The sequence below is a fragment of the Corynebacterium sp. PCR 32 genome (assembly GCF_037464985.1).
Lineage (GTDB): Bacteria > Actinomycetota > Actinomycetes > Mycobacteriales > Mycobacteriaceae > Corynebacterium > Corynebacterium kroppenstedtii_D.
On the sequence record NZ_JBAHVL010000007.1, the window covers coordinates 1 to 57,671 of the forward strand.

Genomic DNA, 57,671 nt, shown 5'->3' on the forward strand with positions numbered 1-57,671 from the left:
ATTACCAGCCGGTGTGAGGCCGAGTACAACCTCCACCAACTACGCGGCGACATGGGCCCCCTCACCCCACCAGTGATTGATAAGAGTATCCGCGAACCCAAATAAAACACCACTCATTGGCGGTCGTATCGTTGACTACATTAGGGAGTTAATCATCGCGCCCGCACCTGCCTTGCGGGTATCACGGCCCCTTGCGTGGGCCGCGTAGAAAGACCGAACATCCGCTGCTGTTACGTGAGAGGAGCACTATCCACAACTGTGGAATCAGGTGGTGGAGTGTTCCTGTTGTCACCCTGGCTATTCTCATCGGAGTTCGCTGGGGGTGTTGTGAATGAGGAGATCGTGCATCGGGCTGCCTGTTCGACGCCGTCTAAGTCCTCTCCGCGTTGGGCTGCCACGGCTCCGGCAACGGCAGCTTCCACAAACGGTGCATTAACAAGCCGGACGGATTCGGTGTCGTGAGTGTCTGTGGCTGCTGTCATCGTTGTGGTCACGGATTTCATATCGGTGAAAATGGCGCAGGCTAAACCCTTGTCCATCACGCGGTGAACAGCTGTATCAATCGCATCGCAGGCCAAGCTTATGTCGCCGTCAGCCTGTTTTCCTTCGTTATCAACGATGGGATCTAGGCTGCTGGTGGGAATGATGACAACATCCTTCGCCATCTGTGATGCGAGTGCCATGAGTTCGTCGGCCAGTTCCTGTGAACGTGACGCTAATACCAGGCCAACCTGCGGTGGCATCGCGTGGAGGTCTGTCGTTTCCGTAGGAGCTGGGTGTGTTATATCTGGTTGGTGTGCTGTGGCCTGAGGGTCGCTGTCAGGGGTGTGGGGCGACTGTTGTGGTTGTGTGTCGAGGCGCTTCATCACCTCTCTCATTGCGCACCCCATTAGGCATCGACAGCTTCGGCGACGGTGATGACGGAGGTATGTGGCTTATGGGTTACTTTCTTCATGGGAACGGTTCCTTGATGTTCAATCGGATGTATATTTAGGCTACCCTCAATACTGCTTTCGCTGTGGGAATTTGTACACAGATAGGATGCCAACGGCCCCTGGCAGTCTGGAATGGAGGGAATGCAGGATTTCTTGGGTGGGGTAGGTGTCTTATTAGAATCGGCGCTATGTCCATGCCGAAGATTGTGCTGTTTTATGTCTTTACGCCGTTGGCGGACCCTGAAGCTATTCGTTTGTGGCAGAAGACCCTGGCGGAGAAGTGGAACCTCAAAGGGCGGGTTATTGTCTCCAAGGATGGTATTAACGCGACGCTCGGCGGGGAACTTAACGACGTTAAACGCTATTGTCGTGAAACGCGAAGCTATGCGCCGTTCAAAGATGCTGATATCAAGTGGTCAGAGGGGCTCGGTGATGATTTCCCTCGGCTGAGTGTGAAAGTTCGCCCGGAGCTGGTCACGTTCGGTTCGGTCGGGGAGTTGACAGTGAATGACAATGGCGTTGTTGGTGGTGGCACCCATCTGAAGCCGGCGGAGCTTCATCGTTTGATGGATGAACGCGGTGAGGATGTTGTTTTCTTCGACGGGCGTAATGCCATGGAAGCTGAGATTGGTAGGTTTCGTAATGCTGTGGTGCCCAATACGACGACAACCCGTGATTTCTTAGATGAAATTGAATCCGGTAAGTACGACGATCTGAAGAAGCGTCCTGTCGTGACGTACTGTACGGGTGGTATTCGGTGTGAGGTTCTGTCGGTGCTGATGAAAAACCGTGGGTTTGAAGAGGTCTATCAGTTGGATGGTGGAATCGTGCGTTATGGGGAAGCGTATGGGAACGATGGCTACTGGGATGGTTCTCTGTATGTGTTCGATAAGCGAATGCATATGGAGTTCGGTGATGGTGTGGAGTCTTTAGGGCATTGTGTTGAATGTGGAACATCAACAGCTCAGTTTGTTAATTGTGCCAACGATGATTGTCGAAAGCTGTTTCTTCGGTGTGATGAATGTACTCATCATCACCACCACGATTATTGTGGGCAGTGTGAACCTGCGTTAGTCTCACCAATGTACTAAGTAATAGTATCTAAAATATGGTGTTGCGGCGGCCCACCGGAAACTAACATGGGATGATACAGAGGATCACACATGTGGCCTCGCGTCCCCTCCCACACTGGAAGTTGGTTTCCTATGCGACATCAGAACCACCTCAGGCGGTATCGCACGTTGTCACGGCGCTCACGTCTTATGTCAGCAGCGATTGTGTGTGTTGCTGCGCTTCCCTTGGCCAGTACGGCTGTTGCGAATGCTACCCCAGCGGATTCCCCTCAGCCTGAGGTTCCTGCGTCACCCCACCCTGATGCAATGTGCGTGCCCTACTTCGGTGATAGTCATAAAGGGAATGGCCAATTTCCCCTTGGTCTCGTCGCCCCGGATTTCGGCGATGACGGGTATGACGCCCTACCCGTCGCTGATAACAACGGTGTGCCTGCACGGGTAGATTTCCGGGATAATCACCAAGGTTTTAATGACAAAATCGACGTGGCCCTTCGGCACGGTTCACTTCTGGTGCGACACCGGGGAACTGAACAATGGCGCCAGATGCCAACTCCGGACTGTTTAAACGGGAAGATTGTCAGTATGTCCATCAACGGTGATTCCCTCATTGCCCTGGATAAATCCGGGTGGATATACACACTGAGCAATCTGCTCTCCAGCCCGACGAAATGGGGATGGATTAGAGCATGGGGCGGTCCCGTGTGGCTCGGGCAGGGATGGCAATCGCCATCGATTGATGAAGGAAAATGGTCCTTCAGCCTTATTGACAACAATGTGGACAAAACATATTCCATGCCGGATGGTAAAGAACAGCCTGTCTCCTTTGCTAAAGTCACGCAGGTTGTTGCGCTCGGTAAAGATGGGTCGCACCTATACAGTCTGGATCCGTGGTTGGCGCGGGATTACTCCTACGAAATTGGAACACCATTCAATTCCCAATTCCAGGTGGAATCCGTCGCCGCATCGGGATCGGTGATCTTTATCACAAATAAATATGGTGATATGTACACCACATTGTCGGACTATGACGTCCGCGGTGCAGACCCCACACAATTCCGTTACCAATGGCTGGACGACAACCACCCGGACCCGCGCCCGGCAGCGACACACGCACTACAACATCGGTTGGATGACACCACGGCCCCCATTGGAATTTCTGGACACGAGTGGACCCACCAACCGAAGATTCCGGGCACGATCACGAACAGAATATCGATTCACACCACCGCACCAGGTTCATCGCACCGTGAACTGCGCGTTGAAGGCGTCAACGATAAAGGCGAGTCGGGCTTGTGGCATAAGAACCTCACGGACACCGAGTGGGCATTCACAGTAACCAACAGTCCTCTCGAGGGAAAGCAGCTGGAGAATTCATCGACCGATAGAAGCCAGGACACCCTTGTGGACGATTCTCCCTTTAGCTACGAAGGGAAACTGACCGACAATGCTTCGCTGACCATTAACAACTTTGCCTACGCCAGCGAACGACACCCCGTCACGGTGACGGTGAATGGGCGAAGATACCCATTGATCCTCGATACCGTTGACGGGCGGTTGGGAACGCCACTCTCGCAGCGTGTCCTCCCCGGCGAGGGAGAATTCGGGGCTCGCCCCGCCGGCCTGGTAGAAGGAACGCCACGGGACTATATGGCGGCGGTTCGTGTCCCCGAAGAGACAAAGGACGCTGCTCGCCATGACCCCGATCTGAAGGAATTCCTCGACACCTACCTGAAGGGCGACGACCCGCACCAGCTGTATGCGCGGGTCACCCCGGGTGAATTCCAGATCATTAATTCACCAGTGAAGGGAATCGCCCTTCCCACCCCGGGCGCCGTGGCCACGCTCCGCGCCGTGAAATAAACCTCGGCGCCCATCACAATGACGGGTATAAGCGCGGGTGACAGGGTGGACCTATAGCCCCTGTGGTGACACCCTCCCCTCACCACAAAGGGCCACACCTGACACGTGCGACGAGATAACCCGCCTAGACGTCGCCGACGGCGCCCTGCACTGTGTTCACAATGTCCGCCGCTGTCGCCGCCGTGCGAAGGCGGTCCCGGAAGTCGTCCCGCATGATGGCACGGGCCAGTGTCGCCAGAATCTTCATATGTGCCTTGTTTGCCCCATCGGGGACAGCAATGAGGAACACAACGTCCACGGCATCACCATCCGGGCTGTTCCAGTCGACGCCATTACCAGGAATCCGGGCGAACACCACTGTTGGGGTTGTGACGCCCTCGACACGGGCGTGAGGGATGGCAATGGCATGCCCCACCGCCGTCGTATTCTGCTCCTCGCGGGCGAGAGCTGCCTGTATAACAGCGTCACCATCCGTGACACGCCCAGCGTGTACGGCGCAGTCAACCAATCCGCGAATGACATCATCTCGCGTGCCAGTAGGGGCGTCGTCAAGGAGAACCAACGATTCGTTGATGATGTCACTCGCCGCGGAGGCGGTGGGCGTGCGCGAGTCACTACTGGTGGATGAAACATCACGTGCAGTCAACTCCCCACTCTCAGCCGCGGCGTGAGATGGTTGAGCTGTGACGGGCGCTGGTGACGAATCCACCTGTGGGTGCGTGTCCCGCGACAAACGTACGTGCGTGAGGGCGATCATCACGCTGACGGTTGCCGCAACGCCAGCGAGTACTGCGAGGAAGAAGCCCGCGACACCATCGATAGCCCCCAGCACGGCGACAATAGGACCGCCGTGCATGACATTATCTTTCACACCCCACAGCCCAGCCAAGGCACCAGCAACCGCGCCACCAACAACGTTAGCCGGGATAACCTGCAATGGGCGGGCCGCCGCAAAAGGAATAGCCCCTTCGGTAATACCAAAGCACCCCATAATGAGCGCTGCGATGCCAGCATCCTTTTCTGGCTGGGTAAACCACTGGCGACGAATAAACGTGAGAATCCCCATGGCCAACGGAGGAACAGCAATAGCGGCCGCATTCATACCCATTGGTGCCGCATTTCCCGCCGCGATTAACCCACCACCAAACAGGAACGCGGTTTTATTAAACGGCCCACCCATATCGAAGGCAATCATTGCTCCCACAATTGCGCCCAACACCACAGAGGAGGTCCCATCCATACTGGACAGCCAGCGGGTAAGAGCATCGAATAGGGAAGCAAGTGGTGCGCCAATGACAAAAATGAAAAGCAGACCAACAATGAGAGTGGTCACAATTGGGATGACAATAATCGGCCAAATCGGGGCCACATACTTATTGACCGGGATCGTCCGAATAGCAAGAGCAACGTAACCGGACAAAATACCCGTCACGATGCCACCGATAAAACCCGCACCGGCTTGAGAACCATAGAGTGAACCCGTCACCGCGACCATGCCGGTAATAAAACCGGGTGCGAGTGCAGAGCGATCCGCGATCCCCTCCGCGATATACGCGGAGAGCACCGGCACCATCAGGCTAAACGCGAGAGCGCCGAGCTGATTAATGTCGTACCACACGCTATCGTGCGGGATTGTCATACCCGTGGCCGTTGGGTGGCCACCCAATGACAACGCCACAGCGATGAGCAGACCGCCAGTCACCACAAACGGGATCATGCGCGAGACACCAGCCATGAGCGCGCGGTAGATCACCGTCGCCTGGCTACGCACATGTCCAGTATTGCTGCTGGTGGGTGCTCCAGGACTTGTGCCGCGTGTCATGCCCTCACGACGAGTCGACGAATCCCACCGCGGTGCCGTCGTTGCCTGCTTCAGCAGCGTGCTGGGTTGGCTGATGGCAGTGTCGACACCGGTGATCACCAGGCGCTTACCCTCAAACCGTTGTGTGTCGATGGGGACGTCTGCGGCGATAATTACGGCGTCCGCCGATGCGATATCATCGCTGGTGAAGGCGTTATCGACGCCGATTGAGCCGTGAGTTTCCACTTTGATGGATGCGCCGGCGTTGTGGGCAGCAGCCTCAAGTTTCTCCGCAGCCATGTAGGTGTGCGCAATACCCGTCGGGCATGCGGTGATGGCGAGGAACGCCGCGCCCGCGAGCACATGATGATCCGCATCGACAACTGTCGACCCCTCGGATATTGGATCATTATTCCCTTGTCTAGTCATGTGAAACAATTTTAGTTTTTGATTGTGGTTTTAATAATTTGGTGGGTGTGATTTTCAGTATCTAAGAATATGTTGACCTCGTGACGTTGAACTGTGATTGATGGAGATGAATATGGAAATAAATAAGCCCATATTTTCTCAGAATCCATGTCACCAACCATGACGAGGGGACGACGATGACGACCAGATCACTGGCTGCCGTGGAAGCCTCGCGAGGGTCACCGCCTCCAAAAGTTCAGGAGCTGATGTGCACTCCGGATAACCCAACGATTCAGCCACCCACGCCCATGCAGTGTGATAGCCGAGCTCACGAAGAGTCACAGCACCATCACGCTTAGCAAGCCGCATGAACTGGGAATGAGTGCTGCCATGTGCACCAGTCGATAGGTCCGTGACAACCAACGGCACATGGTTGTACCTCCACCGGCTCGGCGACACCACCCGGGCAGGCGCAGCACCAACCCTGCCACCCTCAGCACTCGGCTCCACCATCGTGACTGCCCACGGTTCTAACATCGCAGCGAGGAAATTCTGCCCCGGTGCGGAGGGAAGGAGATCATCACCGCGCGTGATCTGGTCAACCCCCATAGTGAGATCATCGACGACAACAGCCAGGTTGTACGCCCAATTATTATCGCCCCGGCGAAGAACCATGTCATCGACCGGGCCCGAATACTTCTGCAACGTGGAGAAATCCTCATGGACAGCCCATGGTGGCGGGCTGGTCGCGCCGGGAGCGTCCGTTTGGGCGTCTGCCATGGTGGTGGCGTACGCAGCGTGGGCATGGAAACGAATGGCCGGGTGGCGACCCTGAGAGAATAGCTGTGTCCGTTTCTCGTGGCGCTGCTCCGCGGTGAGTCTCCGGCAGGTTCCTGGGTACATTCCGGGCGTAACGTGTGGCGCGCGGGACGCCTCCTGAATATCTTTGCGTGAGCAGTAGCATTCGTAAGTCCAGCCGCGTTCGGCTAACCAGTCGAGCGCAGCCTCATAGAGTGAGAACCGCTCCGACTGGCGAACCGGTTCGCCATCCCAGTCCAAGCCGAACGACGCGAGGTCCTCCATCTGGTCGGCAGCGGCGCTCTCGTGGGACCGCTGCCGGTCAATATCCTCAATACGGTAGATAATCCTGCGGCCGCTTAAACGCGCGATGACCCAGGTCAATGTATATGTCCGAAGATTTCCCAGATGGAAATCTCCCGATGGGCTCGGCGCGAACCGTCCCGCACCCATTATTTCCACTCAGGCGCGCGCCCGCCGTTGGCGTAATACCGGCCGAGGAAGTCATCACGGTAGTCCTCGAAACGACCATCAATGAGGGCCTGTCGCGCGTTGTGGACAAGGGACACAATAAATTGAATATTGTGAATACTGCACAACGTTCCCGCTAAGAATTCTTTTGCTTTGAGCAAATGGTGAATATACGCCCGCGAATAATGGCTGGCATATCCATCTAATTCCTCATCAATGGGGCGGAAATCGCGGGTGAAACGCGCAGTTTTCAGGCTCAAACGCCCATCCAGCGTATACACGCCTCCACGTCGTCCAAGGCGCGTGGGGGCAACGCAGTCGAATGTGTCCGCTCCAGCTTCAATGGCCGTAAAGAGGTCGTCGGGTTCGCTAATCCCCAACAAATGACGGGGCTTATGATCAGGCAAAACATCCGTCACCCACCCCACGATGGTTCCCAACGCACTTTTCTCCAAGGCGCCACCGATCCCGAATCCACCGAAACCCCGTCGCCCCTCAGATTCGAAGCGATCCGACATGTCCACCAAGGATTGCGCAGCGTGACGCCGTAAATCCTCATACTGAGCGCCCTGAACAACACCCCACAAAGACTGCAAGGGTTTTCCCACGCGGGCATCTGTCAGGCGGTTATGCTCCTCTAAGCAACGCTCTGCCCACCGGCGTGTACGCTCAACGGATTCCTCCTGGTACTCGCGAGAATCCACGAGGGTTGTGAGCTCATCAAAAGCGAACATAATATCCGCACCCAACCCGTGTTGAATCTGCATTGACTTTTCCGGAGTAAACCGATGCTTTGACCCGTTAATGACACTACGGAAATTAACGCCGTCGTCATCAACATGCGCATAGCGCTCCTTATGCCGAGCCTTAATATCGCTTGGTTTAATATCAGCTGTATCCATCGCCAGTACTTTTTTAAACCCCACACCCAAACTCATTACCTGGAATCCACCGGAATCGGTGTATGTCGGGCCATGCCAATTCTCAAACGTGGCGATGCCACCAGCCTCATCAATCAAGTCCGGGCCAGGCTGAAGATAAAGATGGTACGCGTTAGACAGGATCGCCTGAGCACCAGTTGCTCGAATGTGCTCGGGGGTGAGCGTCTTCACCGTAGCCTTCGTCGCGACCGGAATAAAAGCGGGCGTTGGAATATCACCATGCGGCGTATGAATAACCCCGGCCCGTGCTTTCCCCACGGATGCGACCGTCTCGAACGAGGTATCACTATTCAGTGACCCCGTGTTAGCTGTGGAAAGCTGTCGAGACGTACACGATACGTGGTTGGTGTTGTCGACCGCGGTCGGGGATTCAGTCATGAAGCCAAGAGTAGCAACGAGACCACCCAGGTCGTGAAGTCCGCGCCCCTGCCGACGATGTCAGCCGACAACAGCGGGGGAGACTCATTAACTGGACCACCATTGCCTCTCAGGCACGGGCAGGGTGCCGTCGTCAGGAAGTTTCACCCCTAAGGCCTGGTGGAGTTGCACAATGTTGTGGTCAAAACCCCACGCGGAACCAGCCATGTAGACGCCGTAGAGTTTCGCCGTCGCTTCGGACACCTCAGTGCATGCTGCATCCCAATTGTCCTGCAAATTGCGGCACCACGCACGTAGTGTCCGGGCATAGTGGGGTCGGAGGTTTTCCTCATGCATCACCTCAAAGCCGGCACCCTGCATATTCGCAATGATGTTGCCCGAACAATGGAGCTCCCCATCGGGGAAAATATAGCGATCAAGGAAAGGCCCAGCGTTGGTCTTAGCCTGATTAATAGGACGCGTAATGCAGTGGTTTAACACCAGCCCGCCTGGGCGGAGCTTCGTCAAGAGGAAAGAGAAGAAGTCCTCGTAATTGGCGGTGCCGATGTGCTCAAGGATCCCAATGGCGGAGATCGCGTCGACATCTGTTTCCGGAATATCGCGGTAATCTTGGAACCGTACTTCTGCCAAATTACCCAGCCCCTGGCGGGCGATCTCTTCGTTACCCCACTCGGCTTGCTCACGCGATAGCGTTGCTCCGATGGCGCGCACTCCGCGGCGGGCGGCGTAGCGGACCATTCCACCCCAGCCACAGCCGACGTCGAGGAGCGTATCCCCCTCCTTCAGGCGAAGTTTCTCGAAGATCAGACGGTATTTATTGTCCTGGGCTTCCTCAAGAGTTGCCGACGGATCGGGATAATACGCACACGTGTACGTCATCGACGGGCCCAGGAAGAGCTCGTAAAACCTATTCGACACGTCATAATGATGGCTAATCGATTCCGCGTCGCGTTGCTGAGAATGCCGGGACAGGCCATCGATCGCCCGCTGCCAAAACGGAACCATCTCCTGCGGAGGCTGAGGAAGATTGCGAAAGGCATCCATCGATGCCAGTGAACCAATAACCCGGCGAATAGTCCCGGCCGATACGTGCTTTAACCGCGCTGTCCGTAGAACCGCGAAAAGGTCATACGGATCCGCAGGGTGAACACCAGTGACCTGAAGGTTACCTGTCACATATGCGCGAGTAAGCCCCAATTCACCAGGTGCTGTGGCCACATAGGCTAAGCCATCCTTTGTGATGTGGATTCCCATCCCTGAATGTCTTCCGTCACCTGCGACGGAACCGTCGAACGCCGTGACGCGAAGGGGAAGATCAGCGAGGGTATCAACGATCTCACCGACCGTCATAGGGTTGGCTACCGGGCGGATTAACCTGGTCAACGGGGTGCTCAGGAGGGCTGAAATGATCGTTGGATCGGCGCCGACCATACTGGTTGCGTGGCGGGCAAGTCCAGGAATCTTCACCATAAAAATTAATATTACGTATTGATGTAGTCGCGTACTGCCCAAACGCCGACATCGTGAGGAAACTACGCTTTCCACCACGGGCGGAGGGGGAGCGACCATGTTCCATCATCGGGAAGCTTCTGCCCTAATACTTGGTGGAGCTGGATAATGTTGTGATCAAAGCCCCACTCGGAACCTGCCATGTACAGGCCGAATAGTCGCGCCGTGGAAGGTTCCACGAGTGTACTAGCCTTATCCCAATTCTTCTGCAAATTTACGCACCAATCATGCAACGTGCGCGCATAATGCGGACGCAAATCCTCGTCATGAATAACATCAAATCCCACATCTTGCATCCGGGAAATAATGGTGCCCGCCCCAGTGAGTTCCCCATCCGGGAAAATGTAGCGCCCTATGAATTGTCCCGTCCGAGTAGGGCGATTATGCGGGCGGGTAATGCAGTGGTTCACTATCATCCCACCCGGACGTAATTTCCCATACAAGAAACTAAAAAATGACCGATAATTCTTCGGCCCAATGTGCTCCAAAATCCCAATCGCAGACACAGCATCAAAATTGGACTCGGGAACATCACGATAATCCTGGTAACGTACTTCGGCGAATTCATTCAAACCCTGGCGCGTAATCTCAGCATGTGCCCACTCTGCCTGCGCTCGCGACAGCGTCACACCAAGGGCACGAACCCCCTGTTGTGCGGCATACCGCACCATTCCACCCCAACCGCAACCAACGTCGAGAAGAGTATCACCCTCGTGGAGGCGCAATTTGTCAAATACCAAACGATATTTATTCTCTTGTGCTTCCTCTAACGTGGCATCATCAGTCGGATAACATGCACAGGTATAAGTCATTGTTGGGCCCAAAAAGTGCTCATAAAAATCATTAGAAACGTCATAATGATGACTAATTGCCTCCGCATCACGCTCCTTAGAATGACGACGCGTAGCCGTAGCTATTCCCTCACGAGCGTCACGAATAACCTTGTGCCAACCCGGAATAACCTCTTGATGGGGGATCGGGAGGCGGCGGAACGCATGATGATTGCGCAATTCACGGATAAGTGTGACAAGTGCACGAGGACTTTTAGATATTGATACCGCCGAATATGCCTTTTGTAAATCATCAAAAAGACCATACGGATGGGCAGGATGAGACCCCCTACCCTCAACTGTCAACGCCCCTGTGACATACGCGCGAGCAAGTCCAAGATCACCCGGGGCGGTCACTATATACGCCAATGCATCCTCATTCTCTAGACGTATAGTGATATCTCCAGAACCAATAGAGCTCCCGTCACACGCCTCTATCCGAAACGGCAACGGGCCTTTCGTCATCGATGCGATGATCTCTGCGACCGTCATACTCAATGCGCCCGACCTCTTTTCTCTTCGACCTCACACGCGACAGTGAGAACGCAGATGCGATCACATTTGGCTGGACTGCTCCAGGGAGCTGCTCGCGTGAGTTTTATCGTCGTGGTCGCCGACGGCTCCCGGGTTACTTTCCGCCGACGGCCTTATCAAACAACCCAGGGAAGCGACGCTCCGGATCGTAAGCTTTCTTCACTAATTCTGGAATAGTACCCCCATAAAGAGCAGCAAACTCCTCCTCCGAATAAAAAGCCTCCGAATATAGCGACTTATGGCCGCCCACATCCCTCATCTTCCGCTCAATCACACGGTTAAACGCACCAGGACGAGGATCACCCGTCATATCCACCGGCACCGAGGACCAAAAGCCAATATTCACCCACACATCCCCCACAGACAGCGGATACAACGGCCACGGATGAGTTCCAGCACCATCAGCCTGGGCAACATCAGAGGACAGCACATCACCACGCGTCGTCAACGACGACGACTCATCAGCAAGTTTCAGGGGACACAACCACACCGGCTGAATCTCACTGGCCGTAAAAAACCAGTCCAGGAACTCCGGCACCCTATCCGTCGTCACCTCCACATCCTGAACCACACGCTCACGAGCAGGACGCCCATGGTGCCGTTCAATCCGATCCGCGATATCCCACCGTTTATCAGCGCCAACAAGCTTCCAATAGAACGACGACCGCAACAACCCCTCTGGCCACATCCGACGAATCATCGGATTCTGCGCGCCAAATGCGCGCGAACACCAAAACCAATCCGTGTCCCACCGCCACAGGTAATCGTGCATGGTCAGGGTATCCCGCGTAATCCCCTCGGGATGCTGAATCGAGCGATAGTAAATGTGCTCCTTCGTGTACGTAGACACCCGCGAAGGCACCTCCGACGACTGCCGACCCAACACCAAATAACCCTCAGTAGGGGAGAACACCACCCCGTCGAGATAATCAACGGCCTCACCGTCGTACTCGCGGCAGGCAACAATGTCATCAATAGCAGCAGCAATAGACGTCACATCATGAAAACGAACATGACGAAGCTCAACGAAAGGCTGAACTTTTTCAATCTTAATCGTGATCCGCACCGCATACCCCAACGAACCATACGAATTCGGATACGTACGAAAAAGATCAACATTTTTAACAGGGCTACACGTCACAATCTCACCCGTGCCCGTCAGAATATCCATCTCAACGACAGATTCATGGGGAAGCCCGTTGCGAAAACAACTCGACTCCACACCCATACCCGTGACCGCGCCACCCAACGTAATCGTCTTCAACTCGGGCACGACATACGGGGCAAAACCGAACGGGAGCAGCGTATCCACCAGATCCTCATAGGTGCACATGCCCTGAACATCAGCAGTCTGCGCCACCGTATCCACAGCGATCACCCGCCCAAGACCCTCAACATTCAAACCAGGAGACGTCGGCGCTGTTCGGGAGCGAAACAAATTCGACGTCGTCTTTGCCAAACGAACCTGCGACGAACGAGGAATAGCGTCAAAGGATTCACGAAGTTTATCGACACCCCTCTGATGCTCCCACCACCCAATGGGATCGACCACACGCCGGGACCCATCACCCCAATGTGCCGCCGTAAGCTCCTCCGGTCGAAGACCACCACGTGGCCCCCGAACCACACCCCGGTCAACACCAATATGGCTGCTTACCCGGGATATTCCGCTCACAGCGATGCTGGACAATCCACCCAGCATCATCCGGGCAGCACCATGGGCGGGAGAAGGAAAGACACGGTCACGCACAGTCATGACGTCGAGTCTATGCGCTCCTGACGAAGCTGGGACACCTCTTTGTTTAATTCCCTAGCTAATTCGAGAGAGACCTCACCCATCTCACGAGTATCCAGATCACCTCGCACTGACGGATCCATCGCCTCCCCAAGCGGAGGGAGGTCATCAACCTCCACACCTAAAGCCCGAGCGATTAACACATCAGCGAGCTGCGGATTCCGTGCCAATGCCGGGCCATGCATATACGTCGCAATGATCGACCCCTGCACCGCACCCTCAGCAGTAACCTGGTATTCCGCAGCATCACCCTCCATGTGCACCGCGCCTGCACCATAAGAATCACAGTTACCCGTACCAAAGAGAACCCGACCCAGTGGACGAGCATCCGACCCCAGAATCGTCGCCCCCATATGATTAGCAAACCCCGTCAACTGAGTAGTCAACCCACGGGTGAACACAGAACCAGCCGCAGCACCCCCCGGCTGCACAGGATCTGAACGGAGTTCACCAATCATACGGGCCCCCAAACTAGACGTCGTCACATCAAGAAGACCAAGACCCTCCACCATGGAACCAGACGCGCGGAACGACTCACCAAGCACCTGAAGACCAGCACAAATCGCCAAAATCGGGGTGCCCTTCGCCGCAGCACGCACCAGACCCCCGTCCGCACGGAGATGCTCCGACGCCAAAATCTGCGCCGTATCCTCCCCACCACCCACCGTGTAGAGATCCAAACTATCCGGCACCGGCTCACCCAGATGAATCGGCACCACCTCCGCGGCAACCCCCCGAAGCCTCAGCCGCTGACGCACAATAAGCGCATTACCATCATCACCGTACGTCCCCAACACATCAGGGAGAATCAAACCAATCTGAAACACAGACGACGACCGCCCCCGCACAGACCCCACCGAACCACCGGACTCTGCCACGGAACCAGAATACGAATTAACGGACATCAATGCCCTCCTTATCGGTAGCGCTCTGCATCGATTCACGACCCTGCCTCACCGCACGGTCCAATGCACGCTTGAGATCACGAAACGCCGTGTAATTAGCCAACACCTCAACACGACCCGGCGGACACGCCATAATCGCATCCACCGTGTTCTTCACCAGCCGGTGACGAACCCCCGCATAACCCAACCGAACCGCCAAATCAGCGCCGCGTTCACCCGCAGCAACCACAGCCAGATCATCCAAATTCTCAAAACGGACATCCCACAACCACGACAAATCAACCCCATCAGCAACCTGCCCATTCGTCGCGATCACCAACCCATCAGCCGAGCGATCAATCATACTCAACGCCTCCTGCCACCCCGCAGGATTCTTCGCCAGCAACAGATGAACCTCACGCCCGTGAAACGACACCGTGGAATACCGGCCAGCCACCGACTCCACCGACTCCGTCGCCGCCAGAGCCTCCCGCACATCAGCACCCAACGCTACCGCCGCAGCCACAGCCTGAACAGCATTTCCACGATTCGCATCACCAGGCAACGACAACGACAACGGAAGGCACGTCCCCACCGGCACACCCGACGCCGCAGCTGTAGCCTCAGAATCCACCCGCATGCCATCCCGTGTGATCGAATAATCCGGCTGTGGACGCCGAAACTCGGACCCATCAGGAAGCCGCTTCGTCGCACACCAATCCACATAGCTCACCGACGCCCCATCCTGCTCCGCGCCAGCATCACGCACCTCGCGGCGAATAATCGCACCACCCGTCCGTGGACACGACGTTGACTCACCCTGCCAACCCAAACCAGCAGACACCCACACCACATTCGGACACTCCCACGCCGCCGACGTCACCATGACATCATCACAGTTCGCCACCACCGTCATACCCGGATGCTTATTCACCGCACCACGCAGCGCGCGCTCAATACTATTAATCTCCCCCACACGATCCAGCTGATCACGGCTAAGGTTCAACAGCACCAACACCGACGGATCCAACTTGTCAGCAATCGCCGGCACATGCATCTCATCCACTTCCAACGTCGCGACCTCATAGTCGCCACCCGCACGCAACGCAGACACCACCCCCGCATCCATGTTGTCACCGCCCTCATTCGTCGCCGTCCGCCGCGCTGTCCGCGCAGCAGCAGCCAACATCCGCGTCGTGGTGGACTTACCATTCGTCCCCGTCACCAACGCCACCGGACGGCCCGCGTTAATCCGGCCCATAATCATCGGATCAATCGCCGCGGCAATCATCCCACCGATCATCCCGCCAGAACCACGACCAGACTTCTTGGACGCCCACGTCGCAGCGTCAGCAAGAGCGAGAGCGGCCCGCCCCTGAACATTCACCGTCGTCATCGGGGAATCACTGGTCACGCTGGTAATGCGCGCCTCTAAAGAGTCACTCACGCCATCCGCGCCCTGCCGGAGCGCTTGATCAACACGCTCACGAAGAGCACGCAAAGAGTTCATCGTGCGCTGTCGCACGTCAGAACTAGGAGAATCCGAGTTTTCGCTCATTGCCCTAGAATACGTGGTCCCCATATGCACGACATCGACGCACACACCACCCACACCCCAGGAGCCGCCAAGGACGACAATAACGCAAATTGCCCACGGTGCATCCCCTATCGGGCGCCCCGTTAACGTGGGGTATTAGCAGCGTGCCGGGCGAGACGTATCAGTTCCGTATCCCGGACGAGGGGAATACCCTTCCGATGCGCGTGCAATGCTCGCCCCTCATGCGGCACACGATCGTGCAGCGGGCCGTGGCCTGTGCCATTAAACACCACGAGCGATGTCTCCCGCGTCAGCTTTTCTGAATAGGTCAACCCGGCGTGCAGACCAGCCTCGATGACATCGTCAGGGTTCATATCAATCTCGGGGGCCACCGTGAACACCATTCCCCGCTTCAACCTCTGGCCAGGAGACCACACCCCAGGATTTGGCGTGACCTCGGGAGCCAATGCCGCCTCGATGCGTATCACGGAATGTTGAAGACCAACCCGGTCTGCTCGCAAATGATGCGGCTCACGCTTATCGACATTCTTCCAGGCTTCATCACGAGCCCAGACAAGCGGCGCCGGGTGGTCATTCGTGTGGTTAGGCGTCTGTCGGTCAGTGAGCTCCTCGAGCGCATATGCTGCTGCATTGGCGGGTTCAATCCCCGCACGATCCAGCTGAGCCATTGCTAGCTCGCCAAGGAGGATGGCGTCAGCAGTCAGGAGCTGTCGGGGGTCAATGTCACGTCGTCGCCCTGAGGCGTGAGCGCCAACGCCAGGAAGTGTGGTGTATGCATCGGGCGATGAATCCATGTCCAGCACAGTGGTGGTAGGAAGAGAGTCGTCCACAAGGTTGTAGGTGGCCGCAATGCCACGCAGCCGCGTATCAGTGATGGGGAGGCCTTGCCGACGCCCCGTCGCTTGCGTGTCAATAATGGCGACGGGGCGGGGTACGTGCCCGCTGTGGCGACGTTTGCGTTGGCGACGATTTTTTGCCGACGCTGACCGCACCGTCCGACGCGCTTCCTGCGCAATGAAACCCCAGGTTGTTGGCGTATCGTGAACAATCAGCATGCGGCCGTCGATGACCCGATCGAGTTGCCGCAATGTGGCGCTGAAACGGGGAGCGGACCTGAATTCGTCGGGTTCAAGGCCGAAGAGGTGAAGAGGGCCTGGGTCGGCGTCGGTATTAAAAACACGTTGCCACGTGGACACGGGTAGACCATCGGTGTCGAGGAATGTGGCCGCTAACGCCAACATGCGACCAGTGGAGGGATGGATGTTGGTCGTGCGCAGGACGATGGCGACCATGGGTGCTTCGTTGATGGTGGGGATGGGTTCCCGCGGCGAGCGTGCATGGGTGTCGCCTGCGTTGTATTTATCTTTGTCCGGGTTGGTAATGATGCCTCCGCCGGCTAGCCCGGTGCGGGTGCGGTGTGGCTTCGGGTTCGTGGTGGAGGGTGGGGTTGTTGTGTCGTCGGGGGCGGAGGTGGCTGGTCGTCGGGGTGGTCGTCCTCGTGATGTGTTTCGGTTGTCGATATTGGGTGCTGCGGCGGGGCGGTTACTCCGCCGTCGTCCGCGTCGGCGATTTTTCTTTCCGTCGGTGTGGGAGGCGTGGTTGGAATTGTGTGTGGTGGTGTGCTGGTTGTTGGTATCGGGCAGCTGATCATTGTTGCTGCTGTGGTTGTTGTTTCGCGCGGAGTAGGTGGCGCGACGGCGGCGGCGCTCTCGTCGTGCTTTCGAGTTATTGCGGGATCGACGCTGACCATTGTGCGGGGTGGGGCCTCCGGTACCCGATTCTCCTCGGTCGGAGTTGTCGCCGTGTGCGTGGGGTGTGTGGGCGGCGGAGCTCCGGTGGTGAGGGGAGTGGTCGGGGGTCGATGTCATGCTCGATATGCTACCTGGCGGTCGTATCGCAGCGTCGTTGCCCACACTGTCGACGCTGCGCCCCAGTTCCTGCGCGGTGAGGTATGTGTCGTCGACTGTGTGCCTGTCAAGATTTTGTTAAGGACTTCGCTTCGCTATGGCGTGGGGGCATAGGTTGTTGCGCATGGTTAGTGATCTGTTCTTTCTCGCCTTTACTGGCGTGATCTTCTTTTGCCTGCTCTTGGCGGTGAAGGGGGTGGATTCCCTATGACGTGGGATAGTCTCGCTGGGCTGGTTGTGGGGATTATGTCTCTGGTGTACCTCATGGTGGCCCTGTTGCGCCCGGAGGACTTCGCATGATCGTCGCTTCTCCTGCCGCGCTCGTTGTTGCCTCGGGAGCTACACATTCCTCTTCTTTGTTTGCGTGGGTGCCTCTTGGTGTGGTGCTTGGTGCTTTGGCTGTGTGTTATCTGCCGATGGGTGGGTACATGGCGCATGTTTTCAGTAGTCCGCACCATACGCGTGTGGAGCGTGTGGTGTATCGGCTGATGGGTATTGATCCTGATTCAACGCAGCGGTGGCGGCGTTACACGGTGGATGTTGTGGTCTTTTCCGTGTTGAGTCTGGTGCTTCTTTATCTGTTGCAGAGGCTTCAGTCAGTGTTGCCTTTGTCTCAGGGGATGCGTGCAGTGTCCCCGGATCAGGCGTGGAATACCGCAGCATCGTTTGTTACTAATACGAACTGGCAGTCGTATTCTGGTGAGTCCACAATGAGTCCACTCACCCAGATGATGGGCTTGGCGGTGCAGAACTTTCTTTCTGCAGCGGTGGGCATCAGCGTGGCGGTGGCTCTTATTCGTGGGTTCGCTGCTCGTGATAAGCAGGGGTGCCTCGGTAATTTCTGGGTGGATCTCACCCGCTGCGTGTTCCGGATTCTTCTTCCCATTGCGGCTGTGGCGGCGCTGGTGTTGCTGTCTCAGGGTGTGATTGAGAATCTGCATCCAGCGAGTACTGTCACGACGTTCACGGGTGGTCAGCAGTCGATTCCGGGTGGCCCGGTGGCATCTCAGGAGGCCATTAAGGAATTGGGTACTAATGGTGGTGGGTTCTTCGGCGCGAACTCGGCGCACCCGTTTGAGAACCCCACTGCGTGGTCGAACATGCTGGAGATTTTCCTCATTCTGCTTATCCCCGTGTCACTGACCCGCACATTTGGTCTGATGGTGGGAGATCGCCGGCAGGGGTGGGCGTTGCTCGGCGCCATGAGTGTGTTGTTCTTCGCGTCCCTCGCAGCTGTGCTCGCTTTCGACGGTGGCATGGGGTCTGCTAGCCATGGGAATGGCCCATCTAATGCCTTGGAGGGGCGGGAGATGCGTTTCGGGCCCATATCGTCGGCATTTTTTGCGGTGGCGACAACCATGACCTCGACAGGTGCGGTGGATTCTTTCCATTCCAGTTATAGCCCGCTGGGCGGTGGCGTCCTGTTGCTGAATATGCTGCTGGGCGAGATTTCCCCTGGTGGTGTGGGTTCGGGTTTGTATGGCATGTTGATTGTCGCTGTACTCACGGTGTTCCTGGCGGGCCTGATGGTGGGTCGTACGCCGGAATACTTGGGCAAACGTATTGGTGTGCATCAGATCATCAAAGTCTGCTTGTACTTGCTGGTTATGCCTGCCCTCGTGCTGTGTGGGGTGGCGATCTCGGTGGTGCTTCCAGCCACGCGGGATAGCCTGTCGACGGTGACGGATTCTCCGCATGCGTTGACTGAGTTGGTGTATGCGTTTGCTAGCGCGGCCAATAACAATGGTTCTGCTTTTGCTGGCTTGAATGCCAATACCCCGTGGTTCAACATTGCCTTGGGTTGCGCCATGGTGTTGGGTCGTTTCCTTCCCATCATCATGGTTCTCGCGCTTGCTGGATCGCTTGCGATGCAGGCACCGCGCGAGGCGACGGTGGGTACGATGCCGACACACCGTCCGTTGTTTGTGGGGCTTGTTGTGGGTGTTGCGTTGATTGTTGGTGCGCTCACCTTCTTGCCCATTCTCGTTCTCGGCCCATTCGCGGAGGCCTTTTCTCTATGACCATCACATCGTTTCTTTCTGCGCTTCCTTTAGCTGCGCGTAAACTTGACCCGCGTTCCCTTGTTCGCGTTCCCGTGCTTTTCCTTGTTGAGGTGGGTGCGGCTTTTACTCTCATTATTGGGATTGTTCACCCGAGTTTCTTTACATTCTTCCTGTCCGCGTGGCTATGGGTCACGGTGTTTTTTGGTGTGCTTGCTGAGGCTGTCGCGGAGGGTAAGGGTAAGGCACAGGCGGCGTCATTGCGGTCGTCCCAGGGGGACCTTGTTGCCCGCCGAGTTAGTGCTGATATTCCTCCTAGTGAGGCTCTTTCGATGGATGGCTCGAGTGGTATGGAAAGTGTGGGCTCGGAGAGCTTGCATAAGGGTGACCATGTGGTGGTGTTGGCGGGTGAAGTGATCCCTGCTGATGGTGATGTGGTCGCTGGTGCTGCCAGTGTTGATGAGTCTGCCATTACGGGGGAATCAGCTCCGGTGATTAGGGAGTCTGGTGGTGATCGCTGTGCTGTGACCGGTGGTACTACTGTGCTCTCTGACAGGATTGTTGTGCAGATCAGTAATGAGCCAGGTCAGGGTTTTATGGATCGCATGATTAGCCTGGTGGAGGGGTCGAAGCGGCAAAAGACTCCAAATGAGTTGGCCTTGGGCACCCTGTTGACGGTTCTCACCATTATTTTCGTCTTGGTGGTGCTGACATTGGCGCCGATCGCTGCTTTCCAGGGGTCAGCTCAATCTCCTGTGGTATTGGTGGCGTTGATGGTGTGTCTTATTCCGACCACTATTGGTGCGTTGTTGTCCGCGATTGGTATTGCGGGTATGGATCGCTTGGTTGAGCACAATGTTCTTGCCATGTCTGGTCGGGCGGTGGAGGCCGCTGGTGATGTGTCGACGCTTTTGCTGGATAAGACGGGCACGATTACGGTCGGTGATCGGCGTGCTGTGGATCTTGTCCCGGTGGGTGGTACGCCGGCGGCGGAGTTTACCAAGGCTTGCCAGTTGTCGTCCTTGGCGGATGAGACTCCGGAGGGGCGTTCTGTGGTGGAGTTGGCGAATTCTTTTGCTACGGCTATTGATCCCAGTGATTACCCTGATCTCACTTTTATTCCGTTCACGGCGCAGACCCGTATGAGTGGTGTGCAGGTGAGTTCGCGTGAGCGCATTGTTAAAGGTGCGGCTAGTGAGATGTGTGATCGTGTTGCACAACTCGGTGGTGCGATCCCTGCGATCGTGAGTAAGACCGTGGAGGATATTAGTGCGTCGGGTGGTACTGCGTTGGTTGTTGCGCGTCTTGGGTGTGATCCGGCTACTGGTGATGCGACCTCTGGTGAGTTGTTAGGTGTGATTCACCTTAAGGATGTGGTGAAGCCGGGCATGTCGGAGCGTTTTGCGCAGTTACGTCGTATGGGTATCCGTACTGTGATGGTGACGGGTGATAATAAGTTGACGGCTCGTGCGATCGCTGCTGAGGCTGGTGTGGACGATGTGTTGGCGGAGGCGACGCCGGAGGATAAGTTGGCGTTGATTCGTCAGGAGCAGGCGTCGGGTCATTTGGTGGCGATGACTGGTGATGGCACCAATGATGCTCCTGCTTTGTCGCAGGCTGATGTGGGTGTTGCTATGAACACGGGGACGTCGGCGGCGAAAGAGGCTGGCAATATGATCGACTTGGATAGTGATCCGACGAAGCTGATCGACATTGTTCATATTGGTAAGCAGTTGCTGATTACTCGTGGTGCGTTGACGACATTTTCTATCGCTAACGATGTGGCGAAGTACTTCGCGATCATCCCGGCGATGTTTACGTCCGTTTTTCCTGGTCTGCAGGTGCTCAATGTGATGCGGTTGCATAGTCCGCAGAGCGCTATTGCGGCGGCTGTGATTTTCAATGCTGTGGTGATTGTGGGGTTAATTCCGTTGGCGTTGCGGGGGGTGGCGTATCGTCCGCGTGCTGCGGCGGCGTTGCTTCGTCGGAACCTCATGATTTATGGCGTGGGAGGTGTGATTGTTCCCTTCTTGGGGATTAAGGCGATTGACCTTCTACTCACTGCTCTTCCCGGAGGTTTGTTCTCATGATGTCCTTGTTTCCGTCTCGGGTGCGGCACGCTGTCCGTGCCGGTGGTGTGTCCCTCGGGGTGTTCACTGTGATTGTGGGGCTGGTGTATCCCTTGTGCATGGTGGGTATTGGGGCGGTAGCGCTGCCTCATCAGGCAGGTGGGTCTGTGATGTCTGATTCTGCGGGGCATCATCGTGGTTCCTCGTTGTTGGCGCAGCAGCCGAGGGAGGGTGATGATTCGTGGTTCTTCCCCCGTCCGAGTGCAGGTGAGGGGCAGGCGTCGAATGCGTCGCCGGATGATCCTGCGTTCCGCACGGAGGTGGAGAAGCGTCGTCGGGAGGTGGCTATGCGTGAGTCTTTGTCGCCTGGGAAGGTTCCGGCCGAGGCTCTTGCTGCGAGTGGTTCAGGGGTAGACCCGCATATTTCGCGGGAATATGCTGAGGTGCAGGTGCCGCGGGTATCCCGGCACACTGGTATTTCTGAGGCGCGGTTGCATGATCTTGTCGTTCATAGTCAGCAGAGTGGTGATCTTGTGAATGTGACGACGCTCAATGCTGCTGTGGCTCAGGATATTGGTTCTCACTAAGGAGGTTTGGTGACCGCGGCAGAGCCCTCTCCCAGGGGGAAACTCAAGATTTATCTGGGGTTTGCTCCCGGTGTTGGCAAGACCTGTGCCATGTTGCATGAGGCGCATGAGCTTGCTGCTCAGGGGCAGCATGTGTTGGTGGGCGTGGTTGAGGATCACGGTCGTGTGCGAACTGCTGCTTTGGTGGAGGGGTTGGAGGTGTTGCCGCGGCTGTCGGGGGAGTCGCTGTCGGATAATCAGTATGGGGAGTTGGATGTGGGGGCGGTGCTTGATGCTCGTCCCGATACTGTGCTGGTTGATGAGCTTGCGCACACTGTTGTTGGTGGCCAGTCTGCTCCGGATGCTAAGCGGTGGCAGGATGTTCACCGGCTTTTGGATGCGGGGATTAATGTGCTGAGCACGCTCAATATTCAGCATGTGGAATCTCTTAATGATGTGGTTTTTGCCATTACTGGGGTGCGTCAGCGTGAGACTCTTCCTGACCGGGTGTTGCGTGAGGCTGATCAGATTGAGTTGGTGGATTTGTCGCCGGATACTCTTCGTGTTCGTTTGGCTCAGGGGCTGGTGTATCGTGCTGAGGCTGCCCAGCGCGCGTTGGATAATTACTTTCGGTTGGGCAATCTGACGGCGTTGCGTGAGTTGGCGTTGTTGTGGTTGGCGGACAAAGTTGAAGAGGGTATGGCGCAATATTGCGCTGAGCAGGGTTTGCGTACGTCGGTGCCGACGCGTGAGCGTGTGGTGGTGGGGGTGTCTGGTGCGCCTGGGTCTGAGGCGTTGGTGCGGCGTGGTGCGCGTATTGCTGGGCGGGTGGCGGATCGGGAATTAGTGGTGTTGCATGTGGCTGTGGAGGATACGCCGACGCCGTGTCCTCCTGAGGATTTACGTCGTTTGCAGCGTCTTACTGATGATTTGGGTGGGACGTGGCGAGTGATTTCTGGTGATGATGTTGCCGATACGTTGCTGGGTTTTGCGCATGCTCAGGGGGCGTCGCAGTTGGTGATTGGCCTGGGGCCGCATCGGTTGCGGCCGCGGTGGTTGTCGTCGGGTGGTGCGCAGTTGAGCCGTCAGATTATTAATCAGGCGGGGACGGTGGATGTGCATATTGTGGCGTCGCCGAAGGAGAAGGGCGGGGAGTTGGCGGTGGAGTCGCCGCAGGGGACGCCGAGTTATTTGAGTGCTGGTCGTCGTGCGTTGGGGTGGGTGTTGGCGACGGTGGTGCCGCCTGTGGTGACGTTTGGTTTGCTTCGTCTTAATCCTGGGCAGGATTATTTGGGGGTGGTGCTGCTGGGGTATCTCACGATTGTGGTGTTTGCTGCGCTTGCTGGGGGGTTGCGTCCGGCGTTGTTTGCGGTGGCGTCGGGGTCGATGTTGATTAACTGGTTTTTTACGACGCCGGAGCACACGCTGACGATTACGAAGACGGAGTCGGTTATTAGCATCGTCTTTTTTCTGATGGTGGCGGTGTCGGTGGCGTGGGTGGTGGATGTTGCTGCGCGTCGTACTCATCAGGCGCAGCGGCGTCAGCATCAGGCGATCATTATGGGGGATCTTGCTCGTGGTGCTTTGCATGAGGGGGATGATCTACCGTCTTTGTTGAGGCATATTAAGCAGACGTTTTCTTTGGATAGGGTGGATATTCAGCGTCGTGCGCCTGGTAGTCATCAGTGGGTGACGTTGGAGTCGACGTGTGATCGTGGGTTGGGGGATACGTGGGATCCTGGTCGTGATGGGCATGTGGAGCTTGGCCCGTCGGTGCGTCTGATGGTTGCTGGGCGCAGTATTACGTCGGAGCAGCTTGCGATGATTGAGGCTCATGGTGCGCGTATTACGGCGTTGATGCATCATCAGGAAATTGATGCTGCTCGTCGTGCGGCGGCGGCGTTGGCGACGAGTAATCGTGTGGGGTCGGCGTTGTTGGCTGCTGTTTCTCATGATTTGCGTACACCGTTGGCGAGTATTAAGGCGGCGGTGTCGGGGCTTTTGCTTGATGATGTTCCTTTGTCGGATGCGATGCGGACGGCTTTGATTGAGAGTATTGAGGGGTCTGCTGATCGTTTGGAGATTGTGGTGGGCAATCTTTTGGATATGAGCCGTTTGAATTCGGGGAGTATTACGGTGCATCGTCGTCCGTTGAAGCCGGCTGAGGTGGTGGCTGCGGTGTTGCAGGAGCAGCCGGAGTTTCGTGATGATGTGAGTGTGGAGGTTCCGTCAGATGTGCCGGCTGCGCTGGGGGATCATGGGTTGTTGCAGCGTTGTCTGGCTAATTTGATGAGTAATGCGTGTAGTCATGGGGCGGCTCCGGTGGTGGTGAGAGCGTGTGCGCAGGGTGGTGTGGTGGAGTTTCAGGTGATTGATCATGGTCCTGGTATTCCTGTTGAGCAGCGGGATTCGTTGTTCACTCCTTTTCTTCATCGTAGTGATAGTGGTAATGGGTTGGGTCTTGGTCTGGCTGTTGTGCATGGTTTTACTGAAGCTATGCATGGTTCGATTCGCGTGGGTGATACCCCGGGTGGGGGAACGACGATGACTTTGAGCCTGCCTCGGGAGAAGTGATGGTTATGAAAGATCTGCGTGTCCTGGTGGTGGAGGATGATACTGCGTTGGCTCGTGTGGTGCTTATTCATTTGCGTGCTCGAGCTTATGATGTGTCGGTGGCGACGACCGCTGCGGAGGCTGTGCGGTTGGCGCGTGAGTGGCAGCCGCACGCGATTCTTCTTGATTTGGGACTTCCTGATGCTAGTGGGCTTGGTGTTTTGCGGTCGTTGCGGTCGTGGAGTGAGGTGCCGGTGCTGATTATTTCTGCTCGGCATGATCATGAGGGGAAGATTAATGCTCTTGATGGTGGGGCGGATGATTATGTAACTAAGCCTTTTTCGATGGGTGAGCTTCTTGCTCGGTTGCGTGCGGCGTTGCGTCGTTCTCCTGTGAGGGAGGCGAAGCCTGTGGTGTGTACGGCGGATGGGCGGTTGCGTATTGATCTCGCTCAGGCACAGGTGTTTCGTGATGGTGAGCCGGTGCATGTGACTCCGCATGAGTGGGGGGTGGTGGCTTATCTTGCGCGGCGTGCTGGGCAGTTGGTGCGGAAGGCGGATTTGTTGAAGGCTGTGTGGGGGGAGAATTACGGGAAGGAGACGAATTATCTGCGGGTGTATCTTTCGCAGGTTCGTCAAAAACTTGAGGTGGATCCGGCGCATCCTCGTTATTTTCTTACTGAGCCTGGAATGGGGTATCGGTTTATAGGTGGTGGGAAGGTTTCGCAATCCCATGAGGGTGAGTAATTGTTGTGTATATAGTGGGGGTTCCTGCCATTTTGTTGTTGTGAAAGATGCTCAATGAAAATTATATTTCGCGCACTTTTGGTTGCGGGTGTGCTTGGCGATGTTCTCCTGGTGTGTGTTGCTTTGGGGGGAGGGTTGTCGGGGGTGTGGTTGGCTTGTCCTTTGTCGTTAACACTTGCTGCGTTAGGTGTGCTGTATGGGGGGATGGTTGCTGATAGGCGACGTCTGGGGTCGTGGGCGTTATCTCTGTCGGAGACTGCGGAGCGTTTCGGTGTTCCACGGAAAGCTCTTTCTTTGCAGGTTGCTGAGGTTCAGTCGTTATGGTCGGTGATTGGTATATGTCGTGGCTCGTTGTCGACAATTGAGGGGGAGGTGCATTCGGGTTATAAGGGTTTGAGGAGTGTTGTTTATTGTATTGTGGGGCTTGGTGTTGTTGAGATAGTGGTTGTTCACCTCGCTGTTCCGAGTGATCTGTGGCGGCTTATTCTTTTTGTTGTTAGCGTTTATGCGAATATTTTACTTCTAGGATTTTATTTTTCCGTTAAAATGAATCCACATATTGTGGCTGCGCATGGTGTTGTGGTTCGGAATGGGACGAGGTTTGTGTGTGAAATTCCGTGGGCGAATCTAGTGCGGGTATATCCTGCTCGTCCTGGGTCGGGTGGGGATCTAGTTATTAATGAGCATGGCGTGGCTAGGGTTCCGGTGCTCAGTGAGGTTAATGTCAGGATTGATATTGATCCCCCTGTCGCTGCCCAGGATGTACATAAGGGGGTGTCTGACCTCTCTGCGATTGAATTGTATTGTGATGATGGTCAGGCGTTTATTGACGCTGTCAATACAAAACGGAGCTAACATTCCATCTCGGTGGTCTGGCCCGGTGGCTTCGCAGTGTTGAGGGTGCTGCGAAGCCACTGTTGTGAGTCGGTGTTGGGTGTTTACTTGAAGTAGAAGCGTTGGACAACGTAGGTTTGTCCGTTGCGGCCTTTGGCGATTCCGACACCTAGGTAGCGGTATTTGGGGTTAACCATGTTCTGGAAGTGGCCGCTTGAATGCTCCCATGCGTCAACGGCTTGGGAAACGGGTCCCTGGTAAATGTTCTCTGCGAAGAACTGTGTCTGTACTCCATGGGAGTCGTGGTAGAACTTTCCGGTGTTAGCCATGTGTTCGGCCCATCGTTGTGCCCCGTTGTCGTTGGCTTTGACCTTTAGGGGTGCAACATGGTTTTTTGCGCGGACAGCGTTGGTTTGCTTCAGGATGTTGGCCTGCCAGGAGTTCTGGTTTTTGGCTGGGGAATGTGAGGTGTCAGAAACTGGCTGTGTGCTTGGTGCTGTCACTGTTTTGTGGGGGCAATCTCCTTTTGTCTCGGCTGCTGTGGCGATTCCGGCGGCACCGGTTGCGACACCAGCGGCAGCTAGTGCGAGGGTGGGGATTGACAGGGCAATTCGCTTCTTCAGAGTGGACATGGTGTCTCCTCCTTATGTAGGTCGATAGCTGCGATCGTTTGTCTTCGTGAGGTGCCGCAGCAGATGTGTGTTTTCTATGTAATGGGTTTCCAGGGCCGTCTGGTGTTGACGGCGTGACACTGTAACAACGCGGTGAAAAGTTATTTTCTCGGTGTTGTTATCTAGATAATTTGGATAACGCTCTGGTGAGGGGTGAGAGTGATTGTGGTATGGAGATTGATGTATATCTCATTCATTCTTCCCCCGTGTGAGTATAGTGGCCGATCCTATTGTTTTTCCTGGTTGGAGGGCCTGATTTCGAGCGTGGGCCCGATGGTAACAGGGTTTTGTTAAGTAGCAAAGGATATGCAGGTTTTTCTTTGTTTCTGGGGTATCTTTTGTTGTGGTCTAGCCTGTTTTTATTGGGGACTACATGCCTATTTTATATCAGGTGTGCTGCTTTATTTATCCTCTTAATTCACTTCAGATGTGCTATTGTATTGTGGGTGTACATCACTTCAGATGTGCTGCCGAGGTGTTGTTGGTATGTATTTGGGTATTAGTTTAATTCTTGGACCCAGTGTGATTGCGTGGTGTGATAAGAGAGTGGCTGCACTATGTGCCACGAACAAAAAGGAAAACGTGGTATCCAAGACTGCTCCACAGTCGATGAGGGTAGAGCTTATCTTTTTCTGAAGTGGAGTTCCGCGATGCTGATTGGATTTTGCATTAATAAGATACTTGCTCTTATTTCTATCCAACAATTTCAACGTGAGGTTCTCCAGAATGCTGGCACCATTCCTTTGACATCGATCATTGTGGTTGCGGTATTCGGGCCGGGGTGGGTGTTAATTTTTGGGGATAAAAATTCCGACGCCGACAATAAATCGATCAGGTAGTTGTCGTGTTCCCACGTGGGGAACACGAGGCGGGGATGTGGTGCCTCTGTGGCATCCCTGGGGGTTCCACGCGGTGGTGCTCTCCGCCATGATGTCTATGCGATTGTGTGTGCCCGGTTTGCTGCGCTGGTGATAGCTTTCAGTGAGGCGTAGGTGATTGATCCTGCGATGCCTACACCCCACACCTTGGTTCCGTCAACGTTGGCCAGGATGTAGGCGGCGGCTTCGGCGTCATCACCGGAGGTTCGCGAATGCTGCGAATAGTCCTGGACTTCGACATTGATGCCCACGGATTCCAACGCATCTGTATATGCAGCCACCGGCCCGTTGCCATGCCCCGTTATCGTTTTTTCTTCACCATCGATGATGAGGTGTGCCGACACCGTGGACTCGTGGTCGTCGTTGTGGCCACCATCGACGGTGATGCTGATCATGTCGATTGGTGTGTCGCGGTCTACGTATTCCCCAGCGAAAATGTCCCAGATGGCTGTGGAATTGATTTCCCCGCCCTCGGCATCGGTGATGGACTGAACCACTGTGGAGAACTCAACTTGCATGGGGCGTGGCATGGTGATGCCGTGGTCAGTCTTCATGATGTAGGCCACGCCACCTTTACCGGATTGGGAATTCACACGGATAACGGCTTCATAGGTGCGGCCAACATCTTTCGGGTCGATCGGCAGGTATGGTACTTCCCACGGCACCTGGGAGATCATCTGGTGGCGTTCGGGTTTGGTCCGCGCGGGCTCACTAGTGTTCTCGGATGCTTTTGTTGTGTCCATCATTGCTTCCAACCCTTTATTGATTGCATCCTGGTGAGAACCAGAGAATGCGGTGAATACGAGGTCACCACCGTAGGGGTGTCGCTCAGGGACACGCAGCTGGTTGCAGTACTCAACCGTCCGTCGAATCTGATCAATGTCGGAGAAATCAATGTGTGGGTCAACCCCCTGGGTCAGCATGTTGAGTCCCAGGGTGACCAAACACACGTTCCCGGTGCGCTCACCGTTGCCGAACAAGCAGCCTTCGATGCGGTCTGCCCCAGCCATGAATCCCAGCTCGGCTGTGGCAACGCCGGTGCCGCGGTCGTTGTGGGGGTGCAAGGATAAGATGATGGAATCCCGCCGGTTGAGGTTTCGGTTCATCCACTCGATGGAATCCGCGTACACGTTCGGTGTTGTCATCTCCACCGTGGAGGGCAGGTTAATAATCATTGGGTTATCCGGTGTGGGGTCCATGATGTCGATGACGGCATCGCACACCTCTTTCGCATAGCCCACCTCGGTACCTGTGAACGACTCGGGGGAGTACTCCCACCGCCATGTCGTCCCTGGATAATCCGCAGCGATGGACGTAATCAGCTTCGCGGCGTCTGTTGCGATCTTTTTAATTCCTGCTTTGTCTTTACGGAAGACGACGTTTCGTTGCAGGATTGACGTTGAATTATAGAAGTGGACGATGACGTTTTTCGCGCCCTTGCATGCCTCGAATGTGCGTCGAATCAGGTGTTCTCGGGCTTGGACTAATACTTGGATGGTGACGTCATCGGGGATCATGTCCTTCTCGATGATGTCGCGTACGAAATCAAAATCTGTTTGCGATGCTGAGGGAAAGCCGACTTCGATCTCTTTGTAACCCATGGTGACGAGCAGCTCGAACATTCGGCGTTTGCGTTCGGGGCTCATGGGGTCAATCAGTGCCTGGTTGCCGTCGCGCAGATCCACCGCACACCATACGGGAGCGTGGTCGATGGTCATGTCCGGCCAGGTTCGATCGGGCAGGGTGATGTGTTCCACCTCGGTGAAATATGGTTGGTAGCGGCCGGCCGGCATGTGCGAGGGTCGCTGTTTGTTCCACGATGGCTGATGCGGGGGGATCGTGCCATCTGGGGTGGATATGCGGGCAGGAGCGGATATGAATTCGTCAACAGAGTGCATGATGGACCTCGTTTGTTCTCCGGGATATGGATGAGGAGATTCCGACCGGCACAACACACTCCGCGACGGGGAGCCGATCGGCTACATCCGGGCCCCGCCGCGGCAGATAAGAAGACGAACCGCGCTGGTAGATGCTTCATAGTGGGAAGCCATAGGGATACCGTAGCATGGTGATGCTGTGCGCACGTGCGGTTGAGGAAACTGTATGTATCATTTCCGATGGCCCCCTTGCGTTGGGTGATCCTCGGGAATGTATGGCGAATCGCCGTGGTTAATCAACGCCTTTGCGGGAGAGCACGGTGGTGGACACGATCATGACGACGAGTGCAATGGCCATGACGATCCACCCGATACCGTGAACCTGGAAGTGTTCGCCCAGCACGACATAACCCAGGGTGAATGCGACGATGGGCTCTGTGATGGTCATGGCGGGCAGTGAGTTTTTGAGTGCGCCAGCATTGAATGATGATTGCTGGACGGCTGTTCCGATTGTTGCGCCGATGATGAGGGCGTATGTTTGCCAGGCTAGGAGCCCGCTGAGGATGCCTCCCTCAACGAAAACGTCGATGGCAGCTTTGGACAGGACGGCGACGTAACCGAAGACGGCGCCTGTCACAACACCGAGAAGCAATGCTTGTTCACGTCGGATTTGCCTGTAGGCGAATCGGTCAATGGCGGTGAGTACGGCGATGCCGATGGCGATGGCGAGGATCCACGTCATTAAGGGGGGCTGTGTTCTCCCCGGGAGTGGGCGGCCCAAGATCACGAGGATCGCGACGGCGGCAGTGAGGAGCCCGGCCCAGGTCATCTCTGTTAAGGACACTCGGCGTCCGTCGTATCGGGCGGACAGTGGGAGTGTGAACATGAGGGAGAGGACCAGGATTGGTTGCACGACGAGGAGCGTGCCGAATGCTAACGCGACGACTTGAAGGCCATATCCCCCCAATGCGCAGAATGTTCCCGCCCACCATAGTGGTTTGGTGATGACGGTGAGGATGGGTGCACCGCCGTTGTCGTCGTTGGGTACTTCTTCCGCGATTCGATGGCGTACGACGGTGCCCCACGCGATTGTCAGTGCGGAGGCAAGGGCGAAAAGGACGGCAAGGGCGTTATTATGCATTGATCATCAATTTAGTTGCTTAGTGTTTAAGGTATCCTCAAGAACACACGTGTCGTGTCGGTTGTTGTTGTGAAATCCGGTGTCGATTCTACTTGGTTCGGCCCTCGTGGTGGGCCGAGTATCGTCCGGATGGGGCTCATTATTTTTTTATCGTGGCTTCCCTTCACGGTGGTGTCCGTCATGTCGTCGGAGCGGATGAGGAAAGGCAGAACCCAGTGGCTCTAATCGTCCAGAAGTATGGTGGGTCGTCTCTTGAGAATGCTGAGCGCATTCGTCGAGTTGCCGAGCGCATCGTCGAAACGAAGAAAAAGGGACATGATGTTGTTGTTGTGTGTTCCGCAATGGGGGATACGACGGACGAGTTCCTCGATCTTGCGGCCCAGGTGAACCCGGTGCCGCCGGCGCGGGAGATGGATATGCTCCTTACGGCAGGGGAACGTATTTCTAATGCTCTGGTGGCAATGGCTATTGAGTCGTTGGGGGCTCATGCGCAGTCGTTTACGGGTTCCCAGGCGGGCGTGTTGACCACGGAGCGTCACGGTAATGCTCGCATTGTTGATGTTACTCCTGGTCGTGTTCAGGAAGCGTTGGATGAAGGCAAGATCTGCCTCGTTGCTGGTTTTCAGGGTGTGAATCGGGAAACGAAGGATGTTACTACCCTGGGGCGTGGCGGTTCCGATACGACGGCGGTTGCTCTTGCGGCAGCATTGGATGCTGATGAGTGTGAGATTTATTCCGACGTTGATGGTGTGTATACCGCTGATCCGCGGATTGTGCATAATGCTCGGAAGTTGGACACGATCAGTTTCGACGAAATGTTGGAGCTTGCGGCTGTTGGTTCCAAGATTCTGGTTTTGCGCAGTGTGGAATACGCGCGTGCGTTCAATGTTCCGCTGCGGGTTCGGTCGTCGTATAGCACTAATCCAGGCACGTTAGTGACCGGTTCAATGGAGGATATTCCTGTGGAAGAAGCAGTACTTACCGGTGTTGCCACCGATACGTCAGAAGCGAAAATTACTGTGTTGGGTATTCCAGATACGCCCGGGGAGGCGGCACGTATTTTCCGCGCCGTGGGTGATGCGGAGATCAATATCGACATGGTGCTGCAGAATGTGTCGTCTCTTGCTGATAACAAGACAGATATTACGTTTACCTGTCCACGTGCGGATGCTTCACGTGCTGTCGAAATGTTGAAGAAGTTGTGTGAGGGGCCGAAGCTGGAGAGCCCAACGGTGCCTGTGTCGGATACTCCAGCGGAGGCAGCGGTGGCGTCGATGCGGCCGGGCTCGGGTGCGTCGGAGTCTGCGGCGAATGCTCGTCCGCGTGTGTTGTTTGATGATCACGTTGGCAAAGTGTCGTTGGTGGGGGCGGGGATGAAGTCTCATCCTGGTGTCACGGCCGATTTTTGTGAGGCACTTCGTGATGTGGGTGTGAATATTGAGCTTATTTCGACGTCGGAGATTCGTATTTCGGTGCTGATTCGAGATACGGATGTGGAGAAAGCGACGCGCGCGTTGCATGATCGCTTTGCTCTTGGTGGTGATGATGAGGCCGTTGTTTACGCCGGTACGGGGCGCTAGTCTGGAGTTTCACTGCCAGGCTTAGGTGTGTGCTGGGCTTGGCTCCGTACTGTGTGTGGGAGGAGTCACCTGATGACCACCGTTGCTATTGTTGGAGCTACTGGGCAGGTGGGCCGTGTGATGCGGTCCATTGTGGAGGAGCGTCATTTCCCTTGTGATAGGGTTCGTTTTTTCGCATCGTCGCGGAGTGCGGGCAGGACATTGCCGTTCCGTGGTGATGATGTTGTGGTGGAGGATGTTGCTGCGACCTCGGATGAGGATCTACGGGGTATTGATATCGCGATTTTCTCTGCTGGTGGTGCGTTGTCGAGGGAACAAGCCCCGCGGTTTGCGGCGGCTGGTGCCACGGTGGTGGATAATTCCAGTGCGTGGCGTCAGGATCCGGAGGTTCCTTTGATCGTTTCGGAGGTGAATCCGGGCGATAAGGATAAGGCTGTTAAGGGGATTATCGCGAACCCGAATTGTACGACGATGGCTGCGATGCCTGTGCTTAAGATCCTTCATGATGAGGCTGATTTGCAGGTTCTTCATGTTGCGTCGTATCAGGCGGTGTCGGGCTCTGGTGTTGCTGGTGTGCGGGCGTTGAAAGAGCAGACTGATGCGGTGGAACAGTGCGTCGATGTGGATTTGGCTCATGATGGTTCGGGCGTGCAGCGTGTCATTGATAGCGAGGGTCTTGGTTATGGTCCGTATGTGGCGCCGATTGCGTTTAATGCTCTTCCGTTCGCTGGGAACTATGTTGATGATGGTTCGGATGAGACTGATGAAGAGCAGAAGTTGCGTCATGAGTCTCGGAAGATTTTGAACATTCCGGATTTGAAAGTCGCTGGTACGTGCGTGCGTATACCGGTTTTTACTGGTCATATGATGGTAGTGCATGCGGAGTTTGGTCGTCCCATTACGCCTGAGCGTGCCCGTGAGTTGTTGGATAAGGCGCCTGGTGTGGATGTTGTCGATGTGCCGACGCCGTTGGAGGCTGCCGGGGCTGATGATTGCCTTGTGGGGCGTATCCGTCAGGATCAGACGGTTGATGGTGGGCGCGGTTTGGTGCTTGTGGTGGCGGGGGACAATCTACGTAAGGGTGCTGCGCTCAATACGGTGCAGATTGCTGAGTTGCTGGTGTAGCTGGCGTTTGGCGTGTTTGTCGGGGGGCGTGCTTATCCGTGTGCGCGTGCGGGGCCTGTGTTGAGGTGGTGTTGGGGGTGTCCTGCCCGGTGGGTGGAGGCGGCGATGAGGTCTGCGCGTGCGCGGGCTACTCGTGACCGGATTGTTCCTACGCGTACGTCGACGATTGCTGCTGCTTCGTCGTAGGTGTATCCGAGGACTTGTGTCAGGATGAGTGCTTCGCGGCGGTCAGGGTCCAGGTTTTCCATGAGGAGTTGGACGTCGACCCAGTCTGACCAGGAGTTGTTTGCTGCGGTGTTGGTGGCAGTGTGTTGGTCGGCAACTGTTTCCCATTCTGTGCCGGTGGAGCGTGGTCGTGCCATGTCGTGGCGGACGCTGTCGACCCATACTCGTCGGGCGACGGATAGTAGCCATGTGCGTGCGCTGGAGCGGCCGGCGAATGTGGGGAGTGCGGACATGATGCGCAGGTAGGTTTCTTGGGTGAGGTCGTCGGCGCGGTCGGTGTCGGCGAGGTGGGCAAGGAGACGCCAGACGTCTTTTTGGGTGCGTCGGATGAATTCGGTGAGTGCTGCCCTGTCTCCTTGGCCAGCGCGGAGGGCAAGGGCTGTGACGAGTGCGTCGTCCTTGTCGTGTGCTGTCACGGTATTTACCATACCAAGTCTTTGGGGTGGTGCCGCTCTCGGGGTTCATAGAAAAGCTATGGATCACCTCTTAATTAATGTTAGAAACCTCTAGACGAACGGAACTTTAATAGGGTAGTGTCGGGTGTGTGACACACTGCTGGTGAGCCACCCACCCCTGATACTCACGATGTGGTTTCACCATTCAACGAAGGAGGAGTCATGTCTAACCATCATTCACACGATCAGAGTTTGACCTCAGATGACATCGCACAACGCGGTGTATGCCCCGTGACCGGCCACGGCACCCCCACCAACCACGGCCGGAACATCTCCACCCGGGTCAACGGAACCCCAAACCCGTCAGAAGAACACAGTGTGACCGTGGGCCGCGAGGGGCCCATTGCTTTACATGACGTTTCATTGGTGGAAAAACTGGCGCACTTCAACCGGGAACGCATTCCCGAACGCGTCGTACACGCGAAAGGCTCAGGCGCATTCGGCGAGCTAACAATCACCGAAGACGTCTCCGCATACACCAAGGCGGATCTGTTTCAGAAGGGACGAGTCACCCCCATGCTTGCACGTTTCTCCACGGTGGCAGGAGAGAAAGGCAGCCCCGACGCCTGGCGTGACGTCCGCGGTTTCGCTCTGAAGTTCTATACCGACCAGGGAAACTACGACATTGTTGGCAACAACACCCCGATCTTCTTCATACGTGATGGAATAAAATTCCCCGACTTCATTCGCTCCCAGAAGCGACTTGCGGCACGTGCCACGATCAATGCTGATATGCGATGGGATTTCTGGACGCGCTCCCCGGAGAGTGCCCACCAAGTGACCTACCTGATGGGCGACCGCGGTATCCCGAAAACATTCCGCAACATGGATGGTTTCGGCTCCCACACCTACCAGTGGATCAGTGCGAACGGTGAACGTTTTTGGGTGAAGTATCACTTCAAGACGCGCCAGGGCTGGGACTTCCTCACCGACGACGAAGCTGCACAGCTGGTCGGCGAAGACACCGACAGTCACCGGGAAGATCTCTATGCGGCGATCGAGCGTGGCGACTATCCCACGTGGGATCTGAAAGTTCAGATCATGCCATTAGAGGACGCAGCCGGATATAAGGTCAACCCGTTTGACCTCACGAAGACGTGGAGCCAGAAAGACTACCCACTGATCCCCGTCGGGCACTTCACCTTGAACCGGAACCCGGAGAACTTCTTCGCGCAGATTGAGTCTGCCTCGTTTGAACCCTCGAACCTGGTTCCCGGAGTTGGATTATCTCCAGACAAAATGCTGCTCTCGCGTGCTTTCGCGTATGCCGATGCGAAGCGGTACCGCCTTGGCGTCAACGCGGATCAGATTCCCGTGAACCGCCCAGTGTGCCCCGTGAACAGCTATGCCAAAGACGGTGCCGCTGTATACACCTTCCCACCGGCGACCGAGCCGACCTATTCACCCAACCGCTTCGAGCGTGGCGGCGGCTACATGGATGTTGACGGTACCGAGGCTGAAGGTACAGGCGCTGTGCACACTGACATCGCCCCTGGTGAATCGAAGTACGGTTTCGGCCGGGGTCAGGAATCCGGGGTGGGTGTTGCTGACGATATGGGCCTGTGGGATGAGAACTACGGCGGCGACCTCACCCGTGGTGCCTATGTCCGCCACCCCGATGATGACGACTTCTCCCAAGCTGGCGACCTCGTCCGCAATGTCATGGATGATGCCGCCCGTGACCGGCTAGCCAACAACATCGTTGGAGCAATGGCAGGTGTATCGGATCAGGTAGCTCGACAGGCGTTCACCTATTGGACCCACGTTGATGAGTGGTTGGGAGCTGAGGTGGAAAAGCGTTTCACCGCATCGAAGTAGGCCATGACATGAGCGTCGGATTTTCCGCGTACGGTAGATAATGACTTGTCGTGATAGATGACGTAAGGAGTTTGTATGTCTGATGCTTTATATACCGCACAAGTGACCGCAACCGGTGGTGGACGTGACGGCCACGTGGCGAGTAATGATGGGCATATTGACCTGGATGTTCGTCCCCCAAAGGAACTGGGTGGTTCTGGTGAGGGGACGAACCCGGAACAGCTGGTTGCTGCTGGCTGGGCTGCGTGCTTCAACAGCGCACTTCAATTGATTGTCAAAAAGAGCGGTATTGAGCTGGAAAAAAGCCCGGAAGTTGCCGTCGCGTGTTCCTTAATCAAGGACAAGAACGACGGTGGGTTTAGGATTCAGGCCTCCGTGGATGTGACGATCTTCGGTGTCTCTGAGGATCAAGCGCGGGATCTCGCGGAGAAGGCACACGCATTCTGCCCGTACTCGAAGGCATTCCGCGGCGACAGTGAGACTGTAGTCAACGCGCACGCAGCGTAGTAACGCCCCTGTTGCTTAGTCCTAACGCACGCCCCGCCGGTCGTTGCGATCGGCCTCGTGAAAGCCGGGCAGGATATCACTGTGAGAGATGACCGTGACGCCCCGTCGCCGTTGCCCTGACCCGATACACTGCGCCGGGCTTGTGGCAACGTGCTAGGCAATCGTACGGAGCGCGTCGATAAGCTGGTCAGTTTCCTCCGCCGTGGTGACGGTAATGCGGACGCCATCACCACTGAAGCAGCGCACAAGAATATGTTCTTTCGCGAGCGCTTCGGTGAAATCGTCGGATTTCTCCCCGAGTGCAAGCCATTGGAAATTAGCGTGAGACTCGGGGATATCGTCGCTCCTCAGTGCCCACCGCGATGAGGGGATGAATTCCGTGAGAAGAAAATCACGCAGCCGACGTCGCTGCGAGGCGGTGCGTGACACACGGGCCGTGAGGCTCTCTGGATCATTGAGGCACGCGATAGCCGCATCGTGGGCGAGAGTGCTCACAGAGAACGGAACCTGTGTGCGGTTGACTGCGCTAATAATGTCCGATGACCCCACCAGATACCCCACCCGTGCGCCCGCGAGGCCGTAGCACTTGGAGAAGGTGCGAGCAACACACGCATTCGGGTGACGCTGCACCAACCCTATGGAGTCAGGTGTGAGATCGTCGTCGGTGTAATCCAGGTAGGCCTCATCGATGCAGACGGTCACGTGGCCTGGGACGCGGGTGAGAAAACTGTCGAGTTCATCGTGACGCACGATCGTCCCAGTCGGGTTATTGGGATTACATAGGATAATGAGTGAGGTTGACTCGGTGATGGCCTCCAGCATCGCTTCCAGGTCATGTCGATGATGGGTATCAAGCGGAACCTGAATCGGGTTAGCACCGGCAATCCGACTGAGGATCGGGTACGCCTCGAACGACCTCCATGCGAAGAGTGTGGACTGGCCATCCTTGCAGGTAGCGAGAATAAGTTGCTGAAGAAGTGCTGAGGATCCACATCCGATGGCAACCTCATCAACGGTCACCCCATGGAGGCGTGCAATGGCGTGATGTAACGGCGACGTTGCCATGTATGGGTAACGGTTCATGCGTGGCGCTGCAGCCTCTATTGCCTCTATCGCAGCGGGAAGTGGGGGCTCAGATGTTTCGTTACTCGCTAAAACAAGTGCACCGTCAACTTTGTCACCGGGAGTATACGCGGGAAGGTGGTGTAAATCAGGGCGAATCATTCTCCTATCGTAATGTGGGGGAGCTGGCGATAGGGTCGGAAGGGCCGATGTCCCGGCATTGCACGCCATGATGATGGTGAAGAAACGCATCCTGCCCGGTGTCGGTGAGTGTTTGGTTTCGTGAGAGTCTGCCGTGTAGGATCTCTAGCGAACTTGGTGACGGTATTCTGCCATTCCGTGTGTGAAACCGTGCTGTGTTCGTGGAGGTGTGCCAGAGCGGCCGAATGGGGCTCCCTGCTAAGGAGTTGACCCGCAAGGGTCCGAAGGTTCGAATCCTTTCACCTCCGCAATAACAAAAGCGCCTACCGTACGTCTATCTGTATGGTAGGCGCTTTTGTGTATGGGTAGAACATTACGGCGGTGATAGAGTTTCCGTTTTTCCTGCTAGATGAATAAATTTGGGGGTGTGGTGGGAGCTGTGTAATATATTTCCCTGTTGCGCCCGTAGCTCAACGGATAGAGCATCTGACTACGGATCAGAAGGTTGGGGGTTCGAATCCCTCCGGGCGCACGATGACCCCAGGTGAAAACACGGTTTCCACCTGGGGCTTTATTTTTTTTAAAAGTGCGTAAAAGAAGTGCACCTGCACAGTGACAATACGACAATCCCCCCACACTCGGTGCGGGGGGATTGCTGCATCCACTCAGAGATAAACCACGGTGAACACTACTTCGATCCGGCACCAGACAAGGGCAGATTCACGTTAACGCCAGAGAGTGGAAGGTTGATATCACCGACGTTACCGGACAGTGGAAGGTTGATATCACCAACAGTGAATTCAAAATGGGGGGCAAAGTCGCCAACCTGCTGGGGAAGCTCAACGTTGACGGGCGCCGGTGGTGGGAGTGCAGGAAGTGACGGTGCGGGGATATTGGTGAGGTGGATAAGAACATCCTTGATGGGACCCTGGGTTATGTTGTTGATCTGGAAGAGGAAGTCCATCCTATGTCCTTTCGAGGGAGCTGTGTGTGTGGGGGGAGCTCGTTACGAGGTCACCCCGCGCCGCCGCCATCAGCTCAGCTGTGTTAGCTACTGCAGAATGACCATTGTTCAGAAGATAGTTTGGACACTAAAGCATCTCTGGGGGTTCCGCAACCAGAATAAAAGAATTCCCACCGACGAACGCCCCACAAGTGAGGGGAGCCCCTCGTCGGCATTATGTGTCCGACACCGGGGCCGACACAAGCCGCCTGGCATAGCGATAAGAACCCCCAATACCAGCGAGAAAGACCACAACACCAACGACGGCTGCCCCAGTCGCCCACCCTCCCGGTGCGATAGCCAACACATCGTTACTCCCAGCAGCGGCAATGATGCCCGCATTGAGCACACCGAAAAGGGACTCACCAACAATTAACCCCGTAGCCAGGAGAATTCCTAGACGATGGGCGAGTTCAGCGTGTGCTTGCTTGCGCGCCCACCGGTTGTAGACATACCCGATCACCGCACCGATCGGGATGATGACAGTCAGGGTATTGGGCAGGTACATGCCCATACCCACCGCAAGCCCTGGGAGCGAAAATTTTCCGCGGGATGTTGTGCTCACAATTTCATTGATGATGACAACAACCACACCAATGACCGCCCCCAGACCAATGAGAGACCAGTCTAAAGAATTCCCAAAAATGCCTTTAACCACTGACGATAAAAGCGCGGCTTGTGGTGCTGACAGCGCATCAGCACCAGCGCCAGGTGCCCCGGCGAATCCGAATCCAGACATCATCAGTTGAAGCACCGGCGGTATGATCGCCGATCCAAAGAGGACACCCACGATGAGTGCTAGTTGTTGTTTCCAGGGGGTAGCGCCAACAAGTTGTCCCGTTTTCAAATCTTGCAGATTATCGTTGGAAATCGTTGCCACGCCGAAAACAACGGTGGAGGTGAACAGAGTGTAGGCAATGAGGACATCGGAGTGGGACGATGATTCTGACCCCATGGCCACCTTGATAAGAAGCGCAGCCGAAATAACGACAATGATTCCAACACCAGAAATAGGGGAGTTCGATGCACCAATGAGCCCGGCCATATAGCCGCAAATACTGGCAACGACAAGACCAACCAGCAGCGTGTAGACAATACTGATGGCGATCAACCCGCCAGTATGGTGGGCAATTGATGTGTCTTTGACGAACAACCACAGAAGAACACCGATAGGAACCATGGACAGGACAGTGACCCCGAGAACAACGGGGAACGGGATATCTCTTTCGGTGATATCAACTTCTTGTCCTAAATGACGAGCCCTGGATGAGACCAATGACTCTTTAATTCCTGAGGCAATGGGGACGGTGATTTTGATGAGGGTCCACAGCGCCGCGACGGCCATCGTCCCGGCCCCAATAAAGCGGACATCACTGGAGAACGTGCTGGATACGATTCCCTCGAGACCTGATTCGCCAGTCCCCATGGGAATGTGGCCGGATGTGCGGAGGGGAAGGAGGACACCGTAGGAAATAAGAAGGCCGACGATCATGGCGAATCCGACGGAGAGCCCCACCAAATGGCCAACGCCAATGAGGGCTAGCGATAATGAACCACCAAGCATCGTGCCACCTGACCCAACGCGGAATGCTGTTGATACCTCCGAGGCCACTACTTTGAGAGCGGCGAGCAACGAGTAGCCACTCGACGCAAGCCCCCCGAGGATGATCATTCGTAGCCCCATGCGGTTTTCGTCGACGCTCGATGATCCCGACGTGGCGGGGTCACCTCCGGCCGCTGATGCCACAGTACCGCCGTTGGCCGTCCTCTCGTGCTCGTCGTCACGATGGCGTGCTGGCTTTTCTCCGACCTTGAGTACTTCGGCTGCTGCGACGCCTTCAGGGTAGGGCAGGGCCGAGTGGGTGACGAGGGCACGTCGGAGGGGAATCGAGTACATGACGCCCAGAATTCCACCAATCGCGCACAATCCAGCTGTCTGCCAATAGGGGAATCCTGACCACCAACCGATCATGACCAGACCGGGGAGGACGAAAATGATGGCGGATAGTGTTCCTGCAGCTGAAGCAATAGTTTGAACAATATTGTTTTCTGCAATGGTGTGGTCCGTGAAATTCCGCAAAATCGCCATGGAAATAACAGCGGCGGGAATTGATGTAGCGAAGGTGAGCCCGACTTTGAGGCCTAGGTACACGTTGGCTGCGGTGAAAACGAGGGTGATCAGCCCGCCGAGGATGATCGTTCGGAGCGTGAACTCTCGGGTTGGCGCCGGCCGCGTGGCCGCCATCGCGTGCACACTCGTCTGACGTTGTGCAGGGTCCGCGGGAGTGGGGGAATCGTTCTTGTCCACGATGAACTCTTTCTTCCAAGATCTTCCCCTGAGGGGAAGCGTACGAGCGGTATTTTACTTGCAGTCTGGCCAGGAGCCGTACGATAGGTTTTATGCAGTTTTTAAATGGTATGGTCCCGCAGTACGACCTCACCTACGACGATGTCTTCATGGTGCCGTCACATTCCACGGTCCGGTCTCGACAGACGGTGGATTTGCGCACCAACGACGGCACCGGAACAACCATTCCCCTCGTCGTTGCCAATATGACTGCTGTAGCCGGGCGACGCATGGCGGAAACCATTGCCCGCCGTGGCGGGCTGGCTATTATTCCGCAAGATGTTCCGGCGGATATTGTTGCCAGCACGATTGCCAGCGTGAAGGCTTCCCACCTCGTGTTTGATACTCCTATCACGGTGAAGCCACATCATACGGTGGGGTATACGCGTCACCTTGTGCCGAAGCGTGCGCATGGCGCTGCCATCGTCGTTGAGGACGACAAACCGGTGGGTGTGGTCACGGAGAAAGATTTGCGTGGCGTCGATAATTTTGCCCAGGTGGGGCGGCTGATGAGCACCTCATTGGTGACTCTTCGCGACGACATCACCCCGAAGGATGCGTTCGCCCAGCTATCAGAGGCGTCGCGGAAGCTTGCCCCGGTTGTGGGGAAGGATGGCTCGTTGAAGGGGATCCTCACGCGCACGGCCGCATTACGATCGACGCTGTACACGCCTGCTGTCGATCAGGACAACAAGCTGCGTGTTGGTGCGGCGATTGGTATTAATGGCGACGCCACCGGCCGGGCGACGGCATTGGTCGCATCCGGTGCGGATGTGATTGTGGTGGACACTGCACACGGCCACCAGCAGCAGATGATTGACGTTCTCCGCACCGTGAAGGCACTGGATTTGGGTGTGCCGATTGTTGCCGGAAACATTGTGACGGCGGATGGTGTCGAGGACCTTGTAGCCGCGGGTGCGGACATTATCAAGGTGGGTGTGGGCCCTGGTGCGATGTGTACGACCCGTATGCAGACTGGTGTGGGGCGCCCGCAGTTCTCTGCGGTGAAGGAATGCGCTGATAAAGCTCGTGAACTGGGGGTTCACGTGTGGGCTGATGGTGGGGTTCGTCACCCGCGTGATGTGGCCCTGGCGCTTGCGGCGGGAGCGTCCAACGTCATGATTGGTTCGTGGTTCGCTGGCACACTCGAATCACCGGGGGACCTGATCAAAGAAGATGATGGTCGAGCCTATAAAGAATCGTTTGGTATGGCGTCGCATCGTGCGGTGGAGCGCCGCAATGTGCACACTGAGGAGTTTGAGCGTGCACGTCGGTCGATGTTCGAAGAAGGAATCTCGCACGCCCGCATGTATGTTGATCCTGAACGCCCCGGTGTGGAAGATCAGGTGGACCGTATTGTGTCGGGTGTGAGGTCATCCTTCACCTACGCTGGTGCGAACACGATTGAAGCGTTTCGTGAGCAGGCCATCGTCGGAATCCAGTCAGCAGCGGGATATGCCGAAGGCCGGCCGCTGGCCTCATCATGGAAAGCGTAACACCCTCTCCAGCTGTGCCACTAAAAAATTTCGATACGTGCGCCCAGGTGCTCAGCCTGTTCGAGTTGGCTAATCCATCCTGGAGCGCCAGGGCGAACCCGGAGGACCGGCCGCTGACCCGTCCGTGCCTCATATCGACGGCGCGAGCGGTAACCAGCATGAGCAAGATTGCCAATCGTAGGCGGTGTGGCCGTCAACGTGGTGTGTGCCTCAGCTAGCATCGCCTGAATCTCCTCAATAGCGCGCACGACTTCCATGGCGTTGCCTGTGCACATTGCTTCAGTGAGCGCCGGATCTGACCCAGCCACGCGGGTACCGTCACGGAATGATCCCGCGGCCAGGGACAACGCCAAAGCGCCATCATTGTCACCAGCCACCGCAAGCGCTTCCGCTACCACATGGGGGACGTGGGAAATGCGCGCCACCGCTGCGTCGTGGGTTTGTGCTCGCGCTGGGATGACCTCGGAGCCGAGGTCGTAGGCTAGGTTGACGACGCTCACCCACTCACGGATCCATCGGTTGTGGGGAGGGTGGAGTATGGGCGTCATGTGCTCGTTGTTGGACGGAGTGGTGATCATCGTTCGCGGGGGAGTGTGATTCCCGTCGTGCGCGGTCGGTGTGTGGTCAGCCTGCTGTGGTGCGGGGGCGGGGGCGTTGTCGAATGTGACCACCCAGGGCGCGCCAGCGAACAACCCGGTGTGCGAGGCTTCCCAGCCATGATGGCTTGTTCCCGACATCGGGTGTCCACCAACGAAACGATCCTGCATTCCGCGCGTGTACACTTCGTCGAACACGGCGTGCTTCACGCTGGCAACATCGGTGATTCCGCAGGTGGGGGCATGTTCTGTGATGAGGTCGAGTACGCTGCCGATCGCTGGCAGTGGGGTTGCGATGACGACGAGTGCACCCTCATGTTCAGCTCGGCGGAGAGTCGCGGCGGGATCGTTGGATGCGTCGAAACCATCGTTGTTGATCGTGTCCACCGTTGATGCGGAATAGTCCCACCCGAAAACACGGCGGCCACAGGCGTGGAGATCGCGCATCATTGAGCCACCGATAAGGCCTACCCCAAGAATGCACACGGGCCTGTGGTCGTGGAGAATGTGCTGCTTGCCAGGGATTGTAGCGGGGTTGGGGTAGGCGCCAGACGACGTGGTGGTGCTCATTCTGACAAGTGTGGCACAGTCCGACTACGGTTATCTATATGAATGCGGGTGCGAACGACGACAACCAAACTCCAACTTTTGCCGTTGCGCTGACTAGTCAAGATGGACAGTGGATGGTACGTAGCCTTCCGGAACAAGCTGCATGGGACCTGGATGTGGCTGTGCGTGCGCTGCGTGATCTGCGCTCTGAGGGGCCAAGTTTCGGCATGGTGTGTGTGGATGATGACTGGTTTGTTCTCATCCGTCCGACGCCGCGGGGGACGCGTCTTCTCCTGTCTGATGCGACAGCTGCCGTCGTGGATGATTATGCCGCCGATGTTCTCGATGAGTTGGATGTCGATACTCCCGACATTGACCCTGATGATCGGGCTGATGCCGAGCCGTGGCCTGAGGGTGACTTTGAGATGTTGGAGGACCTGGGTGTTCCTAGTCAAGTGTTGACTGTGATTTGTGATGATGACGAGCTGTGGGCGTCGGAGCAGTTACTCCGTATTGCGGAGGAACTCAATGTTGATGAGGACCTTGCCGACATCGCCCAGCTGGATTACTAGCACAGGTGACGGAGTGCTGACGGTGACGCAGCAGATTGTTAGGTTGTTGACGTGATTGGTGGTGGGCTACCTAAGCCGATACCGGTGGTGCGCGCGGAGACATGGATGCGTCGCGCCCTGGAAGCCGCGGGGCGAACCCCGGCTGGCGATGTCCCGGTGGGGGCCATTGTTGTTGACGAATCCGGTGCGGTCGTGGGCGAGGGAGTCAATGAGCGCGAACGTGCTGGTGACCCCACAGCCCATGCGGAGATCAGTGCTTTAAGAGAAGCGGCGCGCGTCGTTGGCGACGGCTGGCGCCTGGAGCGGTGCACATTGGTGGTGACGTTGGAGCCGTGTGTGATGTGTGCGGGAGCGGCAATGTCATCGCGTATTGGCGGCATTATTTTTGGTGCGTATGAGCCGAAAACGGGGGCGTGTGGTTCCGTGGTTGACGTTGTGCGTGATCCGGTGTGGCCTTTCCCGTCATGTGAGGTTCGGGGCGGTGTATTGCAGCGTGAATGCCAGCGACTACTCCAGACGTTTTTTTCCGACCGACGTGCACGGCAGAAGCGTCACACCACCGCGCGGCACACGGCACAGTGACGCGAGCTCTGACATTATGAGCCGTCATACCTTATTCGCGGCAAAGGGATGCGGTGAGCAGTGAATGTCGCTACGGTCGGAGGTGCAGGTGTTATCGAGTACGAAATGAGGTATAACGATGGATCTTGACAACCTTAAGGACAAGGCGAAGAACGCTCTTTCGGATAACCGCGACAAGGTGGAGGAGAAAGTCGACGAGGTTGCCGATAGCAAGCTGGGAGATAACGCCGATAAGGCCAAGGACGGGATCAAGAAGGGCCTCGATTCCCTGGACAAGTAGCGTGATAAGTGGGTGGGTACCTCGCGGGTTTCCTCCGGCGGGTATCTCGTGCTCTTCCCTCTTTACCTGGGCTGATAACTGTGATTTTGGCTGCTTGGAGTCCTAGGCTAACCTAGTTCGCGGTGGCGTGTCCGAGCGGCCGAAGGTGCGGCACTCGAAATGCCGTGTGCGGTAACCCCGTACCGAGGGTTCAAATCCCTCCGCCACCGCATGATAAAGCCCCTGGTACTTTTGTGACGTGCCAGGGGCCTTTTGCTATGTCAGATTACCTTTGTGCTGTCTCACCACAGAGATCTTTGAGACCCTTGCGAACCTGGTCCCGCCCCTGATGGGCCTCGTGATTGGTGTCGTGGGTACCTAACAGCCATTTGAGATGATCACGCATTGTTACCTCTGCGGCGTGAGGGTCTTTGTTGTCAATGGCGGTAATTATTTCTTGATGCTGATCGTGGTCTGTGTGTCTGTCTGTGATGCTTTGTCGGCAGGTTCGGTGTATGTGAATGTGGTCGGCCAGAAGGCCATTGACAACGTCAGCGATGACGGGATTTCCTGTTGCCTGTGCAACGAGTACATGGAAACTGACGTGGTTGGGCGGTAGATGGTCGAAGAGAGCTCGTTGCGCACACTCATGGAGTTTCTGTATGTCGTCACATGTTCGATTTTTAGCGGCTTCAGCTGCGATGGCAGGCTCGAGTATGAGCCGGGCTTTGAGTAGGTCCTGACGTTGTTGAGTGGTGGGGATGGCGACAGGGTTGGCGACTACTAATCGAAATGCGTTGGGGTGAACATAGGTTCCGGATCCGTGTCGAAGTTCAACTACACCGGCTGTTTCTAAGGCGCGGAGGGCTTCCCGAACGGTGGGGGTGGTGACGTGACAGTCCATGGCGAGTTGGCGGACGGTAGGGAGCCGGTCTCCGGGTTGGAGATTGTGTGTGCGGATTTTTTCTACGATGTGACACTGTACGCTCTCAGCTCTTGACATCGACATGCTATGAGCATACAACAGAGCATGTGACTAATTCACTTGTTCAAAAGTTGTATGCAGCCTTTATTGCCACTTCCGTGATCGGACTAGGTGGAGGTGTGATAGCACATGCTGAACCACCCACCTCCCCCTCGCTTGAATCGTCGTTAACAGCGAATCAAACCCACCACATCAAGTCAGGAGGAGATAAACGCACATACCGCTTATCTCTTCCTAGTAACTGGAAAAAGCTCGGTCCGCTTCCCGTCATCTTTGCTTTCCATGGTCATGGTCAAGATGCTCAACAGATGGAGACATACTCAGACCTGGATCATCTACCAGCCCTTGTTGTCTATCCACAGGGTGAAAAGGGCACCGGAAATAGCGAGCGGGCGTGGGAATCGGCACCGTACGCCAGAACAAATAAGGGGAATAAAGATTCCCAGTTTGTTCATGATCTCCTTGGTGAACTCACCAAGAACTACCCCATCGACCACGCGCGCATCTATGCCACCGGTAAATCCAATGGTGGGGGTTTTGCTGCAAAACTAGGGTGCACGATGCCAAATATTTTCGCGGCAGTCGCCCCCGTAGCAGGCGCGTATTATAAAGATACGCATACTGGACACGGTGGACGTCCTGAAGGTTGCGAGCCAACCAACAATACGGCTGCAACATCGATCATGGAAGTGCACGGAACAAACGATCATGTGATCCAGTACTCAGGTGGAGTCAGCCATAAGCATCATTTTATCGGTGGGCCTGAGCTTGTGCGAGAGTTCGCCCAACGTTATCAGTGCGACACCCCTCCAGTAGAGAATCCACCTGAAATCAAGAAAAGCCAAGAATATGCGTGGCGACATTGCGAGCACGAGGTGGAGGCAATCCACTACAAGATCATTGGTGGAGGGCACACCTGGCCAGGTTCCTCACATCCAGAACTCAGCGGGAAGAAGGGGGAGCCGTTTGTCAAAGAGTTCCCCACAACCGATAAAATTTGGCAATTCTTTTCCCGGCATCACCACTAATCATTCGCTATCGAGAAACCTATACGCACCGGGGTGCCTCTTGTAGAAATTTCAGGAGAGAAGCGCTCAGTACTCGCGACATGTCCATCGTATGATGAGCTTGTGTCTGTCGTGGCCTCATTTTCTCAGCGGAGTATCCCTGAGTTGTCGGGAGAAATTGATCTTAGCGGAATCTAATCACAGATCATTGTTCATGTTTGATGGCCTCTTTATATCGAGGTGTTTGGTTGTTCTTTTGTGCTGCGGGTACGAGATTTGTCCGGTAGTGTGGTGAGAATAACCACTGACCACAGTCTCTTGTGGTCACGTCGACACGGGAATTCTTGTGATTACACTTCATGACATATCAAAGCGGTATACAGTATCCGAGGATCAAGCACTGCGGTCGGTTTCTTTGTCTATTCCGCAAGGGTCTGTTGTTGGAATTGTTGGAAGGAATGGGTCGGGTAAAAGTACGCTGGTGAGCATCATGTGTGGTCTGTTGAGACCGTCACTTGGGTATATAGAAATAGAAGGAAATAGTGATCCGGATTTCGTTGATGAATGGCAGCGGAAAAATATTGCATTCTTGTCTCAATCGCCGCTAGCTCTGAACTCGTTGACAGTCAAAGAAGCTATTTCTCATTTTCGATCTCTATACAAATCTTTCCTTGATGAGGAAGAGGTTGAGCAACTATATCGACGTCTGAATCTGGATAGTGTGGTTGATCGAAACTGTGCTCAGCTTTCGGGTGGGCAACGAAAACTCGTCCAATTAGCTATAGCTGTCTCATCGGGGCGGAAACTTGTTGTTCTCGATGAACCGACCAATGAATTAGATCCCATTAACAGAGAGCTTGTCTGGGGTGAGATCACAAGGCTGTCTGGTGAAGGCACGACAGTTATTGTGGTCACCCATGCTGTAGCGGAGGTTGAGGACATACTTTCCGAGGTTGTTGTGCTGGATGAGGGGGTCGTTGTTGCTCACGAGCATTGTGATGGTTCCGCTGATCCACGGGGAGGTCATCGATTCATTGTGAGATACCGTGATCGAGGAGAGCTATGCCAAGTGGAAGTTGACCAGGGGGATGTGCCCACATTAGTGGGATCTTTGGCTAGTCGCGGTTTCGTAGACATCGAAATAGGACGTGTATCGCTGGAGGACAGGTTTATTGAGCTGGTGCAAAAATGATGTCTGATTGCCTTACCTATTTTAAGATCCAGATCTCTAACTGGAGATGGTCGTGGACGTCGATGATTCTGACGGGGATCATTGTACCTGTCCTTGTTGCCCTTGGGTTAGGAGTATATGCGGCGGAAAGTGGCTCTGAGTCCCTCCAGTATGCGATTGTTGCTGGTTTGTCATTCTCACTATTTTTCGAGCTTCAGGGAAAGATCGCGTCAAACATTGCTTTTATGAAGGCTACACACGCGCTTTCACAGTTCGCTGTGACAGGAACGAGCAAGTTGTCCTTTATTGTGGGAAGCCTAGCTGCGTTTAGTGCTTTATCTATTCCAGCGTTAATCTCGACACCTTGTGCACTTATCACAATAATCGGTGTGAACGTTCACTTTCAACCGGTTATTATTCTCGCGTGGGTTCTCGCGAGCTTATTTTTTCTTCTCTCCGGTATTGTTGTTGGTGCATTATCGTCCTCGTGTGAGCACGCCTCGTCGTTATCATTGTTGATAAGCATCGCGTGCATGAGTTTTGGTAGTGTCGCCGCACCACCGTCTCTGCTGCCTGACTGGTTGGTGCGGGTAGGTGTTGTTAATCCCGCTGTGCACATCGCGAGGCTTATTCGAGCTGGGATTTTCACTACCGGCGACGACCTTTCTGGATCGTTGATGTATGTCGCTGTTGCCGTTGCTGTGCTTGTCGTTGCCGCCTATGCCCTTCTTCCGTGGCGGAAACTGTAGATGACGCTAGCTTGCTCCAGGGTATTTTTCCGCACGAAGTTGATGTGTGGCTTTCTCTCACCCCTATTGTGGGCCCTCGCGGTGTGTGTTTTTTATTGGTGGAGACGCCGTCTCGGGCTCTGTGAGCGGTGGTGTGCAGTAGCCGGAGTGGAGTCGGCATGGTTACGGTGGTGTCATGTGTTCGTTCGCAATGAGAGGTGTTCATGGTTCAACAGGCTCGCCGTAGTGACCACCTTGTGCTGATCGTGGTTGGCCTATCCTTGGCGATGTTTATGTTCTCGGTCAATCAGACGATGTTGAGCGTGGCACTGCCGACGATTGTTGGCACACTGCATGGCGGTAACCATATTTTGTGGATTTCCACGTCGTACATGCTGGCGTCGACAATTTTTCTCCCCATGTATGGAAAATTGGGGGACCGTTATGGGCTGAAAAAACTCTTCATCTATGCCTTGATTATTTTCATCATCTCCTGTGTGTGTGGAACCGTGGTCAATTCCATGTCTGCGCTGATCATGACACGTTTCGTTCAAGGTATGGGCGGGGGTGGCCTCGTTGTTCTTTCCCAGGCGCTTCTCGCTGCTGTGGTTCCGCGCCGGGAGCGTGGAAAATATATGGGATTTATTGGCAGCGTTTTTGTCCTGTCGACGGTTGCAGGTCCGGTGGTGGGCGGGCTTATCACTGAATATTGGAGTTGGCGATGGACCTTTGGTGTCAACGTCCCCTTCGGAATTGTTTCCCTGATCTTGTGTCTCAAGTTTCTGCCAACAGGTCCTCTGGAGGAGGATCGGTCCTCGCGTATCGACGTCGCCGGCATGGTGCTCGTGGGGGGTGTGTCCACACTCCTGGTGCTGTGTACAGCGTGGGCTGGGCATGGCGGTTGGGGGCAGCCGAAAGTCCTCGCATGCATCCTCGGAGCAGGGGTGGGGGCTGTCATGTTGATCGCCGTTGAACGCCGGGCATCTGACCCGGTTCTTCCACCGGAGATCATCACGCACCGCAACTTCCTTCTCGCCACACTTATTGGCATGCTGCTGGCCCTTGGAACATTCGGCGTGACCACCTACATGCCGGCGTATATCCAAATTGTTCAAGGTATCGACGCCGTCACAGCCGGATTCGTTCTCCTTCCCATGACTGTGTTGATGTTTTTGTGTTCGCTGATTTCCGGGTACATGGTCAGTAAAACGGAAAAATACCGGATTTTATTGATGGTGAGCGGCGTGTGCTGTGTAGCAGGATTCGTTGCCTTACAGTCACTTCGCTCTCATTCGGGGGTGGTTATTCTTATTCTTGTGCTGTGTGTCCTGGGAATTGGTTTTGGGCTTGGTACGCAATTATCTGTCCTTGTTGTCCAAAACTCGTTTTCGACGGGTGTTATGGGAACAGCAACAGCGTCAAATAGTTTATTTAGAGATTTAGCCGGAACATTGGGAATGTCTGTGGTCGGTGCTTTCTTTGCATCCCGTGCAACGGCGCGATTTGATCAGACAGGAACAGGAGTGTCCTTCTCATCACTAACACCCGAATCGATGAAGCGACTGCATGAACCTGTTCACACCGTTATTTCACAGGCGTACCATGATGCCCTCATCCCCGTTCTAGGGATGTTTGTTCCATTGATGATTACCGTCGTCATCGCAGCACTATTTATCCGGGACGACTGGTTGCGTGATTCTAGCGAGGTGGAGGCTGGAGATAGGGAACAGTGATGGTTGAATCTGTCGCTGTGGCGAGGCGTCGAAAAGTATAGAAGAATTTCTGTTGACATATATGTCTAAGGAGAGCTGAGGACGTATGAAAGCAATCGAGAGCAAAGAATGGGTTATCGACGGCACATTAACGGTGTGGGAACCCTCCGAGCAGATGGCGGCAGCGCCATCACATGCGCCGACGGATCCGACGCCACCGTCGTTCTTACAGAAAGACCACATTCGCGGTGTTCTTGCCCACCGCGCACATGGTGATACCCACCGTGCCTATACATGTGCTGTCGCGAATATTCCAGGGCCGCTTGATGCCGACGCCATGACGACAGCTATCAATGACTTCGTCCGCTCCCATGAAGGATTGCGGAGCACATTTGCCGTCACTGCGGGACAGGCGGACGCGGCAGGTCAACTAGCGGGCGAGTTTGGCGGAGCATCGGTTGAACGTACAACGGTACCGGCCTCGGCCATTGACCTCATTCCCCGTGTCTTGGCTCGACGCGATGAACTGGATTCCCTTGGCGGCAATGCCAATGACCTTCTGAACGACTACTTACCCACTCACGCGATTTTTGATCATTTCCCCGGCTTTGTGATCGGCACGGTGGACAAAGGGCAGACATGCGAAGTGTTCTACGCTGTCGACCACGCCTTTGGTGATGGATTGTCACTGTGTGTCGGCATCCTTGAAATCATGGCACGCTACACCGGAACCCCAGTCCCCGGCCTGGTGGAAGACACACACCCAAGCTTTGTGGAATACACCCGTGAGGAATATCAACGAGCCGCCGCGGTGACCCCCGATTCACCAGGTGCGACATTGATGCGTGAATTCATTGAAGTCAATGGCGGGGCTCCACATTTTCCCCTGCCTATCGGGATTGAAAATAATGAACCACAGCCTGTGAAAGAAACACAAGCTGGCTATACCCTTGCTGATGCTCATGACGTGAAGACACTACGCGCTGTGGCACACGACCACGGTGTAAGTTTCAGCACGGTTGTCTTCGCACTATTGGCGCTCGCTGAGCATAAGGCAGCTCACACCGACCGGTATTCGACCATCGTCGTCAGTAGCACGCGAGGAAAGAAATACGCTACGTCACAGGGATGGTTCTGTAACTTCAATCCGTTAACCTTTGACATCAAGGGCGACACGCTCCATGAAGTACTGCCTGCCGTAGCAGAAGCCCAGCAGAAGATGCGTGACATCTTGTACGAACCCGTGCATGCATCAATCATGCCGCTGTTGAGTACGGGTGTTGTGGATGCCAGCATTTTTGATAGCCCGCAGTTGGTGACCTACATGGACCTTAGCTGGTTTGCTGAACCAGAGGGTGCCAATATCCGCTTGCTCACCGGAACAGGAAACACAAAAAACGCTAGCCTATGGGTCTTCCGCAACCCTGACGGGTTGGTAGTGGGAAGCCAAGCTCCGGACAACCCGACCGCAGCGGAATCATTCCGCACCTTCTTCCGCGCGTTCCGCGACGCCGTCCACGACGCAGTCCAGGCGGCAGAACAGTCGAAAGAAACCTAGACCGCCTGATCCTCAATGATGCGCACCGCCGTTGACAACGCCTCGTCAGGCGTTGTCATGGTGGCTGCGAACGTTCGTGCAGACGCACACACCGATGCAGATAGCGCACGATCCAGATCCATCGCGAAGTTCTCACGGGTTAACCGGGAAAACGTGGACCCCACCCCCACGCCGAGGTGCTCAATACATGACGCCCAAAAAGGCTGTTCGAAGCCAAAAGCGTAGATCATGGTGGGCACTCCGGATCGGAGACTCGCTGCCGTCGTCCCCGCACCACCGTGATGAACCGCGGCGCAGCATCGGGGGAGGACAGCAGACTGATTCACAGCCCCGGTAAAGCACACCGCGGAATCAGCCGTACTCGCGTGGGGATCGCCCACGGGTGAGGGATGAGATAATCCACTGAATAGAACCCGGAGCCCGCGGGTACGAGCGACATCGGTAATCGTCGTAATAATGCTCTCGGGATCGGGGACCGGCATGGAGCCGAAACTGACGAACAGTGGTGCGTCGCCACTGGACATCCACTGGTCAAGATCCGCTGGCAGTGTTTCAGGCTCATGAAGATTCTGTCGCGCAGAAGTGGGAAGATCAAGGTACCCGGCAAAGATCTTCTCGGTCCCCGACCACTCGTGGGCAATGTGTGGAACGACAGCCGGATCGCACAGCTGAATTTGGGGCACTGAATGCTCGCGGAGATAGTGCGCGAATGGGCGGAACCGGGAGGAAAGCCCCAGGCGTCGTCGGAACGAATTCTCCCAATACCAATACATGAGAAAATCAAGCCACTCTTGAGCATGCCACGATTTCTTCTTGACCCACCCGGGTAAAAACCGAGTTATTTTCTGGGGCCACCCGGAATAACTATTTTGTGAAATAGGAGCATACCGTAGCACTACCAGTGGTATTCCCCATTTTTCAGCCAGGGATGTTCCCTGCCGCTGACACATGGGGTTAACCACCACCATCGTAGGCTGGGGGTGGGGCCTGTCGGATTCATTATCCCACTGCGCAGTAGTGTCCCCAGGAGAAGACTGTTGGCCAGAGCCATTGTGTGAAAAATAATAATGAACAAGATCCTGATGAAGATCATCGACTGAATGCTTCAGATAATACCCAGCTAGCCGAGCAATATCGAGTGGCTTTTTGCTGGCCAAGGTGGACCGCGCCCGGTCGGTCATGTCGCCGATATTAATGCCCGCGGGGAGGACGGACTGGATCCCCGCTGTGTGTGCAAAATCGACCAAACTTGGAGTGCACAGAAACGTGACAGTGTGGCCACGATTGCGCAACTCGATACCGAGGCACACGGCGGGCTGGATATCGCCGCGGCTTCCGGAGAGGACAAACAATATATTCTGGTGAGTAGTCATACAATAATTCCGGTAGAAGGTGTGTCAAGCCTTGGTACAGTCGATGGGGTGGACGTGTGCTACCTCGATGATATTGACCTTTCAGGTCCGTGTGCTCAGTATGTCGTGACATGGGACAAAAACCCCAGTTCGGAAACCTATCCATTAACCCTTAACCAACATAACCATTTGGCGAGCGTCAACGCCAGCGGCCGCTCATCATGGCTAGGCGGATCCTTCCTCCTCCCCGACAACCTCACCACACCCACCAACACCACACAGAAACGGGACACCACCGACCCCATCGCACACGCAATCCACACACTCATCACGGACTATGACGCATTACGCCTCGCCGCAACAGCAGACGGATCCAGCCAACATCTCTGGCCCGCCAACGCCCTCCACATCACAACCGCCGACCTCATCACAGACCCGCACACAGACCACGCAACAATCCGCCACCACCTGGAACAGCGTATCGACGACGTCTGCGCGCCGGGCAGGACCCCAGGCCTATTTTTCGCCATCTGTGGGGAGCGCCTTCTGGTGGCAATAGACCATTTTCATGCCGACATGGCGAGCATCAATATCATCCTGAGAAGACTCTGGGCTCTGTTGACAACGCCACCAGCGGCGGCGGATGCGATCCCCACCCCCGATCCTTCTACAGCCCCATCATTTATTGACGCCGTTCGTCATGAATGTGACGCCGCCTCGTGGTGGAATGACCCAACCAATAGAACAGAACTCGACAACAAACTAGAGGTATGGAGGCGTTTCTTCCACACCACGGGCGGGGTTGTGCCAGCATTCCCCGCTGCCCTGGGGACGACGGAGTCCATGACCTCACGACACCGCACGGAGCTTCTTATTCCAGCAGCGAAGCTGAACACAGCGTCGACGTCGGGGAGTTTTGCTGACATATTGTCCGCTCTAGCAACGTCTGTGCACACCGTGACGGGGGCGGACTCATTGCCATGCGTGGTGCCCATCCATACCCGTGGCCGTTCGTCGAGCCCGTATCACGGCACCGTCGGGTGGATGGTGAGTAACGGTCCAATGATCGCTACACCAGGCGACGTTGACGGCATTCGCACATGGCTACGCGAAGGGATTAGAGCTGTGACCGTGCCTTTGAACATGGTGATGGACAGGTTCCACCCCGCCATGCCGACGCCACAGCCGTTTATGGTGTCATATAGCGATTTCCGTACCGGACCTGGCCGTTCGGCATCGATACCTGGATCTGTGTACTTTTCGTCACTAGCGCCGACGGCCACAGTGCAACTGTGGTTGACTAGAAACGACGCAGGATTGTCGCTACGAGCCAAATATCCAGGGACCGCCGACGCTGAGGCGATAATGGATGCGTGCATTAGTGACCTTACCCACCGGCTCGCCGCAGCCTAACCATCACCAACGCCGACACCCGCCTGGGGTGTTAACCCCGCGTGCTCGGCCCACTAGTGAGTACGTGTTGTCGACGGACACTTAGGCTGTGACAAGCACAGTAGCCGTGTAGTCACCTGTTTCGATCACCTGAGTAAGTATGGTCGTGAACCGTGACAGGAATGCCGAAACCGATTCTTCAGCCTGAGGATTGTTCGGGTAACGCATGGACACATTGAGCCCACCATTGGCGCGGTTAAGCCAAATGTAGACGTCGTCATCGCTCATCACAGAACTACGAAGAACGCGTTCCCGCTCGGTCCACGCATCGGCGCCGGGAATAAAGCGTGTGTCAACGTAGGACACAACAAATCGTGGGGGCTCGGTGATACCGAGCTCATCGCAAACAGCGGCATACGGGTATACCGACAAATCACGATGGAGTTTGGTGGCCGCGACAGTGTCCTCGAAGGCCTCAGTAAAACTTGTCGCGCCATTGAGCGGGTCATCGACGGGCGTGAGACCCACAAACCACCCAGCCGACAACATATACTTCGGTTCATAGCGGGTGTGCATGGGCATGATGTACCGTGCCGACTCCACCGGTGCCAGTTCCGTCAGGGCAAGTTTGAGAGCGGTGAGGAGGGCAGATTTGGTGGACCCACCGTTGTCCTTGGCCCGTGCACCCAGAAGAGAAACATCCTCCTCACCCAGCAGCCACGTCGATAGGCTGCGTTGTTGCTGCATTGGCTGTGGTGTCGTCGTGTGGGGGTGGACCGGGAGCGGGAAGACGGGTGGCATTGGTTGGCCATCTGTCCGCCCGAAGAAGTTTTTCCACTGTTCGACCGCATTGTCCCGGGACGACTCTGTTTCCGTGACGGCACGTTCGCCGGCGCAGAAATCAATATAGGAACCCGCCGGTGGCAAGTTTGATTCACGCTTTTCACGGGCGGCGGAGTAGAGTTCGGTGACTTCTGCGATGGTGAGGAGCTGTGTGTAGGCGTCCATCACCGAGTGATCAGCGGCGAAAATGACAGTGAACTCATCAGCTGGCTGGCCAGTGATGGACAGTGTCACTGGTTCAATGGTGGTAACGGCAATGTGGGGCCAGCCGATGCCATTGACTTCGTGGGCGAAATACCGGTGGATTTCATGGCGCACGAGCTGATCGTTGGTGTAGATACCGATATCGTTTCGGCGGACATGCACGGCTGAAGGTCCCATGGTGTACCGAGTGAACGTGGTCGTACCGTCGTTGTCTTCGTGGGCGGTGGCGGTTGTTCGGTAGGTCTCATGGCGGCCAAACCAGGTGGTGAGTGCTTCGCGGAAGGCTTCTGTATCGAGGGGCTGGTGGATGACGAAGGCGCCACCGATCCAGTCTTCAGAGACATGGCGGAGGTCATGGTGTGCCTGGTTTTTTTCTTCGCGGAGTATGTCGCGCAGATGGTCTTCGTGGTTGATGGAAAGGCTGCGTTCGTCCTCGGCCCATTGGTTTTCATCAGCTGTGAAGTGCCATGATGACAGTTTTCCGGTGGGTACTGGGTAGTCGGCTAATTCGGTGTATTCCATAGCGTCGTCCTTTGCATTGCGCTGTTGTACTGCGTTGCTGAGCGTCTGCATTCTTGCTGTGCTGAGCTGTTGCGCTATTGCGTTGTCGCACTGTTGTGTTCCTGTGCTGGGCGTGCAGAATGTAGCCCTAATGGATCAGTCGAGAGCGTGGACGTGGAAGCCTCTCGGGTGTGGTTCCACGAGTGACAGGTACGTCATAGTCTGCACTATCAAGCTACGGTAGAGTAAGTTCTTTTGGGGGGAATCGTCAAGTGCAAGCGGAGAATTTTTTCAAAAATTTTTTACGATTGTGCGCGCGGTAGCCGACGACACCACGCGCAGCAGGCAACGTGAGGACGACAATGTCACATATCGGAGACGACGTACGACGCCGCAGCTGTCACCGCTGTGACCGTAAGAACGGACGGCCAGGCCCCCATTTTCTTAGCTAACGGGTGCGACGCCCCGAACGCCGCCAGATACGTAGCACCAAGAACACCCGCCTTAGCTGGCCCCCGTTTCGCAAGCCAGGTACGCCCAGCGTACACACCAGCCGCGCCGAGGATCACACCACCGAGCGGACGGATGCCCGTCTCGCGCGCCGTAATCCACCCGCCAATTAACCCCGTAGCAACAATCGGCGCCGTGTCGACATACTTAGCATTTTTCAACTTCAACGTACTCTTTGCCATATCAGACAACGTACACGGCACAAGCTGTACGTGATTCTACGAGGGACAGCCACCCCCTCAAACGTGGGGCCCAAGGCGCAAGCCCGTTATCCCTCACGTCGATGCACCTGCTGTGCCGAGACCTGATCGCGCGCCATGATGGTGATCTGATCAACATTCATCCGTGACGGACGCGTTGCAATCCAGGTGACA

Annotated in this window: 48 protein-coding genes and 3 tRNA genes (1 of these 51 running past the window's edge); 28 read left to right on the top strand and 23 right to left on the bottom strand. The window is 55.8% G+C overall.

Annotated features, from left to right (window positions below; all coding sequences use genetic code 11):
- Positions 1-230: 230 nt before the first annotated feature.
- Entirely contained in the window at positions 231-866 is a 636-nt protein-coding gene (locus V5S80_RS08620) for a hypothetical protein (RefSeq protein WP_395170368.1), read from the bottom strand.
- A 257-nt stretch (positions 867-1,123) separates the two neighbouring features.
- Here V5S80_RS08620 and V5S80_RS08625 point away from each other — a divergent pair, with 257 nt between their 5' ends.
- Positions 1,124-2,026: a rhodanese-related sulfurtransferase gene (locus tag V5S80_RS08625; protein WP_395170369.1), complete on the top strand. Its 903-nt coding sequence runs from the start codon at positions 1,124-1,126 to the stop codon at positions 2,024-2,026.
- 114 nt (positions 2,027-2,140) lie between these two features.
- Positions 2,141-3,868, top strand: a complete 1,728-nt coding sequence (locus V5S80_RS08630) for a hypothetical protein (protein ID WP_395170370.1) — start codon at positions 2,141-2,143, stop codon at positions 3,866-3,868.
- Between the two features lie 124 nt (positions 3,869-3,992).
- On the opposite strand, the gene V5S80_RS08635 is transcribed toward V5S80_RS08630, so the two are convergent.
- From V5S80_RS08635 to V5S80_RS08675, 9 genes are all read right to left on the bottom strand, one after another.
- On the bottom strand, positions 3,993-5,969 hold the full coding sequence (locus tag V5S80_RS08635; RefSeq protein ID WP_395170427.1) for a fructose-specific PTS transporter subunit EIIC: 1,977 nt from the start codon (positions 5,967-5,969) through the stop codon (positions 3,993-3,995).
- A gap of 279 nt (positions 5,970-6,248) precedes the next feature.
- Positions 6,249-7,328 carry a glutamate--tRNA ligase family protein gene (locus tag V5S80_RS08640; RefSeq protein ID WP_395170371.1) on the bottom strand — a complete coding sequence of 360 codons (1,080 nt, stop codon included), beginning with the start codon at positions 7,326-7,328 and terminating at the stop codon, positions 6,249-6,251.
- Positions 7,328-8,665: a tRNA guanosine(34) transglycosylase Tgt gene (gene tgt, locus V5S80_RS08645; RefSeq protein WP_395170372.1), complete on the bottom strand. Its 1,338-nt coding sequence runs from the start codon at positions 8,663-8,665 to the stop codon at positions 7,328-7,330. The genes V5S80_RS08640 and tgt overlap by 1 nt, the downstream gene beginning before the upstream one ends.
- A gap of 87 nt (positions 8,666-8,752) precedes the next feature.
- A complete protein-coding gene (locus V5S80_RS08650) occupies positions 8,753-10,015 on the bottom strand; it encodes a class I SAM-dependent methyltransferase (protein WP_395170428.1) in 1,263 nt (420 codons plus the stop codon).
- Positions 10,016-10,197: 182 nt separating this feature from the next.
- Positions 10,198-11,496: a class I SAM-dependent methyltransferase gene (locus V5S80_RS08655; RefSeq protein ID WP_395170373.1), complete on the bottom strand. Its 1,299-nt coding sequence runs from the start codon at positions 11,494-11,496 to the stop codon at positions 10,198-10,200.
- Between the two features lie 136 nt (positions 11,497-11,632).
- The gene (locus V5S80_RS08660; protein ID WP_395170374.1) at positions 11,633-13,294 is read right to left on the bottom strand and encodes an FAD-binding protein; all 1,662 of its coding nucleotides are present in this window, start codon (positions 13,292-13,294) and stop codon (positions 11,633-11,635) included.
- Positions 13,291-14,160, bottom strand: a complete 870-nt coding sequence (locus V5S80_RS08665; RefSeq protein WP_395170429.1) for a type 1 glutamine amidotransferase — start codon at positions 14,158-14,160, stop codon at positions 13,291-13,293. Before V5S80_RS08665 ends, V5S80_RS08660 begins: the two co-directional genes overlap by 4 nt.
- A 67-nt stretch (positions 14,161-14,227) precedes the next feature.
- Positions 14,228-15,613: a MurT ligase domain-containing protein gene (locus V5S80_RS08670; RefSeq protein ID WP_395170430.1), complete on the bottom strand. Its 1,386-nt coding sequence runs from the start codon at positions 15,611-15,613 to the stop codon at positions 14,228-14,230.
- Between the two features lie 284 nt (positions 15,614-15,897).
- The gene (locus V5S80_RS08675; protein ID WP_395170375.1) at positions 15,898-17,643 is read right to left on the bottom strand and encodes a hypothetical protein; all 1,746 of its coding nucleotides are present in this window, start codon (positions 17,641-17,643) and stop codon (positions 15,898-15,900) included.
- Between the two features lie 246 nt (positions 17,644-17,889).
- Here V5S80_RS08675 and V5S80_RS08680 point away from each other — a divergent pair, with 246 nt between their 5' ends.
- Genes V5S80_RS08680 through V5S80_RS08710 form a run of 7 tightly spaced genes read left to right on the top strand, consistent with a single transcriptional unit; the run spans position 17,890 to position 26,471 of the window.
- A complete protein-coding gene (locus tag V5S80_RS08680; protein ID WP_395170376.1) occupies positions 17,890-17,982 on the top strand; it encodes a potassium-transporting ATPase subunit F in 93 nt (30 codons plus the stop codon).
- The gene (gene kdpA, locus V5S80_RS08685; RefSeq protein WP_395170377.1) at positions 17,979-19,703 is read left to right on the top strand and encodes a potassium-transporting ATPase subunit KdpA; all 1,725 of its coding nucleotides are present in this window, start codon (positions 17,979-17,981) and stop codon (positions 19,701-19,703) included. Before V5S80_RS08680 ends, kdpA begins: the two co-directional genes overlap by 4 nt.
- Positions 19,700-21,772, top strand: coding sequence for a potassium-transporting ATPase subunit KdpB (gene kdpB / locus V5S80_RS08690; RefSeq protein WP_395170378.1), 2,073 nt, complete (start codon positions 19,700-19,702; stop codon positions 21,770-21,772). Before kdpA ends, kdpB begins: the two co-directional genes overlap by 4 nt.
- A complete protein-coding gene (locus tag V5S80_RS08695) occupies positions 21,769-22,338 on the top strand; it encodes a potassium-transporting ATPase subunit C (RefSeq protein ID WP_395170379.1) in 570 nt (189 codons plus the stop codon). Before kdpB ends, V5S80_RS08695 begins: the two co-directional genes overlap by 4 nt.
- Before the next feature lie 9 nt (positions 22,339-22,347).
- Positions 22,348-24,891: an ATP-binding protein gene (locus tag V5S80_RS08700; RefSeq protein ID WP_395170380.1), complete on the top strand. Its 2,544-nt coding sequence runs from the start codon at positions 22,348-22,350 to the stop codon at positions 24,889-24,891.
- Between the two features lie 5 nt (positions 24,892-24,896).
- On the top strand, positions 24,897-25,616 hold the full coding sequence (locus V5S80_RS08705) for a response regulator (protein ID WP_395170381.1): 720 nt from the start codon (positions 24,897-24,899) through the stop codon (positions 25,614-25,616).
- A 54-nt stretch (positions 25,617-25,670) separates the two neighbouring features.
- Positions 25,671-26,471 carry a hypothetical protein gene (locus tag V5S80_RS08710; protein WP_395170382.1) on the top strand — a complete coding sequence of 267 codons (801 nt, stop codon included), beginning with the start codon at positions 25,671-25,673 and terminating at the stop codon, positions 26,469-26,471.
- 83 nt (positions 26,472-26,554) lie between these two features.
- Here V5S80_RS08710 and V5S80_RS08715 read toward each other — a convergent pair whose 3' ends face one another.
- Complete coding sequence (locus V5S80_RS08715) at positions 26,555-27,082, bottom strand: CAP domain-containing protein (RefSeq protein ID WP_395170383.1); 528 nt, start codon at positions 27,080-27,082, stop codon at positions 26,555-26,557.
- A 689-nt stretch (positions 27,083-27,771) separates the two neighbouring features.
- Between V5S80_RS08715 and V5S80_RS08720 the strand changes: the two genes are divergently transcribed.
- Positions 27,772-27,960: a hypothetical protein gene (locus tag V5S80_RS08720; protein WP_395170384.1), complete on the top strand. Its 189-nt coding sequence runs from the start codon at positions 27,772-27,774 to the stop codon at positions 27,958-27,960.
- 95 nt (positions 27,961-28,055) lie between these two features.
- On the opposite strand, the gene leuA is transcribed toward V5S80_RS08720, so the two are convergent.
- The gene (gene leuA, locus V5S80_RS08725) at positions 28,056-29,897 is read right to left on the bottom strand and encodes a 2-isopropylmalate synthase (RefSeq protein WP_395170385.1); all 1,842 of its coding nucleotides are present in this window, start codon (positions 29,895-29,897) and stop codon (positions 28,056-28,058) included.
- 271 nt (positions 29,898-30,168) lie between these two features.
- Positions 30,169-31,017 carry a DMT family transporter gene (locus V5S80_RS08730; protein ID WP_395170386.1) on the bottom strand — a complete coding sequence of 283 codons (849 nt, stop codon included), beginning with the start codon at positions 31,015-31,017 and terminating at the stop codon, positions 30,169-30,171.
- A 215-nt stretch (positions 31,018-31,232) separates the two neighbouring features.
- Here V5S80_RS08730 and V5S80_RS08735 point away from each other — a divergent pair, with 215 nt between their 5' ends.
- Together V5S80_RS08735 and V5S80_RS08740 are read left to right on the top strand one after the other, a co-directional pair.
- Positions 31,233-32,597: an aspartate kinase gene (locus tag V5S80_RS08735; protein WP_395170431.1), complete on the top strand. Its 1,365-nt coding sequence runs from the start codon at positions 31,233-31,235 to the stop codon at positions 32,595-32,597.
- 72 nt (positions 32,598-32,669) lie between these two features.
- Positions 32,670-33,722, top strand: coding sequence for an aspartate-semialdehyde dehydrogenase (locus V5S80_RS08740; protein WP_395170387.1), 1,053 nt, complete (start codon positions 32,670-32,672; stop codon positions 33,720-33,722).
- Between the two features lie 32 nt (positions 33,723-33,754).
- On the opposite strand, the gene V5S80_RS08745 is transcribed toward V5S80_RS08740, so the two are convergent.
- Positions 33,755-34,363 (bottom strand): RNA polymerase sigma factor, encoded by a 609-nt coding sequence (locus V5S80_RS08745; RefSeq protein ID WP_395170388.1) that lies wholly within the window; start codon positions 34,361-34,363, stop codon positions 33,755-33,757.
- 201 nt (positions 34,364-34,564) lie between these two features.
- Between V5S80_RS08745 and V5S80_RS08750 the strand changes: the two genes are divergently transcribed.
- Complete coding sequence (locus V5S80_RS08750; RefSeq protein WP_395170389.1) at positions 34,565-36,220, top strand: catalase; 1,656 nt, start codon at positions 34,565-34,567, stop codon at positions 36,218-36,220.
- Between the two features lie 75 nt (positions 36,221-36,295).
- A complete protein-coding gene (locus tag V5S80_RS08755) occupies positions 36,296-36,727 on the top strand; it encodes an organic hydroperoxide resistance protein (protein WP_395170390.1) in 432 nt (143 codons plus the stop codon).
- Between the two features lie 153 nt (positions 36,728-36,880).
- On the opposite strand, the gene V5S80_RS08760 is transcribed toward V5S80_RS08755, so the two are convergent.
- On the bottom strand, positions 36,881-37,951 hold the full coding sequence (locus V5S80_RS08760; RefSeq protein ID WP_395170391.1) for a histidinol-phosphate transaminase: 1,071 nt from the start codon (positions 37,949-37,951) through the stop codon (positions 36,881-36,883).
- A 202-nt stretch (positions 37,952-38,153) separates the two neighbouring features.
- On the opposite strand from V5S80_RS08760, the gene V5S80_RS08765 reads away from it, so the two are divergent.
- Together V5S80_RS08765 and V5S80_RS08770 are read left to right on the top strand one after the other, a co-directional pair.
- Positions 38,154-38,238 (top strand) — tRNA-Ser (locus V5S80_RS08765).
- A gap of 151 nt (positions 38,239-38,389) precedes the next feature.
- A tRNA-Arg gene (locus V5S80_RS08770) sits at positions 38,390-38,462 on the top strand.
- A 156-nt stretch (positions 38,463-38,618) separates the two neighbouring features.
- Here the strand turns inward: V5S80_RS08770 and V5S80_RS08775 are convergent.
- The gene (locus tag V5S80_RS08775) at positions 38,619-38,894 is read right to left on the bottom strand and encodes a hypothetical protein (protein WP_395170392.1); all 276 of its coding nucleotides are present in this window, start codon (positions 38,892-38,894) and stop codon (positions 38,619-38,621) included.
- A gap of 214 nt (positions 38,895-39,108) precedes the next feature.
- Positions 39,109-41,178 carry an OPT family oligopeptide transporter gene (locus tag V5S80_RS08780; RefSeq protein ID WP_395170432.1) on the bottom strand — a complete coding sequence of 690 codons (2,070 nt, stop codon included), beginning with the start codon at positions 41,176-41,178 and terminating at the stop codon, positions 39,109-39,111.
- A 155-nt stretch (positions 41,179-41,333) separates the two neighbouring features.
- Here V5S80_RS08780 and V5S80_RS08785 point away from each other — a divergent pair, with 155 nt between their 5' ends.
- Positions 41,334-42,776: a GuaB1 family IMP dehydrogenase-related protein gene (locus V5S80_RS08785; protein WP_395170393.1), complete on the top strand. Its 1,443-nt coding sequence runs from the start codon at positions 41,334-41,336 to the stop codon at positions 42,774-42,776.
- A gap of 20 nt (positions 42,777-42,796) precedes the next feature.
- Here V5S80_RS08785 and V5S80_RS08790 read toward each other — a convergent pair whose 3' ends face one another.
- Positions 42,797-43,942: a prephenate dehydrogenase gene (locus V5S80_RS08790; protein WP_395170394.1), complete on the bottom strand. Its 1,146-nt coding sequence runs from the start codon at positions 43,940-43,942 to the stop codon at positions 42,797-42,799.
- Between the two features lie 38 nt (positions 43,943-43,980).
- Between V5S80_RS08790 and V5S80_RS08795 the strand changes: the two genes are divergently transcribed.
- The 4 genes from V5S80_RS08795 (at position 43,981) to V5S80_RS08810 (ending at position 45,564) form a co-directional block, all read left to right on the top strand.
- Positions 43,981-44,493, top strand: coding sequence for a tRNA adenosine deaminase-associated protein (locus V5S80_RS08795; RefSeq protein ID WP_395170395.1), 513 nt, complete (start codon positions 43,981-43,983; stop codon positions 44,491-44,493).
- Positions 44,494-44,580: 87 nt separating this feature from the next.
- Positions 44,581-45,075 carry a tRNA adenosine(34) deaminase TadA gene (gene tadA / locus V5S80_RS08800; RefSeq protein ID WP_395170433.1) on the top strand — a complete coding sequence of 165 codons (495 nt, stop codon included), beginning with the start codon at positions 44,581-44,583 and terminating at the stop codon, positions 45,073-45,075.
- A gap of 118 nt (positions 45,076-45,193) precedes the next feature.
- Complete coding sequence (locus V5S80_RS08805) at positions 45,194-45,355, top strand: hypothetical protein (protein WP_395170396.1); 162 nt, start codon at positions 45,194-45,196, stop codon at positions 45,353-45,355.
- A gap of 121 nt (positions 45,356-45,476) precedes the next feature.
- Positions 45,477-45,564 (top strand) — tRNA-Ser (locus tag V5S80_RS08810).
- Positions 45,565-45,620: 56 nt separating this feature from the next.
- On the opposite strand, the gene V5S80_RS08815 is transcribed toward V5S80_RS08810, so the two are convergent.
- Positions 45,621-46,343, bottom strand: a complete 723-nt coding sequence (locus V5S80_RS08815; protein WP_395170397.1) for a FadR/GntR family transcriptional regulator — start codon at positions 46,341-46,343, stop codon at positions 45,621-45,623.
- 23 nt (positions 46,344-46,366) lie between these two features.
- Here V5S80_RS08815 and V5S80_RS08820 point away from each other — a divergent pair, with 23 nt between their 5' ends.
- The 6 genes from V5S80_RS08820 to V5S80_RS08845 all read left to right on the top strand — a co-directional run bounded on the left by V5S80_RS08820 (position 46,367) and on the right by V5S80_RS08845 (position 52,495).
- The gene (locus V5S80_RS08820) at positions 46,367-47,347 is read left to right on the top strand and encodes an alpha/beta hydrolase family esterase (RefSeq protein WP_395170398.1); all 981 of its coding nucleotides are present in this window, start codon (positions 46,367-46,369) and stop codon (positions 47,345-47,347) included.
- Between the two features lie 33 nt (positions 47,348-47,380).
- Positions 47,381-47,524 (top strand): hypothetical protein, encoded by a 144-nt coding sequence (locus V5S80_RS08825; RefSeq protein ID WP_395170399.1) that lies wholly within the window; start codon positions 47,381-47,383, stop codon positions 47,522-47,524.
- 148 nt (positions 47,525-47,672) lie between these two features.
- Positions 47,673-48,518, top strand: coding sequence for an ABC transporter ATP-binding protein (locus tag V5S80_RS08830; RefSeq protein WP_395170400.1), 846 nt, complete (start codon positions 47,673-47,675; stop codon positions 48,516-48,518).
- The gene (locus V5S80_RS08835; protein ID WP_395170401.1) at positions 48,515-49,246 is read left to right on the top strand and encodes an ABC transporter permease; all 732 of its coding nucleotides are present in this window, start codon (positions 48,515-48,517) and stop codon (positions 49,244-49,246) included. Before V5S80_RS08830 ends, V5S80_RS08835 begins: the two co-directional genes overlap by 4 nt.
- A gap of 203 nt (positions 49,247-49,449) precedes the next feature.
- A complete protein-coding gene (locus tag V5S80_RS08840; RefSeq protein WP_395170402.1) occupies positions 49,450-50,958 on the top strand; it encodes a DHA2 family efflux MFS transporter permease subunit in 1,509 nt (502 codons plus the stop codon).
- An 85-nt stretch (positions 50,959-51,043) separates the two neighbouring features.
- Complete coding sequence (locus tag V5S80_RS08845) at positions 51,044-52,495, top strand: acyltransferase (protein ID WP_395170403.1); 1,452 nt, start codon at positions 51,044-51,046, stop codon at positions 52,493-52,495.
- On the opposite strand, the gene V5S80_RS08850 is transcribed toward V5S80_RS08845, so the two are convergent.
- On the bottom strand, positions 52,492-53,868 hold the full coding sequence (locus tag V5S80_RS08850) for a glycosyltransferase (RefSeq protein ID WP_395170404.1): 1,377 nt from the start codon (positions 53,866-53,868) through the stop codon (positions 52,492-52,494). The two genes, V5S80_RS08845 and V5S80_RS08850, sit on opposite strands and share 4 nt — an antisense overlap.
- On the opposite strand from V5S80_RS08850, the gene V5S80_RS08855 reads away from it, so the two are divergent.
- A complete protein-coding gene (locus V5S80_RS08855; RefSeq protein WP_395170441.1) occupies positions 53,770-55,260 on the top strand; it encodes a hypothetical protein in 1,491 nt (496 codons plus the stop codon). The genes V5S80_RS08850 and V5S80_RS08855 overlap by 99 nt on opposite strands.
- A gap of 81 nt (positions 55,261-55,341) precedes the next feature.
- Here V5S80_RS08855 and V5S80_RS08860 read toward each other — a convergent pair whose 3' ends face one another.
- The 3 genes from V5S80_RS08860 to V5S80_RS08870 form a co-directional block, all read right to left on the bottom strand.
- The gene (locus tag V5S80_RS08860) at positions 55,342-56,859 is read right to left on the bottom strand and encodes a condensation domain-containing protein (RefSeq protein WP_395170405.1); all 1,518 of its coding nucleotides are present in this window, start codon (positions 56,857-56,859) and stop codon (positions 55,342-55,344) included.
- Positions 56,860-57,152: 293 nt separating this feature from the next.
- Positions 57,153-57,479 (bottom strand): hypothetical protein, encoded by a 327-nt coding sequence (locus tag V5S80_RS08865; RefSeq protein ID WP_395170406.1) that lies wholly within the window; start codon positions 57,477-57,479, stop codon positions 57,153-57,155.
- A gap of 86 nt (positions 57,480-57,565) precedes the next feature.
- Positions 57,566-57,671, bottom strand: the 3' portion of a protein-coding gene (locus V5S80_RS08870; RefSeq protein WP_395170407.1) for an SDR family NAD(P)-dependent oxidoreductase. The gene runs 674 nt beyond the window's last position; only the last 106 of its 780 coding nucleotides appear in the window; its start codon lies beyond the right edge, outside the window — the gene reads right to left on this strand; its stop codon occupies positions 57,566-57,568.

Coding starts and splice junctions, on each gene's coding strand:
- V5S80_RS08620 (WP_395170368.1), bottom strand. CDS start 866: ATGAAGCGCCTCGACACACAACCACAACAGTCGCCCCACACCCCTGAC.
- V5S80_RS08625 (WP_395170369.1), top strand. CDS start 1,124: ATGTCCATGCCGAAGATTGTGCTGTTTTATGTCTTTACGCCGTTGGCG.
- V5S80_RS08630 (WP_395170370.1), top strand. CDS start 2,141: ATGCGACATCAGAACCACCTCAGGCGGTATCGCACGTTGTCACGGCGC.
- V5S80_RS08635 (WP_395170427.1), bottom strand. CDS start 5,969: ATGGCTGCGGAGAAACTTGAGGCTGCTGCCCACAACGCCGGCGCATCC.
- V5S80_RS08640 (WP_395170371.1), bottom strand. CDS start 7,328: ATGGGTGCGGGACGGTTCGCGCCGAGCCCATCGGGAGATTTCCATCTG.
- tgt (WP_395170372.1), bottom strand. CDS start 8,665: ATGACTGAATCCCCGACCGCGGTCGACAACACCAACCACGTATCGTGT.
- V5S80_RS08650 (WP_395170428.1), bottom strand. CDS start 10,015: ATGACGGTCGGTGAGATCGTTGATACCCTCGCTGATCTTCCCCTTCGC.
- V5S80_RS08655 (WP_395170373.1), bottom strand. CDS start 11,496: ATGACGGTCGCAGAGATCATCGCATCGATGACGAAAGGCCCGTTGCCG.
- V5S80_RS08660 (WP_395170374.1), bottom strand. CDS start 13,294: ATGACTGTGCGTGACCGTGTCTTTCCTTCTCCCGCCCATGGTGCTGCC.
- V5S80_RS08670 (WP_395170430.1), bottom strand. CDS start 15,613: ATGACGACGGTGAATGTTCAGGGGCGGGCCGCTCTCGCTCTTGCTGAC.
- V5S80_RS08675 (WP_395170375.1), bottom strand. CDS start 17,643: ATGACATCGACCCCCGACCACTCCCCTCACCACCGGAGCTCCGCCGCC.
- V5S80_RS08680 (WP_395170376.1), top strand. CDS start 17,890: ATGACGTGGGATAGTCTCGCTGGGCTGGTTGTGGGGATTATGTCTCTG.
- kdpA (WP_395170377.1), top strand. CDS start 17,979: ATGATCGTCGCTTCTCCTGCCGCGCTCGTTGTTGCCTCGGGAGCTACA.
- kdpB (WP_395170378.1), top strand. CDS start 19,700: ATGACCATCACATCGTTTCTTTCTGCGCTTCCTTTAGCTGCGCGTAAA.
- V5S80_RS08695 (WP_395170379.1), top strand. CDS start 21,769: ATGATGTCCTTGTTTCCGTCTCGGGTGCGGCACGCTGTCCGTGCCGGT.
- V5S80_RS08705 (WP_395170381.1), top strand. CDS start 24,897: ATGAAAGATCTGCGTGTCCTGGTGGTGGAGGATGATACTGCGTTGGCT.
- V5S80_RS08710 (WP_395170382.1), top strand. CDS start 25,671: ATGAAAATTATATTTCGCGCACTTTTGGTTGCGGGTGTGCTTGGCGAT.
- V5S80_RS08715 (WP_395170383.1), bottom strand. CDS start 27,082: ATGTCCACTCTGAAGAAGCGAATTGCCCTGTCAATCCCCACCCTCGCA.
- V5S80_RS08720 (WP_395170384.1), top strand. CDS start 27,772: ATGCTGATTGGATTTTGCATTAATAAGATACTTGCTCTTATTTCTATC.
- leuA (WP_395170385.1), bottom strand. CDS start 29,897: ATGCACTCTGTTGACGAATTCATATCCGCTCCTGCCCGCATATCCACC.
- V5S80_RS08730 (WP_395170386.1), bottom strand. CDS start 31,017: ATGCATAATAACGCCCTTGCCGTCCTTTTCGCCCTTGCCTCCGCACTG.
- V5S80_RS08740 (WP_395170387.1), top strand. CDS start 32,670: ATGACCACCGTTGCTATTGTTGGAGCTACTGGGCAGGTGGGCCGTGTG.
- V5S80_RS08750 (WP_395170389.1), top strand. CDS start 34,565: ATGTCTAACCATCATTCACACGATCAGAGTTTGACCTCAGATGACATC.
- V5S80_RS08755 (WP_395170390.1), top strand. CDS start 36,296: ATGTCTGATGCTTTATATACCGCACAAGTGACCGCAACCGGTGGTGGA.
- V5S80_RS08760 (WP_395170391.1), bottom strand. CDS start 37,951: ATGATTCGCCCTGATTTACACCACCTTCCCGCGTATACTCCCGGTGAC.
- V5S80_RS08775 (WP_395170392.1), bottom strand. CDS start 38,894: ATGGACTTCCTCTTCCAGATCAACAACATAACCCAGGGTCCCATCAAG.
- V5S80_RS08780 (WP_395170432.1), bottom strand. CDS start 41,178: ATGGCGGCCACGCGGCCGGCGCCAACCCGAGAGTTCACGCTCCGAACG.
- V5S80_RS08785 (WP_395170393.1), top strand. CDS start 41,334: ATGCAGTTTTTAAATGGTATGGTCCCGCAGTACGACCTCACCTACGAC.
- V5S80_RS08790 (WP_395170394.1), bottom strand. CDS start 43,942: ATGAGCACCACCACGTCGTCTGGCGCCTACCCCAACCCCGCTACAATC.
- V5S80_RS08795 (WP_395170395.1), top strand. CDS start 43,981: ATGAATGCGGGTGCGAACGACGACAACCAAACTCCAACTTTTGCCGTT.
- V5S80_RS08805 (WP_395170396.1), top strand. CDS start 45,194: ATGGATCTTGACAACCTTAAGGACAAGGCGAAGAACGCTCTTTCGGAT.
- V5S80_RS08815 (WP_395170397.1), bottom strand. CDS start 46,343: ATGTCGATGTCAAGAGCTGAGAGCGTACAGTGTCACATCGTAGAAAAA.
- V5S80_RS08835 (WP_395170401.1), top strand. CDS start 48,515: ATGATGTCTGATTGCCTTACCTATTTTAAGATCCAGATCTCTAACTGG.
- V5S80_RS08840 (WP_395170402.1), top strand. CDS start 49,450: ATGGTTCAACAGGCTCGCCGTAGTGACCACCTTGTGCTGATCGTGGTT.
- V5S80_RS08845 (WP_395170403.1), top strand. CDS start 51,044: ATGAAAGCAATCGAGAGCAAAGAATGGGTTATCGACGGCACATTAACG.
- V5S80_RS08850 (WP_395170404.1), bottom strand. CDS start 53,868: ATGACTACTCACCAGAATATATTGTTTGTCCTCTCCGGAAGCCGCGGC.
- V5S80_RS08860 (WP_395170405.1), bottom strand. CDS start 56,859: ATGCAGACGCTCAGCAACGCAGTACAACAGCGCAATGCAAAGGACGAC.
- V5S80_RS08865 (WP_395170406.1), bottom strand. CDS start 57,479: ATGGCAAAGAGTACGTTGAAGTTGAAAAATGCTAAGTATGTCGACACG.